Annotated in this window: 47 protein-coding genes (1 of these 47 running past the window's edge); 30 read left to right on the top strand and 17 right to left on the bottom strand. The window is 43.5% G+C overall.

Going from position 1 to position 57,671, the window contains the following annotated elements:
* Positions 1-1,030, top strand: the 3' portion of a protein-coding gene (locus tag G8O23_RS10690) for a S41 family peptidase (protein WP_166364642.1). Its footprint begins 2,228 nt before the window's first position; the window shows 1,030 of its 3,258 coding nt (coding positions 2,229-3,258); the start codon falls outside the window, past its left edge; its stop codon occupies positions 1,028-1,030.
* A 79-nt stretch (positions 1,031-1,109) separates the two neighbouring features.
* On the opposite strand, the gene G8O23_RS10685 is transcribed toward G8O23_RS10690, so the two are convergent.
* The gene (locus G8O23_RS10685) at positions 1,110-2,351 is read right to left on the bottom strand and encodes an aminotransferase class I/II-fold pyridoxal phosphate-dependent enzyme (RefSeq protein WP_166364640.1); all 1,242 of its coding nucleotides are present in this window, start codon (positions 2,349-2,351) and stop codon (positions 1,110-1,112) included.
* A 262-nt stretch (positions 2,352-2,613) separates the two neighbouring features.
* Between G8O23_RS10685 and G8O23_RS10680 the strand changes: the two genes are divergently transcribed.
* The 6 genes from G8O23_RS10680 to G8O23_RS10655 all read left to right on the top strand — a co-directional run bounded on the left by G8O23_RS10680 (position 2,614) and on the right by G8O23_RS10655 (position 8,622).
* A complete protein-coding gene (locus G8O23_RS10680) occupies positions 2,614-3,405 on the top strand; it encodes an outer membrane protein assembly factor BamD (RefSeq protein ID WP_166364638.1) in 792 nt (263 codons plus the stop codon).
* A 17-nt stretch (positions 3,406-3,422) separates the two neighbouring features.
* Positions 3,423-3,758: a DNA-directed RNA polymerase subunit omega gene (locus tag G8O23_RS10675; RefSeq protein WP_166364636.1), complete on the top strand. Its 336-nt coding sequence runs from the start codon at positions 3,423-3,425 to the stop codon at positions 3,756-3,758.
* A complete protein-coding gene (gene coaBC / locus G8O23_RS10670) occupies positions 3,759-4,964 on the top strand; it encodes a bifunctional phosphopantothenoylcysteine decarboxylase/phosphopantothenate--cysteine ligase CoaBC (RefSeq protein WP_166364634.1) in 1,206 nt (401 codons plus the stop codon).
* A gap of 36 nt (positions 4,965-5,000) precedes the next feature.
* Positions 5,001-5,936, top strand: a complete 936-nt coding sequence (gene porD, locus G8O23_RS10665) for a type IX secretion system protein PorD (RefSeq protein ID WP_166364632.1) — start codon at positions 5,001-5,003, stop codon at positions 5,934-5,936.
* Between the two features lie 42 nt (positions 5,937-5,978).
* Positions 5,979-7,643: a DNA repair protein RecN gene (gene recN / locus G8O23_RS10660; protein ID WP_166364630.1), complete on the top strand. Its 1,665-nt coding sequence runs from the start codon at positions 5,979-5,981 to the stop codon at positions 7,641-7,643.
* 139 nt (positions 7,644-7,782) lie between these two features.
* A complete protein-coding gene (locus tag G8O23_RS10655; protein ID WP_166364628.1) occupies positions 7,783-8,622 on the top strand; it encodes an enoyl-ACP reductase FabI in 840 nt (279 codons plus the stop codon).
* A gap of 47 nt (positions 8,623-8,669) precedes the next feature.
* On the opposite strand, the gene G8O23_RS10650 is transcribed toward G8O23_RS10655, so the two are convergent.
* The 7 genes from G8O23_RS10650 to thrS all read right to left on the bottom strand — a co-directional run bounded on the left by G8O23_RS10650 (position 8,670) and on the right by thrS (position 15,118).
* Positions 8,670-9,530: a sigma-70 family RNA polymerase sigma factor gene (locus G8O23_RS10650; protein WP_166364626.1), complete on the bottom strand. Its 861-nt coding sequence runs from the start codon at positions 9,528-9,530 to the stop codon at positions 8,670-8,672.
* A 211-nt stretch (positions 9,531-9,741) separates the two neighbouring features.
* Positions 9,742-11,193, bottom strand: a complete 1,452-nt coding sequence (locus G8O23_RS10645; RefSeq protein WP_166364624.1) for a Do family serine endopeptidase — start codon at positions 11,191-11,193, stop codon at positions 9,742-9,744.
* Positions 11,194-11,349: 156 nt separating this feature from the next.
* Positions 11,350-11,733 carry a DUF1987 domain-containing protein gene (locus G8O23_RS10640; RefSeq protein ID WP_166364622.1) on the bottom strand — a complete coding sequence of 128 codons (384 nt, stop codon included), beginning with the start codon at positions 11,731-11,733 and terminating at the stop codon, positions 11,350-11,352.
* A 166-nt stretch (positions 11,734-11,899) separates the two neighbouring features.
* A complete protein-coding gene (rplT, locus tag G8O23_RS10635) occupies positions 11,900-12,244 on the bottom strand; it encodes a 50S ribosomal protein L20 (protein WP_166364620.1) in 345 nt (114 codons plus the stop codon).
* Between the two features lie 103 nt (positions 12,245-12,347).
* Complete coding sequence (rpmI, locus tag G8O23_RS10630) at positions 12,348-12,545, bottom strand: 50S ribosomal protein L35 (protein ID WP_166364618.1); 198 nt, start codon at positions 12,543-12,545, stop codon at positions 12,348-12,350.
* Between the two features lie 28 nt (positions 12,546-12,573).
* Entirely contained in the window at positions 12,574-13,116 is a 543-nt protein-coding gene (gene infC, locus G8O23_RS10625) for a translation initiation factor IF-3 (protein ID WP_166364672.1), read from the bottom strand.
* A 64-nt stretch (positions 13,117-13,180) separates the two neighbouring features.
* Positions 13,181-15,118: a threonine--tRNA ligase gene (thrS, locus tag G8O23_RS10620; protein WP_166364616.1), complete on the bottom strand. Its 1,938-nt coding sequence runs from the start codon at positions 15,116-15,118 to the stop codon at positions 13,181-13,183.
* Between the two features lie 328 nt (positions 15,119-15,446).
* Here thrS and G8O23_RS10615 point away from each other — a divergent pair, with 328 nt between their 5' ends.
* Positions 15,447-17,612, top strand: a complete 2,166-nt coding sequence (locus G8O23_RS10615; RefSeq protein WP_166364614.1) for a S9 family peptidase — start codon at positions 15,447-15,449, stop codon at positions 17,610-17,612.
* 97 nt (positions 17,613-17,709) lie between these two features.
* Here the strand turns inward: G8O23_RS10615 and mltG are convergent, their stop codons facing one another.
* Both mltG and G8O23_RS10605 read right to left on the bottom strand, forming a co-directional pair.
* On the bottom strand, positions 17,710-18,765 hold the full coding sequence (gene mltG / locus G8O23_RS10610) for an endolytic transglycosylase MltG (RefSeq protein WP_166364612.1): 1,056 nt from the start codon (positions 18,763-18,765) through the stop codon (positions 17,710-17,712).
* Between the two features lie 88 nt (positions 18,766-18,853).
* Complete coding sequence (locus G8O23_RS10605; RefSeq protein WP_166364610.1) at positions 18,854-20,047, bottom strand: pyridoxal phosphate-dependent aminotransferase; 1,194 nt, start codon at positions 20,045-20,047, stop codon at positions 18,854-18,856.
* A gap of 117 nt (positions 20,048-20,164) precedes the next feature.
* Here G8O23_RS10605 and G8O23_RS10600 point away from each other — a divergent pair, with 117 nt between their 5' ends.
* Positions 20,165-20,680: a DUF7935 family protein gene (locus G8O23_RS10600; RefSeq protein WP_166364608.1), complete on the top strand. Its 516-nt coding sequence runs from the start codon at positions 20,165-20,167 to the stop codon at positions 20,678-20,680.
* Between the two features lie 71 nt (positions 20,681-20,751).
* On the opposite strand, the gene htpG is transcribed toward G8O23_RS10600, so the two are convergent.
* Positions 20,752-22,803: a molecular chaperone HtpG gene (gene htpG / locus G8O23_RS10595; protein WP_166364606.1), complete on the bottom strand. Its 2,052-nt coding sequence runs from the start codon at positions 22,801-22,803 to the stop codon at positions 20,752-20,754.
* A gap of 120 nt (positions 22,804-22,923) precedes the next feature.
* Positions 22,924-23,451 carry a DNA-binding transcriptional response regulator gene (locus tag G8O23_RS10590; RefSeq protein WP_166364604.1) on the bottom strand — a complete coding sequence of 176 codons (528 nt, stop codon included), beginning with the start codon at positions 23,449-23,451 and terminating at the stop codon, positions 22,924-22,926.
* A gap of 296 nt (positions 23,452-23,747) precedes the next feature.
* Here G8O23_RS10590 and G8O23_RS10585 point away from each other — a divergent pair, with 296 nt between their 5' ends.
* Positions 23,748-25,844, top strand: a complete 2,097-nt coding sequence (locus G8O23_RS10585) for a M3 family metallopeptidase (protein WP_166364602.1) — start codon at positions 23,748-23,750, stop codon at positions 25,842-25,844.
* Positions 25,845-25,914: 70 nt separating this feature from the next.
* On the opposite strand, the gene pckA is transcribed toward G8O23_RS10585, so the two are convergent.
* From pckA to G8O23_RS10570, 3 genes are all read right to left on the bottom strand, one after another.
* Positions 25,915-27,531 (bottom strand): phosphoenolpyruvate carboxykinase (ATP), encoded by a 1,617-nt coding sequence (gene pckA / locus G8O23_RS10580; protein ID WP_166364600.1) that lies wholly within the window; start codon positions 27,529-27,531, stop codon positions 25,915-25,917.
* A 349-nt stretch (positions 27,532-27,880) separates the two neighbouring features.
* Entirely contained in the window at positions 27,881-28,549 is a 669-nt protein-coding gene (locus G8O23_RS10575; RefSeq protein WP_166364598.1) for a superoxide dismutase, read from the bottom strand.
* 118 nt (positions 28,550-28,667) lie between these two features.
* Complete coding sequence (locus G8O23_RS10570) at positions 28,668-29,438, bottom strand: class I SAM-dependent methyltransferase (protein WP_166364596.1); 771 nt, start codon at positions 29,436-29,438, stop codon at positions 28,668-28,670.
* A 201-nt stretch (positions 29,439-29,639) separates the two neighbouring features.
* Between G8O23_RS10570 and G8O23_RS10565 the strand changes: the two genes are divergently transcribed.
* From G8O23_RS10565 to G8O23_RS10480, 18 genes are all read left to right on the top strand, one after another.
* Positions 29,640-30,791 carry an amidohydrolase gene (locus tag G8O23_RS10565; protein WP_166364594.1) on the top strand — a complete coding sequence of 384 codons (1,152 nt, stop codon included), beginning with the start codon at positions 29,640-29,642 and terminating at the stop codon, positions 30,789-30,791.
* A 25-nt stretch (positions 30,792-30,816) separates the two neighbouring features.
* Complete coding sequence (gene alr, locus G8O23_RS10560) at positions 30,817-31,968, top strand: alanine racemase (RefSeq protein ID WP_166364592.1); 1,152 nt, start codon at positions 30,817-30,819, stop codon at positions 31,966-31,968.
* An 86-nt stretch (positions 31,969-32,054) separates the two neighbouring features.
* Positions 32,055-32,501, top strand: coding sequence for a DUF1573 domain-containing protein (locus tag G8O23_RS10555; protein WP_166364590.1), 447 nt, complete (start codon positions 32,055-32,057; stop codon positions 32,499-32,501).
* 380 nt (positions 32,502-32,881) lie between these two features.
* Positions 32,882-33,817, top strand: coding sequence for an SDR family NAD(P)-dependent oxidoreductase (locus G8O23_RS10550; protein WP_166364588.1), 936 nt, complete (start codon positions 32,882-32,884; stop codon positions 33,815-33,817).
* Between the two features lie 96 nt (positions 33,818-33,913).
* Entirely contained in the window at positions 33,914-34,702 is a 789-nt protein-coding gene (locus G8O23_RS10545) for an alpha/beta fold hydrolase (RefSeq protein ID WP_166364586.1), read from the top strand.
* Positions 34,703-34,719: 17 nt separating this feature from the next.
* Positions 34,720-35,706, top strand: coding sequence for a hypothetical protein (locus tag G8O23_RS10540; protein ID WP_166364584.1), 987 nt, complete (start codon positions 34,720-34,722; stop codon positions 35,704-35,706).
* A 65-nt stretch (positions 35,707-35,771) separates the two neighbouring features.
* Positions 35,772-36,866: an alpha/beta fold hydrolase gene (locus tag G8O23_RS10535; protein WP_166364582.1), complete on the top strand. Its 1,095-nt coding sequence runs from the start codon at positions 35,772-35,774 to the stop codon at positions 36,864-36,866.
* A 33-nt stretch (positions 36,867-36,899) separates the two neighbouring features.
* Positions 36,900-37,508 carry a GNAT family N-acetyltransferase gene (locus G8O23_RS10530; RefSeq protein ID WP_166364580.1) on the top strand — a complete coding sequence of 203 codons (609 nt, stop codon included), beginning with the start codon at positions 36,900-36,902 and terminating at the stop codon, positions 37,506-37,508.
* Between the two features lie 65 nt (positions 37,509-37,573).
* Positions 37,574-39,961, top strand: a complete 2,388-nt coding sequence (locus G8O23_RS10525) for an ABC transporter permease (RefSeq protein ID WP_166364578.1) — start codon at positions 37,574-37,576, stop codon at positions 39,959-39,961.
* Positions 39,962-39,976: 15 nt separating this feature from the next.
* Positions 39,977-40,450 carry a GNAT family N-acetyltransferase gene (locus tag G8O23_RS10520; protein WP_166364576.1) on the top strand — a complete coding sequence of 158 codons (474 nt, stop codon included), beginning with the start codon at positions 39,977-39,979 and terminating at the stop codon, positions 40,448-40,450.
* A 143-nt stretch (positions 40,451-40,593) separates the two neighbouring features.
* Positions 40,594-42,225 (top strand): SLC13 family permease, encoded by a 1,632-nt coding sequence (locus G8O23_RS10515; protein ID WP_219932489.1) that lies wholly within the window; start codon positions 40,594-40,596, stop codon positions 42,223-42,225.
* A gap of 12 nt (positions 42,226-42,237) precedes the next feature.
* A complete protein-coding gene (locus tag G8O23_RS10510; RefSeq protein WP_166364574.1) occupies positions 42,238-42,726 on the top strand; it encodes a response regulator in 489 nt (162 codons plus the stop codon).
* A gap of 37 nt (positions 42,727-42,763) precedes the next feature.
* Entirely contained in the window at positions 42,764-44,254 is a 1,491-nt protein-coding gene (locus tag G8O23_RS10505) for an ATP-binding protein (RefSeq protein WP_166364572.1), read from the top strand.
* Between the two features lie 247 nt (positions 44,255-44,501).
* Entirely contained in the window at positions 44,502-45,218 is a 717-nt protein-coding gene (locus tag G8O23_RS10500; protein WP_166364570.1) for an ABC transporter ATP-binding protein, read from the top strand.
* Positions 45,219-45,295: 77 nt separating this feature from the next.
* On the top strand, positions 45,296-46,216 hold the full coding sequence (locus tag G8O23_RS10495) for an LA_2272 family surface repeat-containing protein (RefSeq protein WP_166364568.1): 921 nt from the start codon (positions 45,296-45,298) through the stop codon (positions 46,214-46,216).
* Between the two features lie 24 nt (positions 46,217-46,240).
* Positions 46,241-48,616: an ABC transporter permease gene (locus G8O23_RS10490; protein WP_166364566.1), complete on the top strand. Its 2,376-nt coding sequence runs from the start codon at positions 46,241-46,243 to the stop codon at positions 48,614-48,616.
* Between the two features lie 22 nt (positions 48,617-48,638).
* Complete coding sequence (locus tag G8O23_RS10485; protein WP_166364564.1) at positions 48,639-49,331, top strand: head GIN domain-containing protein; 693 nt, start codon at positions 48,639-48,641, stop codon at positions 49,329-49,331.
* Between the two features lie 959 nt (positions 49,332-50,290).
* Complete coding sequence (locus tag G8O23_RS10480; protein WP_166364562.1) at positions 50,291-51,514, top strand: ATP-binding protein; 1,224 nt, start codon at positions 50,291-50,293, stop codon at positions 51,512-51,514.
* 5 nt (positions 51,515-51,519) lie between these two features.
* Here the strand turns inward: G8O23_RS10480 and mutS are convergent, their stop codons facing one another.
* Positions 51,520-54,111, bottom strand: coding sequence for a DNA mismatch repair protein MutS (gene mutS, locus G8O23_RS10475; RefSeq protein ID WP_166364668.1), 2,592 nt, complete (start codon positions 54,109-54,111; stop codon positions 51,520-51,522).
* 247 nt (positions 54,112-54,358) lie between these two features.
* Between mutS and G8O23_RS10470 the strand changes: the two genes are divergently transcribed.
* Entirely contained in the window at positions 54,359-55,810 is a 1,452-nt protein-coding gene (locus G8O23_RS10470) for a methyl-accepting chemotaxis protein (protein ID WP_166364560.1), read from the top strand.
* Between the two features lie 13 nt (positions 55,811-55,823).
* The gene (locus tag G8O23_RS10465) at positions 55,824-57,278 is read left to right on the top strand and encodes a methyl-accepting chemotaxis protein (protein ID WP_166364558.1); all 1,455 of its coding nucleotides are present in this window, start codon (positions 55,824-55,826) and stop codon (positions 57,276-57,278) included.
* Positions 57,279-57,420: 142 nt separating this feature from the next.
* Here the strand turns inward: G8O23_RS10465 and G8O23_RS10460 are convergent.
* The coding region (locus G8O23_RS10460) for a transposase (RefSeq protein WP_166364556.1) at positions 57,421-57,671 on the bottom strand (251 nt) is incomplete at its 5' end.

Below are 57,671 nucleotides of genomic sequence, written 5' to 3'. Positions count from 1 at the left end.
TTACGATGAGTATCAACCCAAGGTTGACTTGGTTGGAAACGACATTGAATTCACCGAGCTACTCTCCGAAATGCTCGGCGAGCTAAACGTATCGCATAGTGGTGCTAGATATAGATACAGCGACCCCAACGGTACCCAAACCGCCTCGCTGGGTATTTTTATCGACTATAATCACACCGAGAACGGAGTAAAAATAGCCGAGATTATGCAGTTTGGGCCAATGGACAAGGAGCATATCAAAGTAAAGCCCGGCATGATTATTCAGAAAATTGATGGTGAGGAGATTACCAATGACGTAGACTATGCCAAGTTTCTTAACCGTAAGTCCGACAGATTCACCTCTTTAGAAGTGTTTGACCCCGCTAACAACAATACTTTTCATGCCACGGTAAAACCCATTACCTTTAGAGAGGAGAACTCCTTGCTATACGATAGGTGGGTAAAACAAAACGAGAAACTTGTTGAGCAGCTAAGCGATGGTAAGCTGGGTTACGTTCATATACCCGGTATGAGCGATGATCCCTATCGTAACACATACGAAAGGGCAATGGGTAGGTATGCCAACACCAAGGGCTTAATTATTGACACTCGCTTTAATGGCGGTGGCGACTTGGTTAGCGATTTGGCCATGTTCCTCACAGGGAAAGAGTTTATTGAGTACGCCATCGAAACCCGCACCCTCGGATACGAGCCAACTGCCCGCTGGACCAAACCCACCGTGGCTCTTGTGAACGAAGCCAACTACAGCGATGGGCATTGTTTTGCCTGTGGATATCAGGATTTAGGCATTGGTAAGCTAATTGGGATGCCCGTACCGGGCACTTGTAGTTTTGCTGGTTGGGAAATGCTGCAGAACGGAAGGATTATGTGGGGATCAATACCCGTTAGCGCAAAAAATATGGATGGGGAATGGTTGGAGAATAACCAAACCGTTCCCGATATTGTGGTTAAGAATATGCCCGGTGATATTGATAATGGCCGCGACGAGCAGCTAGAGGTAGCTATAAAGGAGCTTTTGAAAGATATCTAAGATTGTTTAAGCAAATAGAACAATAAATTAAGGGTGGCGAAATTCGCCACCCTTAATATTCTAGAATATCGAACAAGTTCTAAATCTGAGTCATCTTCTCGGCGTAATACTTTCCGTCCTTCAGCTTCTGAGCGCACTCGGCAAATGCATTAACAGTCAACTTCACATCGTCAAGCGTGTGCACAGCAGTTGGTATTAGGCGAAGTAGAATTTGCCCTTTGGGTATAACGGGGTATACAACAATGGAGCAGAAGATATTATAGTTCTCACGAAGGTCAAATACCATGTTCGTGGCCTCGGGCACATTGCCCTTCATATACACAGGGGTAACAGGCGACTCAGTTTTGCCAATATCCAAACCAACCTCCTTCAATCCCTTTTGCAAGGCATTTACAATTGTCCAAAGGTTCTCTTTTAGCTCGGGTTGTGTTTGCATAATCTCAAGGCGCTTAAGCGCTCCAATAACCATAGGCATTGGAAGCGACTTGGCAAAAATTTGTGAGCGCAGGTTGTAAGCCAAGTACATTATTATGTCCTCATCGGCAGCAACAAAGGCACCAATTCCAGCACCACTCTTGGCAAAAGTCGAGAACAGAACATCCACTTCATCCTCCACGCCAAAGTGCTCTGCTGTGCCAGCACCAGTTTTACCCAATGTACCAAAGCCATGGGCATCGTCAACCAGCAGGCGGAAATTGAACTCCTTCTTAAACTCGGCAATAGCTTTTAAGTTCCCCAGATCACCGGCCATACCAAATACACCCTCGGTAATTACAAGGATTCCTCCTCCTGTCTTCTCGGCCAAACGAGTGGCATGGGTAAGCTGCTTGCGCAAGCTGTCCATATCGTTATGCGCAAAAACAAATCGTTTCGCTGGGGCCAGCCTCAACCCATCGATAATGCACGCATGCGATTCGGAGTCGTACACCACTACATCGTTTCGCGATACCAATGCATCGATAATAGAGACCATACCCTGATATCCGTAGTTTAGCAGGTATGCTGCAGGTTTCTTAACAAAAGCGGCGAGTTTGGCCTCGAGCTCTTCATGGAAGCGAGTTTGGCCACTCATCATCCTAGCGCCCATAGGGTACGCCATTCCATATTGAGCAGCGGCTTCGGCATCTGCTTTGCGAACTTCGGGGTGGTTTGCAAGCCCAAGGTAGTTGTTTAGGCTCCAAGTCAAAACCTCTTTACCCCTAAAGGTCATCCAAGGTTTAATTTCGCCCTCGAGCTTTGGAAATGCAAAATATCCGTGCCCCTCCTTATGGTACTGGCCAATGGGGCCCATACTTTTTCTAAGCTTATCAAATATATCCACAGCAAAATAATATTGGTTAAACGATTATGTAAACTCCCACAAAATTACACCTTTTTATGAAAAATGGTAATTATACTCCAATTCTGATGGATATTTGAAAAACATTGATGCAGTTAAAACTTTTTAACTCGCAAATCAGAATTTTACATTGCTATTACATAGCTTTTTCCGATATTGTTGCTAACTTTGCTCGCTTAAATAATGGGGCACAATATTGAGCCAGAAATTGTGTTTATTCATTGAAAACGCCTTAGTATTAGCTATGAAAAAAATTAGCCTTTTCGCTTTAATTGGTATCGCCATAATAGCTGCATCATGCAGTGGATTCGATAAGCTTCTAAAAAGCAGAGATTACCCCTTGATGTACAAGGAGGGCCTTAAGTACTACGAAAATGGCGAGCATTACAGGTATACCACAATTTTTGAACAGCTAACCCCTGTATACAGGGGTACTGCCCAAGCCGACACCATTGAGTTTTACCTCTCGCAGGGCTACTACCATCAGGGCGATTACCTTTTAGCAGCGCACTACTTCGATAGGTTTAGGCAGAATTACCCACGCAGCCCCTTCCTTGAGCAGGCAGAGTATATGTATGCTTACTGTTTTTACAAGTCGTCGCCAAGACCTTTGCTGGATCAGGAAACATCAAAAAAAGCCATATCTGCCTTTTCGGAGTTTATCACCCGGTACCCCAACTCATCAAAAAAGGCTGAGGTTAACAGGATTCTTACCGATCTGCGCTCTAAGCTAGTTGAAAAATCGTACCTAAGCGCAAAACTTTACTACGATATGCGAGACTACAAGGCCGCCATTACAGCACTTAAGAATAGTACATACGAATTCCCCGATAGCGAGTACCGCGAAGAGATCCTTTACATGATTCTCGAATCGTCGTACAGCCTTGCCGATAATAGCGTGCCAGAGAAGCGTCGCGAACGATTCCAAAACACCCTTGATGAGTACTACAACCTTTTGGGGGAGTTCCCCGAGACAAGATACAAGCGTGAAGCCGAAAGGATATACGCCAACAGCATTAAAGTAATTGAAAACTAGTTTAAAAATTCACAACCATGGACTTTAAAAAGGTAACTGCACCTCTTACCACAACCACACAGGACTTTAGCCAGCTCGACAAAGATACGGGCAACATCTACGAGTCGGTTCGCGTAATTGCAAAACGAGCAAATAGGATTAGCCAGGATATGAAGCAAGAGCTTAACCGTAAGCTCGAAGAGTTTGCATACTACACCGATAACCTTGAGGAGGTTTTCGAGAACCGCGAGCAGATCGAAATCAGCAAGTTTTACGAGCGTCTCCCAAAGCCTGCGCTAATTGCTCTGCAAGAGTTTCTCGACACCAAACTATACCACCGCAAGGGTATAGAAAATCAGGAAAAGGAAAGCTAAATGCTTAAAGGGAAGAATATACTTCTTGGTATAACAGGCAGCATCGCAGCCTACAAAGCTGCAACTCTGGTGCGCCTTCTAGTTAAAGAAGGGGCTGGTGTTAAAGTTGTAATGACACCCCTTGCCAAGGAGTTTATCACCCCATTAACCTTGGCTACACTCTCCAAGAACCCTATTCTTGTAGACTTTTTTAATCCCGAGAATGGCGACTGGAACAGTCATGTTGATTTGGGGATGTGGGCCGACCTTTACCTTATAGCACCTGCTTCGGCCAACACCATTGGAAAAATGGCCCATGGAATTGCCGACAACCTTTTGCTCACATCGTACCTTTCGGCAAAATGCCCAGTAATGGTTGCTCCTGCCATGGATTTGGATATGTATCAGCATCCAACAACCCAAAGGAATATTGAAACCCTAAGGGGTTTTGGCAACTTAATTATTGAAGCTGCCACGGGTGAGCTTGCAAGCGGCCTTTCTGGGAAGGGAAGAATGGAAGAACCTGAGAGGATTCTTGATGCAATCAAATCGTTCTTTGGCCAAAAGCAGCAGCTACTGGGCAAAACAGTGCTGGTAACATCGGGGCCAACCTACGAACCCATTGACCCTGTTCGTTTCATTGGCAACAGATCATCGGGCAAAATGGGCTATGCCCTTGCTCAAGAACTTGCTGCTAGAGGTGCACAGGTTGAATTTATCACAGGGCCTACCAAGCATATCCCCAACCACCCTAACATCAAAATCCAAAGTGTTACCACGGCCGCTGAGATGCACAAGGCAGCAACAACCAATTTCGGCCATTGCCAAGCAGCAATACTGGCCGCGGCAGTAAGCGATTTTAGCCCCAAACAGGTTGCTAACGAGAAGTTGAAAAGGGAAGGAAACCAGCTACACCTTGTGCTCGAATCGACCCCTGACATTGCAAAAGCGCTTGGAGAGAACAAGAGCAAAAGCCAAATTCTTATAGGTTTTGCCCTTGAAACCCATAATGAGCTAGCCAATGCCAAGAAAAAAATCGAATCGAAAAACCTTGACCTTATCGTGCTCAATTCGGCAACAGATGAGGGTGCTGGCTTTGATGTTGACACCAATAAGATTACCATAATACACCGCAATGGGAATACCATTGATTTTGAACTAAAACCGAAGCAAGAGGTTGCCAAGGATATAGTAAATGAGCTGGTTAAAACAATGGGCATTGCCTAATTTTGCAAGCTAACCCACAACCTAATCCGTTCGGCCATGAAACTTCAAAAATATATTCTTCTCGGAATACTTCTGTTAGCCCTGCCCACCGAGTCTTATCAGCAGGAGCTTAGGTGTAACGTACAAATAAATTCGCAAAAGATTCAGGGCACCAACAGGCAGCTGTTTCAAACCCTTCAAACGGCAGTGTACGAGTTCATGAACAATACGCCTTGGACTAACCATATCTATGGGCAAGACGAGCGCATTGAGTGCAACGTAATGCTTACCCTTAACGAACAGATTGGTTCCGATGAATTTCGAGGTACCATTCAGATACAATCGCGACGACCAATATTTGGCACTTCGTACAACACCACCATGCTAAACATTGTGGATAATAACCTACAATTCCGCTACATTGAGTTCGATCAGTTGGAGTTTTCCGATACCCGCCATGGCAATAATCTAACTTCAATACTAGCTTACTACGCATACATCATCCTTGGGTTCGACTACGACTCCTTCTCGTACCTGGGCGGAACCGAGTATTTTCAAAAAGCCGAGCGAATTGTGAATAACGCTCAGAACACTACCGACGGTGAGCGTGGCTGGAAGGCATACGAAGGCAACAGAAAGAATAGGTACTGGCTAATTGAGAATATACTCAACACCAAGTATAGGCCACTACGCGAGGTAAACTACAAGTACCACAGGCTAGGGCTCGACCGAATGAGCGATAAGCTGGTTGAAGGACGCACCGAAATTGCCGAAGCGCTCACCAGCATCCAAAGGATATTTAGAGAGAAACCCGACCCCTACATGTACTACCTGCAGGTTTTCTTCGATGCCAAAAGTGATGAGCTGGTAAACCTTTTCACCGAATCGTTCCCTGCCGAAAAAACCCGAGTGGTGAACATCCTCACCGAGGTTGATAATGCCAACGTTTCGAAATACAACCGCATTACGAGCACCGATTCAGGGGGATTTTAGATGTTGTACCATTGGTTTGTAACCAAACAATAGCTTGACCCGATGCTTAAAACACTCCTTGTTCAGAACTACGCCCTTATCGATACCCTTGAGATTGATTTTCATCAAGGGCTAAATATCATCACCGGTGAAACTGGAGCAGGTAAATCGATTATTCTTGGGGCACTGGGGCTAATTCTTGGCAACAGGGCCGAAGCAACTGTACTTAAAGAGAAATCGAAACCCTGCGTGGTGGAGGGTACTTTTAACCTTGCAGGCTACAGTTTACAAGATTTTTTTGTAGATAACGATATTGAGTATGCTGACCTAACAACCATTAGGCGACATATAAACCCAGCGGGAAAGTCTAGGGCTTTTGTAAACGAGCTTCCGGTAACCCTGAGCATTCTTAAAGATCTTGTAAGCCAAATAATAGATATCCACTCGCAGCACCAAAATTTGCTGCTAGCCGATGGTAAATTTCAACTTTCGGTACTCGATTCGTTTACCGATAATTTGCAGCAGCTAGCTAGCTACCGAGATAGCTACCAAAAGTACAGAAGCCTAACCTCGGAACTCGAAAATATTAAAGAAAAGGCCTCGCAGGCCAAAGCCGACCTCGATTACCTGCAATTCCAACTGAAGCAGCTGAACGAGGCAAAGCTTAAGTCGGGCGAGGAGATTGAGTTGGAATCGCTACAGCAACAGCTATCGCACGCCGAGGAGATAAAATCAAACCTTCAATCGGCTTTCACCCTCCTTAATGCCGATGAATCATCCATTCTTATTTGGTTAAAGGAAGCGGTGTCATCTCTTAGTAAAATATCCCATTTCTTCAACCCTGCAGAGGAGCTACAAGCCAGAATAGAGAGCTGCCGTGTAGAGCTAAAGGATATAGCCCATGAGGTTGAAATGCAGAACGAACGGGTACTGCTCGATCCGGCAGAGCTGGAAGCGGTTACCCAACGCCTCGACATGATCCTTTCGCTGCAACAAAAGCATAGGGTATCATCCGTTGACGAACTAATTGAAATTAGAGAAAAGCTAGATGTTCAGGTTAACGAGATAACAAACTACGATCAAGTAGTGTCACAAAAAGAAGCTGAGCTTGAAAAAATTACTAAACTTGCCCTAAAACAAGCGCAAGAAATTAGTGATACAAGGAAAGCAGGCAGTAAAAAATTCGAGGATAGCATCAAAGCCTTGCTCACCCAGCTAGGTATGCCCTACGCCGACTTTAAGGTTAACTTTGAACCGCTTGGCGAGCTCCGTCCACAAGGTATCGATAGGGTTACATTCCTATTCTCGGCCAACAAGCAGATGCCCCTGAACGACCTCTCTAAAATTGCATCGGGAGGTGAACTTTCCAGGCTTATGCTTAGCCTAAAATCGTTGATGGTTAAAACCAAGGGCCTGCCAACCATAATCCTCGACGAGATTGACACGGGCGTTTCGGGCGAGGTTGCCGATAAGGTAGGGAATATAATTAGCAGCATGGCCAAAAGTATGCAGGTTATCAACATAACCCACTTACCACAAATTGCATGTAAGGGGAGCCATCATTTTCTGGTTTACAAAGATCAAGAGAAGGAAACAACCGAGACACGAATTAGGCTACTTACATCTCAAGAGCGCATAACCGAAATAGCAAAAATGCTTAGCGGCGAGAAAATTTCTGAGGCTGCCATAACCAATGCCAAACATTTGCTAGGTAGTGAGTTAAACTAACCCAAGGCAAATATACAAACCAATAATGCTCGCTTGCAGCGAACATAGCAGCTATACGTTTGTTTACAATTCCATCTGATCAGTAATTTTGTATCTTTGTACTGACAAGCATGTGGTATTAATCAACCTAAATATATTTATGGCTAACAACTTACTAAAGGGAAAAAAAGGGGTAATTTTTGGAGCACTCAACGAGAGTTCCATTGCTTGGCATGTTGCCGAAATGGCTCACGCCGAGGGAGCTGAATTGGTGCTAACCAATACCCCTGTTGCAATGCGAATGGGCTCGGTAAACGAGCTGGCTAAGAGATGCAACGCTCTTCTAGTGGCTGCTGATGCAACCAATGTTGATGATCTTAATAACCTGTTCCAAAAATCGATGGAGCACTTTGGCGGGAAAATCGACTTTGTGCTTCACTCCATTGGGATGTCGCCCAATGTTAGGAAGGGAAGAACATACGACGACCTAGATTACCACAACTTTCAAAAAACGCTCGACATATCGGCAGTATCATTCCATAAAATGCTTCAGGTAGTGTGGAAGCTAGATGCCATTAATGAGTGGGGATCCGTTTTAGCGCTGTCGTACATTGCAGCCCAACGTACGCTATACGGCTACAACGATATGGCAGATGCAAAAGCGCTACTCGAATCAATTGCCCGTAGCTTTGGTTACATCTATGGCCGTGAGCGTAAGGTTCGCATCAACACTATATCCCAATCGCCCACGCTAACCACAGCAGGAAGTGGAATTATGGGCTTTGAAGGGTTGCTCGACTTTACCGACCGCATGTCGCCGCTTGGCAATGCCGATGCACATGAATGCGCAGGCTTCTGCATTACGCTATTCAGCGATCTTACGCGTAAAATTACAATGCAGAACCTATACCATGATGGCGGTTTTTCCAGCATGGGAATGAGCCAGCGCGCCATGGCTGTGTACAACAAAAACTTAGATGAATGCAGGGATTGCCAATAGTGCACCCACGTATAGAAATAAAAAAAGCCCCGATTGGGGCTTTTTTGTTATCCTAGATAAGCTTTTAGCAACTTGCTTCGCGAAGTGTGGCGAAGCCTTCTAATGGCTTTCTCTTTAATCTGCCTCACCCGCTCTCGGGTTAGACCAAATTTCTCACCAATCTCTTCAAGGGTCATTTCTTGGCAGCTAATGCCAAAGAACAGCTTAATAATGTCGCGCTCACGCTCAGTCAGTGTAGCTAACGACCTATCGATCTCCCTGCATAACGACTCGTTAAGCAAGGATTTATCGGCATTGGGCGAATCGTTATTCACCAGAACATCGAGCAGGCTATTCTCCTCGCCATCAACAAAAGGTGCATCTACCGAAACGTGACGACCAGAAACTCTAAGAGTATCGGCCACCTTCTCCTTGGGGAGTTCTAGCAAATCGGCCAACTCCTCTGGTGAAGGGGTTCTTTCGAACTGCTGCTCAAATTTTGAAAATGCCTTATTGATTTTGTTGAGTGAGCCAACCTGATTCAGCGGCAGCCTAACAATACGTGATTGCTCGGCCAGAGCCTGCAGAATGGATTGCCTAATCCACCATACAGCATAGGATATAAACTTAAAACCACGGGTTTCGTCAAACTTCTCGGCAGCTTTTATCAGCCCCAAATTCCCCTCGTTAATAAGGTCAGGAAGGCTTAGCCCCTGATTTTGATACTGCTTTGCCACCGACACCACGAAGCGCAAGTTGGCTCGGGTAAGCTTCTCGAGGGCAACTTGATCGCCTTTCTTAATACGCTGCGCCAGCTCTACCTCCTCCTCAACGGTAATTAGCTCTTCCTTACCAATCTCTTGCAAATATTTATCGAGGGACGCGCTCTCCCTGTTAGTAATTGATTTTGTGATTTTTAGTTGTCTCATCTCAAACCTTTAAATTTTCGTGAAGTTATGGCAAATTGTATATAAAGTCAAGTGTAAAACGCTGGTAACGAACAAATGTTGACCCCTTGGTAAAATTAAGCTTGTAAACTTTGCTGATTACACTGAAAAAGCCTGCAAAAGTAACAAATATTGCGGTTAGATAAAAGCTAACCGCAATATTTAGAATCACTATATTCTAGTTTAGTTCTTTCTACAATCCTATGGCATAGTATGCAACCAAGCCGTTGGGATAAACACCCTCAACAAGAACACCGCCCGATAGCGTGGATAAGGTCTGATAAAGATCCTCTGCGGTGGTTACATTGGTTCGATTTACTCGTGTTATAATAAATCCTTCCTTAACACCTTGCTCCTTGAGCTTTCCATCCTTTAGCTTCACCACCTGTAGCCCGCTTCTTATACCTAGCCTACGCTGCAAGTTGGCATCTACCTCTTTCAACTCTGCTCCAAGTACATCTACAATCTCATTGGGTCTAACAACATCGAATCCACCCCTCATATTACGCAACACCACCTCATATTGTTTCTTTTTGTTGCCCCTATTTACCACTATTTCTACCTTATCCTTAGGCCGATACTTGCTAATCTGCTCCTGAAGTTGATTTGGAGAGTTAACAGGCACTCCATTTACCTCCAGTATTACGTCGCCCTCTTTAAGGCCAATCTCTTCGGCGGCACCTCCCTCAGCAACTCCCATAACAAGTACACCTTTCAGCTCTTTTATATTATACTTCTTGGCTAGCTCTGAGTTTAAATCGTTAATAGAAACACCTAGTATTGCTCGTTGTACCTCCCCAAACTCGATGATATCTACTGCCACTTTTTGCGCAATGGATGAGGGTACAGCAAAGGAATACCCTGCAAAGTTACCTGTTTGCGATGCTATTGCCGTATTGATCCCAATCAGTTCGCCCCTAAGGTTCACAAGCGCACCTCCACTATTCCCTGGGTTTACAGCAGCATCGGTTTGGATAAATGACTCGATGGGGTACTGGGCAGAAAGGATGTTGATGTTTCGAGCTTTAGCGCTAACAATACCTGCAGTTACAGTGGAGTTTAGGTTGAAAGGGTTGCCAATGGCAAGAACCCACTCTCCCACCTTAAGCATTTCGGAGTTCCCAAAAGGAATGAATGGAAGATTCTCCGCCTCAATTTTGATAACCGCCAAATCGGTACTTGGATCACGGCCAACCACTGTGGCATCAAATGAACGCCTATCGTTTAGCACTACCTCAATATTATCGGCCCTATCAATTACATGGTTATTAGTTACAATGTATCCATCCTTACTGATAATAACACCTGATCCCGAGCCTGATATCTGTTGGGGTTCGCGCTGACGGGGGCCAAAGAAGAAATCGTAGAAGGGGTTTCCAAAGGAAAAATCGGGTTGCGAACGTGTGGCCTTAGTCTTTACGTGAACCACTCCATGTACGGTACGTTCGGCAGCATATGTAAAATCTGTAATTTCTCCAGTACTGGTAGTAAACGATGCCAGACTAAAGGGCACTGAGTCGTACTTCGGGAATGTTGGGGTATGGGTTTGCGTTTGCTCCTTGGCCATAAAATGCGTGAAAGCAAAAACTACCAGTCCTCCAATTATTGAATAAAATACGGGTGCAAGAATTCTATTTGTTTTCATAACGTAAGTTTTAATGTTTGCTCAAAATAACGATCAAACGTTGTGCCGTATGATATTCACAGCCTGACTGTTAACACACCTTAACAGATATGACAAAATTTCTCGCACATTTGTTAAAGCAAGATGAAAAAAAAGCAGGTGGGAATGCGAGCCAACCTAGAATGGCATAATTTTGAATGGAATGGAGACTAACTCCGAGAAGGTTTCACCGGTTTCGAACATATCCTCATCTCCAGTTCGGTAATACCAGTGAACAATTACTGTTTTCTTTTGCCTATGAATCTCCTTTAGGAGATTTAAGATTTCCAGAAACTTTTTGGACGTAGAGGTATTAAAGTAATCGAGTTTAAATACTACTACAGTCTCACGATTTGGCATTGTAACATAGTTTCGAAACCATTCAATAATGGGATCGAAGAACTCGTTACAATCTTCTGGCAGAGATTTCCCATAAAACTCGAACCTACTTCTATCCATATCGAGGTTAACCTCGGGAGTAAACTGCGTTTCGTTTAACCTTATGGGAGTTAATGAATCCATTTTAGCGAATTGTTATACGTAAAATTATAAAATTATGCTGATTAAACAGCCAAAGCACCTAAAATGTTTTTGGCACAAAGCCTAATAGCCTGATGACCAATATGTTTAAAACGAAAGGGAGGTAGCTTAAAAACTACCTCCCTATATGCTGTGCAATTATGTTTTACTATTTCAGCGAATCAACAACTGCCTTAAAGGCTTCTGGATGATTCATAGCCATATCGGCAAGTACCTTGCGGTTTAGGGCAATTCCTTTCTCGTTAACCTTACCCATGAACTCGGAGTATGACATTCCGTGGGTACGAGCGGCAGCGTTGATACGTTGTATCCAAAGCGCTCTGAATTCTCCTTTTTTCTTCTTGCGGTCGCGATAAGCGTACTGCAACCCCTTCTCAAGGGTGTTTTTTGCAACGGTGTAAACGTTACGACGGGCGAGGAAATTACCTTTAGTCTGTTTTAAAATCTTTTTCCTTCTAGCCCTTGATGCTACTGCATTAACTGAACGTGGCATAAATTTGTCTTTTTCGAATGATTAGCGTTTCGCCTGTACGAAAACTTTCTTGCTAAGGCATTCTGTTAGTAATTAAAATAACTTCTACGTAAGCTCTAGCTCACTACTTGAGCGCCAACAGCTGCTTAATGTTGTTAGTGTCGGCCTTGCTAACTAAACCAGATTGCGTAAGGTTACGCTTTTGCTTTGTGGTTTTTTTAGTAAGGATATGGCTCTTGTATGCGTGCTTGCGCTTAATCTTCCCAGTTCCGGTTAAAACAAAACGTTTCTTTGCACCGGAGTTTGTTTTTACTTTAGGCATTCTCCTTAGTTTATATTTGGTTAAAAAATCAATTCTTCTTTTTAACGACTTTTGGAGAGATAAACATAATCATTCGTTTTCCCTCGAGCTTTGGAAGCTGTTCCACTTTTCCAACTTCCTCTAGATCCTGAGCGAATCTTAGTAGTAAAATTTCGCCCTTCTCTTTAAATAAAATGGTTCGCCCTTTGAAAAAAACAAAGGCTTTCACCTTGGCTCCATCTTTAAGGAAACTCTCGGCATGCTTAAGCTTAAAACCATAATCATGCTCGTCGGTGTTTGGCCCGAACCTAACTTCCTTCACCACCACTTTTTGGGCGTTGGCTTTAATCTCCTTCTGTTTCTTCTTCTGTTGATAAAGAAACTTTTGGAAATCGATAACTCGACAAACTGGGGGATCGGCCTTATCGGAGATAAGTACTAAGTCTAACTCCATATCGTTGGCCAACTTCCTAGCCTCCTCAATGGACATTATTCCCTCGTTATCAATATTATCGCCTACTACGCGAACTACCCTAGCGCGAATCTGTTCATTCTTAAGGTATTTGCTATCCTGCTCTCTACCTTTTCTGATTCTTGGTGCTGCTATACTAAAACCCTCCTTTGATTAGTTTATACTAATTTACTTATAAAATTTATTATGCTTCGATCTGTTTTTTTACTTCTGCATTGATATAGTTGGCAAATTCTTCGGGCTTCATCTGTCCTTTATCACCCTCGCCCTGCATCCTAACGGAAACCATATCGCTTGTTGCTTCTTTTTCACCAACAATTAGAAGATATGGGATTCGCTTTAACTCATTATCCCTGATCTTCTTACCTATCTTCTCGTTGCGGTCGTCAATCAGGGTGCGAATATCGTAATTATTTAATAAATCAGCAACTTTTTTTGCGTAATCGTTGAACTTTTCACTGATAGGAAGTACAACTGCCTGATCGGGGGCAAGCCAAAGGGGGAATCGACCACCAGAGTGCTCTATTAACACGGCAACAAATCGCTCCATTGAGCCAAAGGGTGCGCGGTGAATCATAATGGGTCTATGGCGCTTATCGTCAGCACCTATGTACTCTAAATCAAACCTTTCGGGCAGGTTGTAATCTACCTGAATTGTGCCCAGCTGCCACTTGCGGCCAATGGCATCCTTTACCATAAAGTCGAGCTTTGGCCCGTAGAACGCAGCCTCGCCCAGCTCGGTAGTAGTTTGTAATCCCTTTTCCTGCACAGCCTCAATGATAGCTTGTTCGGCTTTCTCCCAGTTCTCGTCGCTACCAATGTACTTGTCCTTATCGTTGGGGTCACGCAATGATATCTGTGCAGTAAACTCTTTAAAATCGAGCGTTTTAAAGATGTACAGAACAATATCAATTACCTTAACAAACTCCTCCTTAAGCTGATCAGGGCGACAGAAAATATGAGCATCATCCTGAGTAAAACCACGTACTCGGGTTAGGCCATGAAGCTCGCCACTCTGCTCGTAACGGTATACGGTGCCAAACTCGGCCATTCGTACAGGTAAATCTTTGTAGGAACGGGGCTTGTGCTTGTATATCTCGCAATGGTGAGGACAGTTCATGGGCTTAAGCAGAAACTCTTCGCCTTCGGCGGGAGTATGAATTGGCTGGAACGAATCCTTACCATACTTGGCGTAATGACCAGATGTAACGTACAATTCTTTTTGGCCAATATGGGGAGTGATAACCTGTTCGTATCCGTATTTCTTCTGAACTCGCTTCAGAAAATTCTCGAGGCGTTCGCGAAGCTGTGCGCCCTTGGGTAGCCATAAGGGTAAACCTTGTCCAACCTTTTGAGAAAAGGTAAACAGCTCCAACTCCTTACCTACCTTTCGGTGATCGCGCTTTTTAGCCTCTTCTAGCATAACTAGATACTCATCGAGAAGCGTTTTTTTAGGGAAGGATATACCATATATACGTGTGAGCTGCTTATTCTTCTCATTGCCTCGCCAGTAGGCTCCAGCAATTGAAAGCAGTTTGAACGATTTAATGTAGCTCGTATCGGGTAGGTGTGGCCCACGACATAGATCGGTGAAATTGCCCTGCGAGTAGAAAGTGATTGTGCCATCCTCGAGGTCGCTAATAAGTTCAACCTTATAGGGATCACCTTTCTTAGTGTAGGTGGCAAGGGCTTCGGCTTTGGACACTTCCTTGCGGGTAATCTCCTCCTTGGCCTTCACAATCTCCATCATCTTACTCTCAATCTTGGGAAGGTCAGCATCGGATACGGAGTAATCACCAAAATCAATATCGTAGTAAAATCCATTCTCAATGCTTGGCCCGATACCTAGTTTAACCCCAGGGTACAGAATTTCAACAGCCTCGGCCATAAGGTGTGCCGAAGAGTGCCAGTAGGCGTGTTTTGCTTCCTCCTCGTCCCACTTATGCAATTTGATTGAAGCATTGGTATTGATAGACCGTGTGAGATCCCACACCTCACCATTAACGGTTATAGAAAGCACCTCCTTGGCCAGGCGGTCGGAAATATTCTTGGCAATCTCAAGCCCAGTAACGCCCTTAGCAAACTCACGAACATTACCATCGGGAAAAGTTATCTTAATCATAGCAATATTTAGTTGTGAAAAACGGCTGCAAAATTAATCATAAATATTTAATTAACAGGAAATGGATCGCAAAGTTCAGGTTTTATCGAACGATTTGCTAAAGAATTCCCCTATCCTTATCCGAACTGTATGTACAGCGTAGAAACGTGACTAGAAAATCGTAGTAAGGGGCTAACACACTCACGCTATGTATGGGATACATTTTAAGCCAAAAGTATTTATAATATTCCTTTTTGCAAATATTTGCTAGTTTTGCTGGGTATGGGTTAATCCATTTTAAGTATTCACTATCAAAATTATCGATTTAAAAATCTAAAACTACATTGATATGAAACGTATATTCCTATTCAGCTTGCTGGTTGTATATTGCCTTTTAGGCTTTGGCCAAAATCAAAAAATTACCCTGGAAGATATTCATAGGGACGGTACTTTTGCCGCTCGGTCGGTACGAGGAATTGTTTCGATGAATGATGGCGAGCACTACACCGTGATGGAGCGGGGTGGTAAAATTGCACGCTACAGCTACGCCAAGGGAGAACTTGTTGATGTACTTTTCGATGCATCGAACTTCGACATCGAATCGCTCAAACAGTTTAGAAGCTACGAGCTTAGCACCGATGAGAAAAAGATTCTGCTTACCACCAATGTTAACCCAATATACCGGCATTCGTTTACGGCCAGCTATTACATTTACGATATTCCAACCCAAGAAGTAAAACCGCTCTCGACGAATGGAGCCCAGATGCTGGGCACCTTCTCGCCCGATGGGCAAAAGGTTGCCTTTGTTCGCGACAACAATATCTACATAACCGATTTAAACTCGGGCAACGAGCTACAAATCACATCCGATGGTGAGTTTAACCATATAATCAACGGAGCAGCCGACTGGGTTTACGAGGAGGAATTTGCCCTAAAAACAGCCATGCAGTGGAGCCCCGATAGCCGGCGATTAGCTTTTTACAAGTTCGATGAGAGCAACGTAAAGGTTTTCCACATGCCCATGTTCCAAAATGAGCTATACCCTCCCACCTACTCGTTTAAATACCCCAAAGCTGGCGAGGAAAACTCAAAGGTTAGCATTCACGTGTACAACCTGCTGAGCCAAGAGACTAAGGCTATGGATATTGGTCCGGAAACAGACCAGTATATTGCACGCATTAAGTGGACCGCCAACGCAGAGCAACTCAGCATGGTTAGGCTAAACAGGTTGCAAAACAAGTTGGAAATTCTAATTGCCGACGCTAATACGGGGAGTTCCAAGGTGCTTTATACCGAGGAGAATAGGCACTATATTGAGGAGCCTAACGATGACTACCCAATTTACACTGCCGATGGCAAACATTTTATCATTACAAGCGAAATGGATGGCTACAACCACATCTACCTGTACTCTATGAATGGGAATTTGGTGCGCCAGCTAACCAAAGGGCAAAACGAGGTACGCTCGGTATACGGTTACGATGCCAAAGGAAAACGAATTTTCTATAGCGCTTTCGATGGGTCGCCATTGCGAACCGCAGTGAGCTGGGTTTCGTTTGACGGTAAGCGACAAGGAAAGGTATCGACCCAACCCGGAACCAACTCAGCCGATTTTAGCAAAGGATTTAAGTACTACATCCATTTTCACTCGTCGATTAGTACGCCCACACAGGTAACCCTACACAATGCCAAAGGCAAAGAGCTTAGGGTTTTGGAAGATAACGCCAAGCTGAAAGAAACACTGGCCAAGTACGATATCCCCGAGAAGGAGTTCTTCACCTTTACCACATCGGAGGGGGTTGAACTGAATGGGTACATGGTGAAACCATTAAATTTTGATGATACCAAAAAGTACCCTGTGCTTATGTACCAATACAGTGGCCCGGGCTCATTGGCGGTAGTAGACAGGTTTGGCATTGGCTGGGATCAGCAGCTAGCCACCGAGGGTTACCTAATTGTTGCTGTTGACGGACGCGGAACTGGTGGCCGCGGTGAGGAGTTTAAAAAAATTACCTACGGACAGCTGGGCTACTACGAGAGTATCGACCAGATTGAGGCGGGTAAATACCTGCAAACCCTCCCCTACGTTGATGCAAACCGCATTGGTATTTGGGGATGGAGCTACGGCGGATACATGTCCTCACTTTGCCTTTTCAAGGCACCTGAAGTTTTCAGCATGGCCATTGCCGTAGCACCTGTTACCAACTGGCGTTACTACGATACCATTTACACCGAACGCTACATGGGGCTACCACAGGATAATCCTAGCGGATACGATGATAACTCTCCCATTAATCACGTGGAAGGACTTGAAGGCAAATTTCTGCTTATCCACGGAACTGCCGACGACAATGTGCATGCTCAAAATGCCATTGAACTAGCCGAAAGGCTTATACAGGCCAATAAGCAGTTCGATATGATGTTGTACCCCGACAAGAATCATAGCATTTATGGAGGTAACACTAGGGTGCATCTATACACATTAATGACCAACTATGTGAAGAATAACTTATAGCAAGTTGTATTGTTCAAATAATTTGGGGCGGTAGAATTAAAATTCTATCGCCCAAATAGTTTAGAATAAATCTGAGGTATAATTAGCTGTAATAAAACTACCTAAAGATGCGCTGCTGATTTAGTATTCGCTGATACTCACGTGCATTCCTATTGTGCTCGGCCAGTGTTTTGGCAAATACGTGATATCCCGAGAAATCGGGATTGGCCGAGAAGAAGTAGTAGCCATGCTTCTCGTAGTTGAGCACAGCATCAACTGACGATATGCTAGGCGCATTGATTGGGCCAGGAGGCAACCCCCGATGCTTATATGTATTGTATGGCGATTCCACGCTTAGGTGTTGTGTTAATACTCGCCTAATTGTAAAATCGTTCAGGGCAAATTTTACTGTGGGGCAAGCCTGCAAAGGTGTACCTCTATTGAGTCGGTTAATAAAAACACCAGCAATCTTCGGCCGCTCATCAACCCTAATGGTCTCCTCCTCAACAATGGAGGCTATGGTTACAACCCCTATCCTACCCAATCCACTATCTTGTGCTTTCTTATCGCGTTCAGGAGTCCAAAAGGTCTCATACTCCCTTTTCATCCTATCGAAAAAACCGTTAACGCTGGTATTCCAAAAAAACTCGTAGGTGTTAGGGACAAACATGGCGATAAATGTTTCGGGGGTAAACCCATACCGCTGAGCTACCTCCTCGGAGCGAAAAGCTTTAACTAAATCAGCAGAATCGAGTTCGAGCTGGCGCGAAATACGCTGTGCCAGCTGTTCGGGGGTTCTAAATCCGGTAAAAGTAACCCGCACAGGGGTTTGCAAACCAGCGCGCAGCGTATTAACCAATTGGCGATTAGTCATCCCACTTTTCAGCATGTACCTTCCAGCCCTCACGCCATGGGGATAACCCATTCGGGAGCAAGCCCACTTAAAGGTTTCAATATCAACAATGCTTTCGGAATCATTTACAATTCGGAGAACATCACTGTAGGCAGCGCCTGATGGGATATGTATATAAACGTACTCTCTTTCGCCAGTATCAACATTAGGAACCATCATTCTGCTGTACATACGGTATGCATAGTACCCTCCACTGGCCAAGACGATAAGGATGACAACAGATAATGATATTAATGCCCTTTTAATAGTTTTTCTTGCCATGATTAGGATTAAAAATGAGCTACAAAGATAAAAAACCCACAGTAAGTTTACCGTGGGTTTTATGTTAACAATTGTAAAACCTATATGTTTACTGCAAGGCTTGTACTGCTTTATCAATTCTATTCAGTGCCTCCATAAGTTCCTCCTCCGATGCGGCATACGAGAATCGAATGTACTCAGCAGCTCCAAAAGCACTACCGGGAACAGTGGCCACATGGGCTTGGTTTATTAAGTACATGCACAAATCGGCGGTATTGCTTATCACTTCATCGCCAAACTTTTTGCCCAGCAACTCCGCAACCTCGGCAAAAATATAGAATGCTCCCTGTGGCACGTTGGTTTTAAAGCCTGGGATTTTCCTTAACCTTTCAATAACCTTATCGCGACGCTGTTCAAAGGCCTTGCACATCATTTTGGGGTACGAAGCATCGGAAGCGATGGCAGCTGCAGCGGCCTTTTGAGCTATGGAGCATGTTCCTGAAGTCATTTGACCTTGAAGCTTTTGGCAAGCCTTGGCAATCCACTTGGGTGCAGCACAGTAACCAATTCGCCAGCCGGTCATGGCGTAACCTTTCGAAACTCCATTCACAACTATTACCCTATCGAATATCTCGGGGAATTGGGCAATGCTCTCATGCTTACCCACGTAGTTAATGTGCTCGTATATCTCATCGGAGAGCACCAAAATGTTTGGGTATTTAGCTAGTACTTGAGCTAAACCGGCCAACTCGTTGCGAGTATATACACTACCGGTTGGGTTTGATGGCGAGCAAAGCATAAGCACCCTTGTTTTGGGGGTTATGGCCTCCTCGAGCTGCTTGGGGGTAATTTTGAAATCGCTCTCGATGGTTGTTGGAATCACAACGCTTTTGCCCTCGGCCAGCTTAACCAACTCCACGTAGCTTACCCAGTAGGGAGCGGGAACAATCACCTCGTCGCCAGCGTTAACTGTAGCCATAAGCACATTGGCCAGGGTGTGCTTTGCACCACCCGATACCACAATCTGATCGGTTCCATAGGTTAGGCCATTCTCACGTTTAAGCTTATCGGCAATTGCTTGAAGCAAGTCGGGGAATCCGGGTACTGGCGAATAAAAGGTGATATTCTCGTCGAGCGCCTTTTTGGCAGCATCCTTAACAAAATCGGGGGTATGAAAATCGGGCTCGCCCACGCTCAGATTAATTACATTGAATCCTTGAGCTTTTAGCTCCCTACTTTTTTGCGACATAGCTAAAGTTTCCGAAACGGCTAGCTGCGCAACTCTATTCGAAACATTTTCCATAGGTCCGGAGATATTAAATTTTTATTCACTTAGGTTAAAAGATTTTCGCTAATTTTAAAGCTTTAAAGGTAAAATTATTATCATCTGAAAACAACTTGTTTCCCAACATAAATAGCTATGGTACTTGATTTACTAAAGATAGTCATCCCCTCGTTGCTGGTTTTTTTGGCTGGATATTTAGCCATTGAGCGCCTGCTCCGAGAAGAAACCAACCGCCGGCGTGCAGAGCTTAACGCTAGCAATAAAAAGATTACAATGCCCATACGCCTTCAGGCGTACGAACGAATAGTGCTGTTCCTTGAACGCATATCGCCCGAATCGCTCCTGGTTCGAGTAAATCAGCCCAACATATCGTCGCAAAAATTTCATGGCATTCTGCTTAGCACTATTCGAACAGAATGGGAGCACAACCTATCGCAGCAGCTATACCTCAGTGCCAAGGCGTGGGGCTTAGTGAAAAATGCCAAGGATGGTGTTATCAAACTAATTAACACAAGCGCCGATAAGGTTGACGCTAAGGCTCCCTCGTTATTGCTGAGCAAAGAAATTTTAGATGGAGTGGTTGAATTGGAGTTCCACCCAACGGCCAGGGCAATCGATCATCTTAAGAAAGAGGTAAACGAGTTTTTGTAGAATGCTACAATGCAACAAAAAAGCGGAATGGTAAATCATCCCGCTTTTTTGTTTTATCAGGTTGCCCCTCGTTAGGGCTTTATTAGCTCAACGCTACGCTTCACAAACTTGCTTAGTTCCTCGCCCTTAAGCATATTGTTGGCTAGCAAGGCCAGATCGATAAGCTGCTTAACCAGCTTATTATCCTTACCAAACGACTTAAGCACCTCGGCTTTAGATGCGTTAACCTCCTCGACTTTCTTGTTCAGGTCGTCCATCTCGTCCTTTTCGGCTTGCGAAATCTCTTCGTCCTTTTTCTTCTCGGTGGCCTTCTTCAGCTCATCGAGCTTAGTGCTTAAAGGCTCGAGCTGCGATTTGAATTCAGCGATCTTATCGTTTAGCGACTTATCCTTCTGATCAATCACCGTTTTAACCAATGGATGCGAAACGTTAACCACCAGGTTCACCGTTTCGGGCATATCGCCATAAAAACCTGCAGTTCCGCTCATGGCAGCCATATCCTTCATACGACGGACAAACTCGCTGCGAGTAATCACCACGGGAGCCGCTGTTTCGCCCATATCCTCGAACTGAACCCAGTACTGCGACGAACCATTTGTTGCACCCTCAAAAACATTGCGAAGCTCAGTCTGCGCCTCGTAAGGCAGGTCAATCTCCTTCTTATCCTCCTTCACAATTAACTTGTCAATCACATCGCTATCGACACGGACAAAGCGAGAGTCTTTAAGCTTAGACTCAAGGCTATTGATAAGGTGCGGATCGAGCTGACCATTCATCACCAGAACATCGTAACCTTTATTCTTTGCCTGATCGATGTATGAGTACTGCTCCTCGGTATCGGTGGTATATAGGTAGATTAGCGTTTTATTCTTATCGGTTTGGTTCTCCTTAATGAGCTTCTCATACTCCTCGAAGGTGAAGTACTTGCCATCGGTATTTTTGAACATGGCAAACTTTTCGGCGCGCTCGTAAAACTTGTCGTCGGTAATCATACCAAAGGTGATGAACAGCTTAAGGTCGTCCCACTTCTTCTCGAATTGCTCACGGTTCTCCTTAAATATCTCGTGGAGCCTGTCGGCTACCTTCTTGGTGATGTGCGATGATATCTTCTTAACGTTCGAGTCGCTCTGTAGGTAGCTGCGCGATACGTTTAGGGGGATGTCGGGCGAATCGATAACACCATGTAGCAGGGTTAAAAACTCGGGTACTATGCCCTCAACCGAATCGGTAACGTATACCTGATTGCAGTATAGCTGAATCTTATTCTTTTGAATATCGAAATTCGACTTAATCTTAGGGAAGTAGAGTATACCTGTTAGGTTGAATGGATAATCGACGTTTAGGTGAATGTTGAAAAGCGGATCCTGTGAAGCGGGGTAAAGATCGCGATAGAACTTCTCGTAATCCTCATCTTTCAAATCGGCAGGTTTGCGGGTCCACAAGGGGTTGGTATCGTTCACAATCTTATCCTTGCCGGTATCAACCTCCTTGCCATCCTTCCACTCCTTTTCGGTTCCAAAGGCAATGGGAATGGGTAGAAAGCGACAGTACTTTTTCAGCATCTCATCAATCCTGTGCTCATCGAGAAACTCCTCGCTATCCTTGTTGATATGAAGAACGATATCGGTTCCCCTACCCTCGCGCTTGGCATCCTCAATGGAGAACTCGGGTGAACCATCGCACGACCATTTCACTGATTGAGCATCTTCCCTGTGCGAGCGGGTAATTATCTCCACCTTGTCGCTCACCATGAACGACGAGTAAAAGCCCAAGCCAAAATGTCCGATGATAGCCTCGGTTTTATCCTTATACTTGGCCAAAAAATCCTCGGCACCCGAGAATGCAATCTGATTGATATACTTTTCAATCTCCTCCTCGCTCATACCCACTCCGCTATCGCTAATGGTTAACGTTTTGTTTTTCTTGTCGAGCTGAATCCTAATGGTCAGATCGCCCAATTCGCCCTTAAACTCACCAACCGAAGCCAAGGTTTTCAACTTCTGAGTAGCATCAACAGCGTTTGAGATGATTTCGCGAAGAAAGATTTCGTGATCGGAGTACAAAAACTTTTTAATAATAGGAAAGATGTTTTCGCTTGTAACATTAATCTTACCCTTCTGCATGGCTTATATCTTTTAGTTAAACATTCATTTTTTCAGAGCTAAGTTGTCAAAAGTAATGCCATAGGGTTAGGCCTGCCATTTAGTCAGCAGTGAACTCTATGGTGTGGCAAAAACACAAAGCTACAAATACAGAAGGGAAAAAATAACAATGGCAAGCAGAAGCCCCAGAAGATAGACTACAAAAATTTTGGCAGAGATAAGAAACGACTTTCGCTTTTGCTCCAGCACCTTTTGGCTAATCACCCGCATCACAATATTATTAATTCTTAAAAATATGGTGTCGTTCTTTGGAACAAACGAATAGGCTCCCCTATTGCGAGCATATGCGCCAAAGGTGGCTTCGTTAGGTGTGTATAGCATTACAACCTCAATGTTGGGGTTTATAACCTTAGTAGCTTCTAGAATCTCAATCCCATTCATTAGGGTTTGATCTCGATCGTCGACAAAGTGATATCCTAAAAATACGATGTGGATATCGTTTTTACGAAAGGTATGTGACGCAATATGGGCAATAAACCTCTCGCCAGTTACAAATGTTTGAATAGCATACTTGGATGGCTTCTCAATGGCCTTCTTCAGAGAAGTTGTGTACACAAAATCATGATCGACAATGTATATGTGTGCTATGGTCTTACTCTTTTTACTCATCCTTCGATGACCTGTTAAGTTTGCTCCTAAATTATAAAAATGTTTAGTAATACCCAATTCATTTATATGGTCACACTATCTTTTTGTATATTTGAGGTTTTGGCACAGAAAGGGCAACCTAGTACATATTACCAAAGATAACTATGGCTCATTAGGAAGAGAGAGAATGGGCTATACCCTTTTAATTGCTTAAACTATTTTTGGGTTTCGCACTCAAATAAATCGGAAACCATTTTAACAATCGAACCACATTTTGATAACCACAACAAATAATTCTAACCAAAAAACAAAGCAGTATGAAGAAACTATTGTTCCTTTTAATTCCGGTTGGCATGATGCTTAGCTGCACGCAAAGCGAAAAGCCAAATCCATTTTTTGTGGAGTGGGATACCCCATTTGGCACCCCTCCATTCCATTTAATAGAGGATGATCACTACATCCCTGCCTACGAGGAGGCAATTAAGCAGCATAATGCTGAAATAGACGCTATAGTTAGCAATACAGAGGAGCCAAACTTTGAGAACACTATATTGGCATATGATAAGGCTGGCGAGCTAATGAGTAAGGTGGGAGCCGTATTTGGTGGCCTGAATGGTGCCAACACCACTCCACGTATGCAGGAGATTGCCCGCGAAACCACCCCAATGCTTTCGGCACACCGCAATGCCATTAGGTTTAATCAGGATCTGTTCGATCGCATTAAGAATGTATACGACAAGCGCGAGAGCCTTGATCTTGACCATGAGCAGATGAGGGTTGTTGAGAAGATATACAACGACTTTGCTCGCAACGGTGCTGCCCTTCCCGAGGAGCAACGCGAGCAGCTTAAGAAGCTTAACGAGCGTATGTCGATGGTATCACTTCAGCTCAACCAAAACCTGCTGGCCGAGAACAATGGGTTTACCCTTCTGCTCGAAAACGAGGAGGATCTTGCAGGACTACCAGAGGATGTAAAGACTGGTGCTGCCGAAATGGCCGAGAAGGCTGGCCACCCTGGCCAGTGGATGTTTAACCTATCGAAGCCCAGCTGGATTCCTTTCCTTCAGTTCTCTGAACGTCGCGATTTGCGCGAAAAGCTTTACACCGCCTACTTTATGCGTGGCGACAACAATAATGAGAACGACAATAAGGAGCTTTTCATTGAGTTGATGATGCTTCGCAAAGAGATGTCGCAGATTCTTGGATACGAAAACTATGGACAGTTCTTTACCTCGGAGCAGATGGCCGAAAATCCTGAGAATGTATTTAACTTCCTCAATAAAGTTTGGGATCCTGCCCTTAAGCGTGCCAAGGAAGAGCGTGCCGATATGCAAAAAATTATTGACCGTGAAGGTGGCAACTTTAAGCTACAGTCATGGGACTGGTGGTACTACTCGGAGAAAGTACGTAAGGAGAAGTACGACCTCGACGAGGAAGAGATTAAGCCTTACCTAACCTACGACAATGTGCGTGATGGTATTTTTTACGTTTCAAACAAGCTTTACGGCTTAACCTTCAAAAAAAGACCCGATATCCCTGTATACCACGAAGAGGTAGAGGCATTTGAAGTGATTGACAACGATGGCTCACACCTATCGGTGCTATTTATCGACCCACATCCAAGGGCCAGCAAGCGTGGTGGTGCATGGTGTGGAACCTACCGTAGCGGCAGCTACAGGGATGGACAGAAAATTACACCTGTTGTAACTATAGTTATGAATTTTTCTCGCCCCGTGGGTAACAGACCTGCTATGCTAAGCTGGGATGAGACCGAAACCTTCTTCCACGAGTTTGGCCATGCGCTGCATAACTTCTTTGCCGATGGACACTATAATCGTACAAGCCGCAGCGTACCCCGCGACTACGTTGAGCTACCATCGCAAATTATGGAGAACTGGGCTGGTGAGCCTGAGGTTCTTAAGGTATATGCCAAACATTACGAAACTGGCGAGCCCATTTCCGATGAGCTTATTGAAAAGATGCAGAACAGCAGCAAGTTTAACCAAGGCTTCATCACCACCGAGTACGTTGCAGCAGCACTACTCGATATGCATTGGCATACCTCAAAAATCACAAAGGACACTGATGTAAATGAGTTTGAAAATAAAGTGCTTAAAAAGATTGGCCTAATTGATGAAATTGTGCCTCGCTACCGTACAGCCAACTTTGGCCATATCTTTGGTGGAGGCTATGCTGCTGGATACTACGTTTACCTGTGGGCTGGTCAGCTTGATGCTGATGCCTTTGAGGCATTCGTTGAAACAGGCGATCTGTTTAACCAGGAGCTTGCAGCCAAATTCCGCAAGCATTGCCTTGCCGAGAATGCTATGGGCGAAGGTATGGAGCAATACATTAAGTTCCGTGGTAAAGCACCTTCAATTGATCCACTTCTTCGTCAGAGAGGTTTGAAGTAAGGAGTCTAAAATTGACAAATATAAAAAAGGGGCATTAGCCCCTTTTTTACGTTATATCAGAACATCGAATTTATAGCTGTGGGCCAGCAGCCACCAACTTTTTACCTGCTTCGTTGTCGGTAAAGTTCTCGAAATTATCAATAAACTTCTGGGCTAAATCCTTAGCCGCAATATCCCAATCGGCTGGGTTTGGCCAGCTATTACGTGGATTCAGAAACTTACTCTCAACTCCCTTTAACACCTTTGGTATTTGCAAGTTGAATATGGGCATAATCTCAAAATCGGCCTCCTCGATACTACCATCTAGAATAGAGTTGATTATGGCACGCGTAGCGGGCAAATCGATGCGCTTACCCACTCCGTAAGGGCCACCAATCCAACCCGTGTTAACCAGGTATGCCGTTGATCCGTGTTTAACCATCTTTTTAACCAGCTCGCGCGAGTATACCGTTGGGTGCAGCAATAGGAAAGCCTGCCCAAAGCAGCTGCTAAATGTGGGCTGTGGTTCCTTTACACCAAGTTCAGTGCCTGCCAATTTTGCGGTAAACCCGCTCAAGAAATGGTACTGTGTTTGATTTGGTGTAAGCTTGGCTACTGGGGGCAACACGCCAAATGAATCGGCAGTTAGAAAGATTACTTTTTGTGCATGACCCGCTTTTGAAATAGGCTTTACAATATTTTTGATATGGTAAATGGGATATGATACGCGAGTGTTCTCGGTTTTCTCCTTTGAGGAAAAATCAATATTACCCTCGGGGTCTACCACTAGATTCTCGAGCAGTGCATCGCGCCTAATGGCTGCGTAAATATCGGGTTCTTTCTTGGGATCAAGATCGATACACTTTGCGTAGCATCCGCCTTCGAAGTTGAAAACACCATCGTCGTCCCAGCCATGCTCATCGTCGCCAATTAGGGCGCGATTAGGATCGGCCGAAAGGGTTGTTTTACCAGTGCCCGAAAGGCCGAAGAAAACGGCCACATCGCCATCGTTCCCCACATTGGCACTGCAGTGCATTGCGGCTATCCCCTTAAGCGGAAGGTAGTAGTTCATCACCGAAAAGATTCCCTTCTTCATTTCACCCCCGTACCAGCTGCCACCAATTACGGCCATCCGTTCGGTAAGGTGAAAGGCAACGTACACCTCGCTATTCAGGTTCTGCTCCTTCCACTTTGGATTTGATGTTTTTGAGGCAACAAGCACAACAAAATCTGGCTCAAAATCCTTTAGCTCTTCATCACCTGGCCTGATAAACATATTTTTCACAAAATGGGCTTGCCAAGCCACCTCCATTACAAAACGAACCTTTAAACGGGTATCCTCGTTTGCACCGCAGTACGAATCGACTACATAAAGCCTTTTGCCTGTAAGCTGCTTTGCGCTAATGCTTTTTAAATGCTCCCATATTTCGGGGGTTATTTGCTTGTTGTCGGAGCTTTTCTTGCCCTTCTCGGCCCACCAAACGTTGCCCTCGGAGTTGGGTTCACGAACAATGTACTTGTCTTTTGGCGAACGACCAGTAAAGATACCTGTATCAACATTAATAGCACCAAGGCTAGTTAGGGTGCCCCTTTCAAATCCTTCCAGATTAGGGTTGGTTTCATGCTCGTAAAGCAAATTGTAGCTGGGGTTGTAAAATATCTCCTCAGCCTCAGCAATTCCGTAGCGAGATAAGTCAATTTTTTTCATTACAAGATTAGGGTTTAAAATAAATGAGCGGATCGAGTTTCAATCGAGCCGCCAAAGAACAAATGTAAATTGAAAAAGTATACATTCCGCAAACGTTACCTATGTTTAATATCATGAAAACCAGATTAACCATTCAATCACACATATCTGAATTTGTGCAAGCTACAACATATCGAATAATCTACATTTGTAATTGCGCAATATGTAGAGAGCGTAAGCAAACCCAAATACATAAAATCTTCTCACAGAAATCTGTTGAAAGATCTTTGATATTACCTAGGGTTACAACTATACATAAAAAAACCCAGCGTTAATTTGGCTGGGTTAAACAAATAATATTCCTTTTCGTTTACTTCACGAGTTTATCAAACTTCGCTTGAACAGCATTCCAATTTACAACTTTCCAGAAGTTGCCTGCATAGGTTCCGCGCATATTCTGATAGTGCAGGTAGTATGCATGCTCCCACACATCGAGGCCTAGAATTGGAGTACCTCGCTCGGTGGCCACATCCATGAGTGGATTATCCTGATTAGGTGTGGACGAAACGAACAATTTTCCATTACTATCGACCGAAAGCCAAGCCCAACCACTACCAAACTGGCCCGCTGCGGCAGCCTCAAACTCTTTCTTAAAGGCATTGAAATTTCCAAACGTTTCGTCAATTGCTTTCATAAGGGTCCCTGTGGGTTTCCCCCCGCCATTGGGCGACATAACCTCCCAGAATAGGTTGTGGTTATAGTATCCGCCCCCGTTATTGCGAATGGTTGCAGGGTACTTGCTTACATCGGCAAAAATCTCTTCGAGGGTCATTCCCGAGAGGTTAAGGTCGTTGACAGCCTTAACGAAGTTATTAAAGTACGCCCTATGATGCCTATTGTAATGGATATCCATTGTGGTTTTATCCACAAAAACTTCCAACGCATCGTAGCTGTAGGGTAACTCGGGAAACTCAAATTTCGACTGGGCATTACTACTTATGCTTAGCCCAACTAGCATTAGAACTATTAGTGTTTTCATATTGCAAATAGTTTAGTTTCAAGTTAATATTTACACTAAACTAACAGCTATGTCCTGTTTTTGTTTACCTTTTAGCTACAACTATATGAACCAAAATTAATTACAAAGCAGCACTCCATCATTGGTTCCTTTGCAAAAGTAGCATTGAGCAGGCCAACTCCTCCATTGCCTCACCCTCTTGCTGCTGGTCTTGAATATATTCCTCGAAAACCGAGGCTAGATGGGGGTTGGTAGCTATTAGCTCAGCGGCACGCCTTTTAATTGCAGACAGCATCTGCTTATTCATCTCGCTAATATAATTGCTGCCAACAATCTGCTCGCTTACAACGGAAAAACCTGCTTTCTGAATCTGCTCAAAAAATTGCGATTGAGTAATGCATTTGCTATGGGTGCAATTGCTCCCCTCGGGGATGTAACCATCGTCGATAATGATATGACCGTTGGGTACTAGGCATTGCCTGAGTTTACTTAGGGTTTCACCAATTGCACCAAGCACTGGGCCAATTGAACCAAGAATTACCAAGTCGAAATTGGCCAATCGGGAAATGGATGTTCGTATATCATCTACCTGAAAATGGCATTGCGCTTCCACTCCCATTTGCCGTGCATACTGCTTTGCATCATGAATAAATTCAGGAACAGCATCAATTCCATGGGTTCTACAGCCAAACTCCTTGGCAAGCTTAACCATAACGGCACCCTTGCCGCATCCTAGGTCGAGAATTCGCAGCCTGTCAGGATTAGAGAAGCTGCTTCGCACCATCTGGTTCACCATATCGGGATTGGTACCGAATGCCAAATAATCCTGTAGCAAGTATGGTAGGTATGGATATAACCTGATATCACCACCATCCAACGAATCGGTAACGCTTTCTTTTACACTCTTCATATTTGATGTTTTAAAATTGCATCAGGAAAATAATAAGCCCAGATTTAACCTTTTTTTATACACATGCCCTAGCAGCCTGATAATCATATGCAATTTATGGGAAAAATCAGTAAAAAGCAACGCAACCAACTTTACGCTTACATTGTGATTTTTGTTAATATGCTTAATTTTCAATATATTGGCGAATATTAAAATCAATTTATGACTTTGGATAGCAAAACCCTTAGAGAGCTTATTGACTTTCGAAAATACCTACACCAAAACCCTGAGCTATCGGGGCAAGAAAAACAAACGAGTAAAACTATTGAAAATTTTCTGAAGAAGACCAACCCATCGAGTATAGTAACAGGGCTTGGTGGCCATGGTCTAGCCGCCGTTTACAACTCTGGGAAGGCTGGACCAACCGTACTGCTCCGAGCCGACATGGATGCCCTTCCTATTCAGGAGTCGAACAGCTTCGAATACCGTTCAAAATACCATGGGGTTGCACATCTTTGTGGTCATGATGGTCACTCCACCATACTAGCTGGCGTAGCGGTTGGCTTGCAAAAAAGTCCTCTTAAAAAGGGTAGGGTAATTTTACTATTCCAACCTGCCGAGGAAACCGGTCAAGGGGCAGCAGCCGTTATTGCTGATGAAAAGTTTAAACCCCTTACCCCCGATTACGCCTTTGCATTGCATAATTTGCCCGGCTTTAAGCGTGGCCAAATATATTTGCGCGAGGGGACTTTTGCATCTGCATCCACAGGGCTTATTGCCAAACTTAAGGGACTCTCGTCGCATGCAGCACACCCCGAGGATGGTAACAACCCCGATTTGGCCATGGCCAAAATGATTCTGGAGCTTAATAATCTTGTTAGCCAAAAGGAACGGTTTGACGACTTTACACTGCTAACAGTAATACATGCCAAGCTGGGCGAGGTTGCCTTTGGAACAACCCCCGGCAACGCCACTTTAATGGCTACGCTTAGAACCTATCTCGACACAGATATGGAAATACTCAAAGCTGAGTCGGAGTCAATAATTAAACACATAGGAAAAGAGAATAATATTAAGGTTGACATTACTTACACCGAGGAGTTTCCTGCAACTATTAATAGTTCCGAATGTACAGCATTGGTTCAGCGAGCATCATCAAAACTTGATTTGCAAACACATCAACTTAAAAACCCCTTCCGCTGGAGCGAAGACTTTGGGCACTTTACCCAGCTTTGCAAAGCGAACCTATTTGGTGTCGGCTCGGGCGAGAATCACCCACAGCTCCACAACGAGGATTACGATTTCCCTGACGATATCATTGAGCCATCGGTCAACCTATTTAGAGAAATTCTGGAGCTAATCCTAAATAATTAAAAATTATAACAACTAAAAAGCAGCAATGGATCACACCTCATATATCGAAATCAGCAAGTCAGCATACCGACACAATATAAAGTACCTTAGAAATATTATTGGAAAGGATGTCCGGATTACATCCGTTGTAAAGGGTAATGCATACGGACACGGCGTTGAAACAATTGTACCCCTAGCCGAAAAGGCTAAGATAAGACACTTTGCCGTATTTTCGGCCAGCGAAGCGCTTGATGTATTCAACGTAGCCAGTCCCAAGTCGGACATTATGATTATGGGATATTTAAATGACGAACAGCTTGCCTGGGCTATTGAGAACGGAATAGAATTTTACGTTTTTGATTTAAATAGATTGACCAAGGCCATTGAGCTAGCAAAAAAGATGAATAAACCAGCTCGACTTCATATTGAGGCCGAAACAGGATTTAACCGAACAGGATTTGAGTACGACAAACTTCCTGATATAGTTGGGCTGATGAAAGATAATTGCGACCATATTGTTTTTGAGGGGCTATGCACCCATTATGCTGGTGCCGAAAGCATTAGCAACTACTACAGGGTGATGAACCAGATTAGGGAATACCGAAGATTTGTAAGGTATTTCAATAGGCACGGTCTTAAACCCAACTACCGGCATACGGCCGGTTCGGCGGCAACACTAACCTACAACCAAACCATAATGGACATGGTAAGGGTGGGAATAGCCCAGTATGGATTTTGGCCAACGCAGGAAACCTTTATCTACCAATTTAAACGAAACCATGCCAAGGATACCGATCTAAAGCGAGTAATCTCATGGAAATCGCGTGTTATGAGCATTAAGGAAGTGGACTCTGGCGAATTTGTGGGCTATGGCACATCCTATATGGCTAGCAAAAGGATTAAAATTGCAATTATACCGGTGGGGTATGCAAATGGTTTTAGCCGTTCATTAAGTAATATGGGACGGGTTCTTATCAGAGGCAGAAGGGTTTCTGTCGTGGGCACTGTAACCATGAACACCATAAGCGTTAATATAACCGATTTTCCAAACATACAACCTGGCGATGAGGTCGTTATTGTGGGTAAACAGAGTAGACTCGATATCAGCGTGGCATCGTTCAGCGAGATGAGTAGTCAGCTCAATTATCAAACGCTTGCTCGTCTCCCTGGTAATATACCCCGCTACCTAGTACCATAGATCTTGGCATAATTTTAGCTAAAACAATTACTACAAAGCAAACAATTAAATACTTTTGCCGTAATAAAAACAAAAATCACTGATTTATGAAAACTATACTGTATTCAATTCTGGGTCTACTTATTACTGCAAGCACTTTTGCACAGCAACCAAGCGATGAGGAGATAAAAAAAAGCAACGCCTTTTTACGCTTTAGCCCCACGGAGGTTAACTTGGGCTCCATAGTGGTTGATGATGTTGATGAAAACACTGGAAGCATTGAAATTGACGTTCACAACGATGGAGCTGTGCCTTTAATCCTTAATCAAGTAACCGCTTGCTGTGGCACAAGGGTAACAGATTGGCCACGGCAACCCATAGCACCAGGCAAAAAAGGAACTGTAAAAGTACATTTTAGGGTAAGCCCAACCCCACAAAGGATTAGTCGAACGGTTACAGTTCAGTCGAACGCAGGCAATGGGAATGTTCAAAAAATTGCTATCCTAGGTGAAGTGACTTTGCCTAAGGCACAAAACGAAGTTCGATTGCCATAAAGGTTTTGTAAACAAAAATTATCAAGCCCGGTAGTTAACCCTATCGGGCTTTTCTTTGTCTTTTCCACTTATTTAGAGGCTTTTTTACCTAGAAAAAAAGCAAAGAAGGGAAAATAGGGTATGGCAAAAAGCTATCTAATGGTTTTCAGCACTCGTTAGAATTAATTAATTAACCCTCCGCCTTCTCAACTCCAAACATTCATTTACAACAAATTGAAATGGATCATAGCCTATTGTTCGTTTACGAACGATGGGTGTAGGATAACGTACAGTAAAGAAAAAAATTAAAGATTGTATCAACCTCATATTCAAGAATATTTAACTTATGGCACTATATATGATATTCTACTGAAGTTTTATTTGAAATAAAGTACTAAAAAATGAAAAAAATTGTAATCATTACTGGTGCTAACTCTGGCATAGGAAAAGAAGCTGCTTTAAGATTTGCAATTGATGATTTTAACGTAGTTATGGCTTGCAGGAATATCCAGAAAAGCGAAAAGGTTCGAGACGAAATCATTAGACTATCGGGGAATAGCAACGTTCGGCTAATGATGTTGGATATGGCATCATTTAACTCTATCAAGGAGTTTACCGATAGGTTTAAAGAAGAATACCCTAAGCTTGATATCCTAATAAATAATGCCGGCTACTTTGAGCATGGAGCGAAGTACAAGCTAAGCGAAAACGGCATTGAGCTAACCTTTGCCACCAACGCAGTTGGCCCTTTTCTTCTTACTACCCTCCTCATCGATTCGTTAAAAAAGTCTGATGATCCAAGAGTTCTTAACGCATCCAGCAATATAATCAAACACTTCTTTTCACCAAAGAAACAAATTGATTTTGCAAACCTGCAAGGAATTAAGGATAAAGGGTATAAGCATAGCGTTTATAATAGCTACCGCAATTCGAAGATAGCATTACTTATGCTGACCTTTAGAATGGCTAAGAAGTACGAGGAGTCTAACGTGAAGTTTTTCTCCCTTCAAATAAATGGCGCGAGGATGTCAAAAGAGACTCTTAGAAAGTTTAAGATGCCCTGGCGTTTAGTTGCCCATATCCAGAATTTATTTTTCCCCCACCCATCCTACATGGCCAATAATTACTTTGAGATTTGCACCTCTGCAAAGTATAAAGATATAACTGGCAAGCATTTTAACGATAAGCTTGAGGTAATGAAAGTAGCACCGGAAAACCCTGCACTAAAAGATATCTTGGGAACCTCAGTTTACCCAGTGTATGCTGATAGAAAAGACGAACAAGAAGCAGTGATCAGGCTTTGTGAAGAGCTTGCTTCGGAATACTTTATACAATAGTAAGCCTAATCTAATTAATACAGAAAAAATTCAATTACAGAAATTTTATAAACAGTAATACACAAACTCTATTGCAAATCTATAAAAATATGAACTATGATTTATCAAAGTAAATACGGTGAAATATACTACCAGCTATCAGGAAAAGAGGACTCCCCAGTGATTGTTTTTATTCACGGAGTGGGGATGGATCATAGAACTTTCGACAAGCAGGCTGAAGCGTTTAAATCAGATTACAGGATTCTGGTTTGGGATCTTCCCGGTCATGGCTCTTCAACCTACTTCGAAAACCAAAAACGATTTACGGAGATGGCGGCCGATTGTCTATACGATTTGCTAAACTCATTGGATATTGACGAGGTTATTCTTGTTGGCCAATCGCTTGGAAGCATTATTGTTCAACATTTCCAAATCAAGTATCCACGGTATACCTTAGCAGCAATTCATGTACCTGGCATTGAAATATCGAATCGTATGGGTTCCTGGACAAAACTATTTGTTCCATTAATGATTAGTATGTTCAAGTTTTTCCCATCAAAACCATTCTATAGACTATTTGGTAAACATAGAGCCGTAAACGAGGAAGTGCAAAAATACCTATCACGAGCCATTGAAAAGGCAGGGAAGAAACTTGTCCTTCGCATAACAAAGGATATGGTATATGATATAATTGAAGAATCGCCAAGACCACCCAAACGACCAACTCTTTTTACCTATGGGGAAAAGGATTTATTCTTTATTCGAAGAGTAACAAAGAAATGGCATCTCAGGGAATCATCTAGCCAGTTTGCTGAGATAAAGAATGCAGACCATATTGCCAATCAGGATAACCCTGAGATGTTTAACGAGGCCGTCAGAAAATTTATACTTGAATACCAAGCCTAAACATAAATAATATTGAGATGAAAAATACAATAAAACCAAAACTTTTGCCCTTCGTGGGGCGCTTTGCCATAATCCACCTTATTGCCTATACTGCAATAGTCTACGGGTTTTTGCTCTATCAGCAAAACCTTCCCGAATCGAACCGTATCGGTCTCGATTTGTATCAGCAGTTTCATACTTTAAGCCTTACAACAATTCTTGGCCAACTACTTCGTGGTTTGGCGTTTGGATTTGTTTTCTATCCCTTTTACGACCTTGTTTTCGAGCGCAAAGGGGGTAAACTATTACTCTTCCTCTCGATGTGGGCAGTGGGGCTAATTGGATCAGTTGAACCACAACCCGGCTCAATTGAAGGGATCATCTACACTATCATCTCATTCACCGAGCACACATCGGTAATTATAGCTATAGCCTTGCAAATGGCCATTTTTGTTGGCCTTGCCTTTGGGGTGGAAAACTTCATCAATGGTAAAAGAGCTGTCAAAACCGGCAAACTATTCCTCCCATATAGCGATACTATTAAGGGTTATATAATTCGGTTTGTTGCCGTGCACCTTTTCACCTATTGGGTAGTTGGGGGCATCTTTTATGAGATATCAGGATATAATCAGGCCTTGGAATCGATGGAAATATTTGCCCTTTGGCGGCCCCTTGAGAATTTGAATGCTGTGCTCCTAGTTTTCTTCGGCCAAATATTTAGGGGAACTATGCTGGCTTTGCTCCTTTACCCGTTTTATCGAACCTACATAGTAACGAAAAGGGGCTGGGCTTTACTGTACCTACTAATGGTTGGTTTAACCATTCTTGGTTCACCTCTCTTTTTAACTGAATTTATAGCCTTTGAAGGTTCTACTGCTGAGTTCTTTAAGAGCCTTACGATGGGCATTCCAGAAATAATTAGCCAAATGCTGGTGTTCTCTCTACTATTTTTCTACTGGCAGAAAAAAGCGGAAACTAAGCAGATGAAAGTACTACAGTATAATATGAGCATTTTTTTAACGTAAGTATAAAAATAAGCCACCACCCCTGACAGGGTTTCAAACCATGTCTGGGATTTAAACGGATAGAGATGAAAAATAAAATTCTTAAAACTATGCTGTACTTTGTTAGCGTATTAGCTGCGATCCTTGTTCTTGCTGTTGCAATACTGTGGATTAAAAGCCCTGGAGTTTCTGAAACTATTACCGATTATAATGGTAACACTGTAGAAGGAAGTGCCTCTGCAATTGAGAAAATTACGCTTGGCGGGCAGGAGCAGTATATCATTATTAGGGGAGTTGACTACACCAAGCCAATCATGCTATTTTTACACGGTGGCCCCGGAAGCCCAGAGTTTGCATTTATAAAGCACTACAACCCCGCGATTGAAAACGATTATGTGATGGTGTACTGGGAGCAAAGAGGGGCAGGAAAATCCTACTCGAAAAATATCCCACCAGAGAGTATGACCCTTGAGCAAATGATTGCCGACACCCGTGAACTCAGCGAGTACCTTGCTAATCGTTTTAATAAAGAAAAGATATTTATAATGGGACACTCCTGGGGCTCACTGCTCGGGATCCTTACTGCGTATAATCATCCCGAGCTTTACTATGCATACTTTGGCATTGGGCAGGTTTGCGACCAGTTCAAAGGCGAGCAAATATCGTACAGCTGGGCTCTTGAACAGGCTAGTGAGCGTAATGACAGTAAGGCTATCAAAACCCTTAATGGCCTCCATTTTCCCGACTCTACAGCAAGTATTGACCAGTGGTTGAAATATTTAATGATGGAACGAAGGTATGTAAATCGTTATGGAGGGGGAACCACAAGAGAAATAACTGGGATGTGGCCTTTGGTAAAACTGGTTATGAATTCGGGTATATATACATTAAGTGAAAAGTTAAATTTTATGAATGCCAGTATGTTCTCTCTAAAGCATTTGTGGTTAGATGTGATACATACAAATCTGTTTAACAAGATTGATAGTATGAGCGTACCTGTTCACATTTTTCAGGGAGTATACGATTATACAACCCCCTACCCCTTGGCAAAAGATTTTTACCAACAGCTTAAAGCTCCCCATAAAGATTTCATTTCATTTGAGAACTCAGCACATAGCCCTATTATGGAGGAACCAGAAAAATTTAACTCAATACTGAAAAGCTTAACCGATAAGTACTAGCCCCAAATCTACTGCAAAAATTGGAGTACTACTATGAATTTTGATACAGCAAATAAGATACTATTTGAAACTTATAACCCACAGCATCACGACAAGGGTACCATTGCCAAGCTGATATTTGAGTCGGATGTAGAGATGAATTCGCTGGTGTATGGTTCTGAACCCATCAAGGTGATAACCGCTTTGCTAAGCACCCCGCAAACATATTTCCTTGTAGAGCACACAACGCTTGCAGTACTCAATAATCGGATTGTAGGTATTGTGGTTGCCTATCCGGTAAGTAAACACGCCGAAATTGACAAGCTAGCAGGACAGGGTATGATGAAATCGATGAACCCAATTGTCTTCATCAGAAAGATGCCGCTTTTCATGAAGATGTCGAAAATGCTAGGAGGAACTATGGAAAACGATGGGCTTTATGTCCACACCATCTGTGTTGATAGCGAGGTGCGAGGTCAAAGCATTGGAAGAAAATTAATTCAGCATCTAAATAATATAAACCCTAAGATGTACCTATATGTGAATGCTAATAACCATGCAGCCATCAGATTCTACGAAAAAAACGGGTTTATTAGAAAACATCATGGCACGATGAGGCATAAAGGTAAGGAGTATGGTGAACTGTTAATGGAACGGAAATAGAATGCACATAAAACAAATAGTTCCTTCATGCAAACAATAATAATATCATATAAAAAATTCTAATTATGGTCTCACATTTTATAAAAACTTCCTTTAGGCAATTCTTGAGCAACAAGTTGTTCACTATTATCAACTTATTTGGGTTAGCCGTATCAATGGCTGTATGCTTTGTAATATTTCTATTTGCATGGCAAGAAGCTAATTTTGATAGATTCCATCAGGATTATCAGAATATTTACAGAATTAATATTGCCATAAACAGTCAAGGGCATAAGGTGGAAATACCTCTTTCCAGTGCTCCAATGGGAGTTGACCTAAACGAAAGGTTTCCCGAAGTGACTGATTTTACAAGGTTGGGGCAAAGCAATGCTACAAAGGTAAATATTAACAATCAATTCTACGAATTTGATAATGTGATGATGGCCGATAGCAACTTTTTTAGCTTCTTCTCCTTTAAACTTCTTGAGGGCGATGCTAGAACTGTTCTTAAAAATCCTAGATCGGTAGTATTAACTCAAAGTTCAGCAGAAGCACTTTTTCCAAATGTCCCATCCCCTATTGGAGAGGTAATAAGGATTAACGATGTGGATGGATGGGAGATAACGGGAATTGCCAATAACCCTCCTGAAAACTCTCACATAGAATTTGATTTTCTCACATCATTATCAACGCTTACAGAGGGTGGCAGAAGCATTGGCACCTGGACAAGCCATATAAGCTACTACACCTACCTGAAGTTAGTTGATGACTTTGATATGAGAGCATTAGATGAGAAAACGGAGGAATTGGCTTTTGAAAACATCAACAAGGAGTTTGAGCCACTTGGAACCACTGTGGCTATTAGTTATGAACCCATTACCAATATTAGGTTGCATAGTGAGTTCAACAACGAGATTAGAGAAACTGGAACTTTCCATAAAGTAAAATGGTTTTCCCTAATTGCAATCTTTTTGCTAATAATTGCGGGGGTTAACTATGTAAATCTAACCATCTCCGTATCGGGTAAGCGAGCAAAAGAAACAGGTTTGAAAAAGGTTTTCGGCGCATCAAGATGGAGAATACGACTGCAATTCCTGTCAGAGACCTTTCTTATTACGGCAATCAGCTTCGTTATGGCGCTGCTTACGGTAGAGCTGGTTCTGCCATTATTCAACAGCTTCTTAGGGGTTAACCTTAGCCTTCTATCTGCTCCGGTATGGTTCTACGTTTCCTCATTTTTTATTTTCAGCATTCTCTTTGGCTTCTTTGCAGGAATATACCCAGCATTTCATATGGCAAGCTTTATTCCCATAAAGATCCTCAAGGGTGAACTTTGGAAAAAATCTAATAAATTCTCCTTACGAAGCGCATTGCTAACGGTTCAGTTCGCTGTATCTATTGGCTTAATAATATCAACGCTGGTTGTTTACATTCAACTAAACTACTTTCAGAACCAAGGCTATGGATTTGACCACACGAATCTCGTGGCAATTAGGGTAACCGGCTCAAACTACAAGCAGGAGGCAGAACTGCTTAAGCAAGAGTTAAGCGCAAACCCTTGGGTAAAAGAGATTACCTTAGCGAGCTCTATCCCCGGGCTATCGCATTCCCGGGAGGGGTTTCTCTTCGAGGGCTCAGAGAACTCACAGATTTCCCACCACCTGCAGGCCGACAGGAACTTTCTTAACACCATATCGAGCACCCTTGCCGAGGGTCGCTATTTTTCAGGAGAGGATGGTATGGAGTTGGAGCATGCCGTGGTTAACCAGGAGTTGGTTCGCCGGGCTGGCTGGCTCGATCCCCTAGGCAAGACTGTTGAAGGCCGCGATGGTCAGTTTCGAATTGTAGGGGTAGTTAAAGATTTTCATCTTGAATCGTTACACGAGCCCGTGCCACCGTTGGTGATAACCGCATTGGGACATGAGCAAGACCATAATCTTTTGTGGGTTCTGATTAACTTTGAGAATCAGTCGCTAAGTGGGGCAGTTTCGGAAACCAGAGTGCTCTGGAATAAAATATTTCCTGAGAAATATTTCTACTACGAAAGTCTCGACAACCTTTTGGGATCGTACTATGACGTTGAACGAAATTTTGGCAAAATGTTTATGTTCTTCTCGGTACTATCAATACTTATTGCAATGTTTGGCGTAATAGGGCTTTCAGCTATGACCGCCCGACAAAGAATGAAGGAAGTTGCGGTCCGCCGAGTGCTTGGCGCAACCGCCTCGGATATTGTTAAAAAGTTCTCTGGTGAATACCTTCTACTTGTTGCCATTGCCTCATTTGCTGCAATTCCTCTCGCTCTGTACTTTATGATTGAATGGTTGGCCAACTTTGCTTACTCAATTGGTTTCCCATATTGGACCACCATAGTGAGTGTTGTAATCATTGGAGTTATAGTTACAGTAATTGTTTTTCTTCAATCGCTTAAGGTGGCATCGAATAACCCAACAATCACCCTGAAATATGAATAGTTAATGGTCTGCTCAATGATTAAAGTTAGACATATTAAACCCCATGAACTTGTTTTCCTAAACGAGATGCTATATCAAGTAATATTTGTCCCAGACGGCGAGCAACAACCATCTGAGGAAATAATTCAGCATCCCGATTTGGTTAAGTACGCTGAAGATTTGGGCCGAGAGGGTGATTGCTGCTTGGTATCGGAACTTGATGGGAATTTGGTGGGTGCCATTTGGACTCGAATATTTTCCAAACAGAATAAAGGGTATGGATATGTTGATTCGCAAACCACAGAACTCTGTATGACGCTATATCCATCCTATAAGCATAAGGGCACTGAGGGCAAAATGATCCAGAAGCAGGAGGCATTAGGCTATAAAAACGTATCACTTAGCGTAGATAAGGCAAACTATGTTCTAAAACTCTACGAGCGATATGGATTTGTGGGGGTTGAATCAACAAATGCTTCCATTACAATGGTTAAGCCATTAGGCGCTTAATAAGTTGCTCATTTTGCAACAGCTATATGCATTAACAAAAAAACACAAACCCTCTAAAACCTTCGATTTTCGAGGGTTTTTCTTTACATAAGTCATATTATACTATCCTAATTTTATACCTTTGTGTACCAAATTTTACTAGTATGCCAATTAGAACTAAACAAAAATCTAATCGACTTAAGTTTTTCGTGGGGCTGGGTTTGGGAATCATTGGGTTCTGCATTCCCCTTGCTGTCACATTCAATGGTCTTTCGTTTGCAGGGCACCTCACCCTGAGCATTTTCCTTATGGCAGCCGTATTCTGGATGTTCGAAACCATCCCCATATACTCCACATCTATGCTGGTAATATTTCTGCAAGTATTACTGCTAAGCCATCAGGGACTGGTATACTCCGATGCCAGCCTCCCCAAAACCTCAATAAAACAATATACCGAAGATACTTGGCTAGTTCCAGTTTCGGCAATTGATGGCAATTCAATTTACATTGCCACGGATAGCAAGAATTATCTTGCCACTGAGGTAAACGTGATAAACCGTGCGGACTGGGTGGAGGTGAAAAGTGAAAAATTGCATCATGACACAAAGGTGGTAACAAATGTTCAGCATAAGCTGGTTGGATACAAGCCAGTTTCATTCTCAGTATTCTTTGGCACCTTAGCAAGCCCAATAGTAATTCTTTTCCTTGGCGGGTTTATGCTCGCTGGGGCATCGGTTAAATATAATCTGGATAAAAACCTCACAAGGGTTCTACTAAAACCCTTCGGCACAAACCCATCGTTTATTATCCTTGGGCTGATGATTGTTACAGCCTCGCTCTCGGCATTTATGAGTAATACAGCTACCACCGCCATGATGATGACAGTAGCCATACCCATTGTGGCCCACGTAGCAAAAGACGATAAGTTCCGCATTATGCTTGCCCTTAGTATTCCAATAGCTGCAAACATTGGCGGAATGACCACACCAATTGGAACGCCTCCAAATGCAATAGTAATAGCCAATCTAAGCCAACAGGGAATAAACATAGCCTTTGGTAGCTGGGTTGCGCTTATGCTACCCCTTGTAATTCTACTGCTGGTTTTAACTTGGGGCACATTAAGGTTGCTATACCCTGCATCAGTTAAGCGGTTCGAACTAACGCTTAAGGGTAACTTTAGCAAAGCACCTCATGCAATTATACTCTACGCCACATTTATTGCAACCGTACTACTATGGTTTACCGAATCGCAGCACGGCATCCCCAGCGCCATGGTGGCTTTTATACCAATTGCGGGCCTAACCATAACTGGAGTTATGAAAAAGGAGGATATCCGATCGCTACCATGGGAGGTACTTTGGTTGGTTGCGGGTGGAATAGCACTAGGGCTAAGTATGGAGAATACTGGCCTGGCTATGTGGTTAGTTTCTAGCATTACCTGGGAGGCGTTCCCACAAATTCTTTTACTGCTGGTATTTGGATTTGTAGCGCTAATGCTCTCCAACTTCTTATCCAATACAGTTACCGCAACATTGTTAATTCCACTTGCTGTTAGTATGGGAGCAACGGGCATCGCAGGCGATGGGTTTAGCCTTATCATTACCAGCCTTGTAATTGGTGCGGCGTGTAATATGGCTATGCTCCTTCCCATATCAACCCCACCCAACGCCATAGCCATGAGCACCGGCTACATAAAAACGCCCGATATGGTTAAGGTTGGATTAATTATTGGACTTGTTGGAATTGTTGCCACACTAATCCTATCGCAACTATACTGGCCATTTATTCTAAACTAAAACCATTATCTTATGACTGATATCTATATAGTTTGTGTTGAGGATGAGCCCCAAGTGCTGGATGTAGTTGTTCGCGACTTAGAGCAACTGGAGGAGGTTTTCCCCATTGAGGTAGCCAACTCGGCCAACGAAGCCCGCAAGCTCATTAATGAGCTGCGCAACGAGGGGCATAGCATTGGGCTAATCCTTTGCGATCACATCATGCCCGGAGACAAGGGTGTTGATCTGCTGATTGAGATGCAAAACGATGAGTTTACCAAAAGCACCCGAAAGGTGCTGCTCACAGGCCAAGCCGGACTTGAAGATACCATTCAGGCGGTGAACAACGCTCGCCTGAATCGATACGTATCGAAACCTTGGAAACATGAACACCTGCTTGATGTAGCCATTGATGAGCTAACCAGCTACGTTATTGAGAATGCCGACAACCTACTTCCCTACATGTCGATGCTGAATCAGGAGCGATTACAGGAAGCCATAAGGGCAAAAGGATTTATTTAATCATCATCGGAACGCACTAACTCACCCTCTGCTATAAATGATGACCAAAAAAAGGCACAACAACCCCAAGGTAATCGAAGAGGCTGGCCGTCCGCTTTACGATAAGGCAACTTTTGTACAGAGCATCAACCAGCTAATACCTGGTTCGCAGCTACTCATAAGCCTAATCAAGACCTTTGCACCCAATGAAACGATCCTTAAGGAGGGAGAACAGAACCAGCACCTTTACGTTGTGCTTGAGGGCGAGGTACAGCAGCAAAAAGAGGGTGAAGACGTTACGGCTGATATTGGATTGCTTGGGCCAGGCGACTTTTGTGGACTACTATCATTCCAAACAGGCGAACCAATTTTCATCACCATAAAGGCTCACTCAAAGGTAAAGACCCTTGCCTTCGACCACGATAGTTTTGATATCTTTTTCACAAAATACCCAGAGATTAGCCGCACGCTGCAGGGGCTTATCTTCTCAAACCTTGCCGAGCGATACCGCAGCGTGGTTGGGCTCCACCTGGAGGTGGCTCACCTTACCAATGAGTTGGAGTTGGAACGCAACCAGTTGCAACGGACCATTACGGAGCTGGAGCGAACAAGGAACGCATACATATCGCAGGAAAAAATGGCCACTTTAGGAGAACTGACTGCTGGACTAGCCCATGAAATAAACAACCCTGCGTCAGCCCTACTAAGATCTGTCGACTACCTATCGGCCAATTTACCGGCCATGTTTAACAAAGCAGCTGGAATTGCAAGTTCAGAATTAGTTCGACTCTTTTTCGAATCGGGTATTAACAGGGATTACTCCGGCACCACGGAACAGCGGGAGCGCATGAAAATGCTTTCGAATAACTTTCCATTTCTTCAACGGGGAAAGCTAAGACTCCTCGCCGAGCTGTCTGCTGAACTCTTGGAGCAGTTAAATCCTTTTGCGAAAAAAGAGTCGCAACAGGAGACCCTAAACCTACTGCTCGACGCATACCAATCTGGAGTATTCCTAAACGGTATAAAGTTATCTACCAGCCGAATTGAGTTTCTGGTGAAAAGCCTAAAGAGCTATAGCCGCCAACCCGGAAAAAGCCCCGAGCGAGCCGATATACGAGTGGGTATTCGTGAAACGCTACAAATTCTTGGGCATAGGCTTAAAAACGTGCAGATAGATGATGACCTACAAGACATCCCACCTGTCAACTGCTTTGTAGGTGAACTTAATCAGGTGTGGACTAACCTGATTATTAATGCCTGCGATGCAATGAACGATAATGGAAATCTTTACCTGTCATGTGGATTGGAGCAAAGCAGTTCCTATGTTTGGATAAAAATTGCCGATAATGGGCCCGGAATTCCCGATAAAATCAAAGAAAAGATTTTTCAGCCCAGCTTCACAACCAAAGCCGGGGGTGGAGACTTTGGCCTGGGTATAGGGCTTACCATAGCGCAGGGTATTATCGAGAAGCACCATGGCACCATAAGCATATCCGATCGTAAGGGTGGTGGCGCTGAGTTTACAATCAGAGTTCCAAGCCACAGCTAGTATCTCGCGCTAGAAAGAATCATAAACGCAGGGTAGCATCCTTTCCTCTTCAAAGAAATCGAGCTGACTCTAATTTAGGTGTACGCCAGCGTACACCACTGTCCTATTTCACTACGATCCCTTACGTAATAAGATGACAAACTGCTACAGCTACACACCCTCAAAACACTACATAACAAACCATTACACTGTATGGCACAGGTTATGATTAGGTTTAATCATAAAAAACCAATTTAAACTAAATGCCATGATACAGATTGAAAATTTAATGAAAGTATTCCGCACCGAAGAGGTTGAAACAACTGCAATCAACGATATATCCATAGAAGTGCAGGATGGTGAATTTGTCGCCATAATGGGACCCTCGGGATGCGGAAAATCGACCCTGCTTAATATTCTTGGGCTACTCGATAACCCCAGCGGTGGAAAGTTCGTTTTTAACGGTATAGATGTTACGAACTTCAGGGAGCGCCATCGCACCACTCTTCGCAAATCGAACATTGGGTTTGTTTTTCAAAGTTTTAACCTAATCGACGAGCTAACCGTTTACCAAAACGTGGAACTTCCCTTGGTATACCAAAAAGTGCCCCCTGCCCAGCGCAAGGAGATGACCGAACGGGCACTTGAGAGAATGGGAATTTCGCACAGGCGCAACCACTTCCCACAGCAACTATCGGGAGGTCAACAGCAACGCGTGGCCATAGCAAGAGCGGTAGTATCGAACCCAAAGGTAATCCTTGCCGATGAACCAACCGGTAACCTCGATTCCAACAATGGAAATGAGGTGATGAACCTGCTAGGTGAACTTAACCGCGAAGGAACCACCATCATTATGGTTACCCACTCTCAAGGCGATGCAGAGCATGCCCATCGAATTATAAACCTACTCGACGGTAAGGTGGTAAGCGAAAAGCAGATTGCCCGTCAACCCAAAATGAAAGAGGAGCTTGCCAGCGCTGTGTAGCACTATAGGTAAATGCATTTAACAAATACGATGGATTTGGCTTTTGAGCCAAATCCATCTTCCACAAAAAAATGGTAATGAAAAATTTTTTATTTGTAACAATTACTGCTTGTTCCATTATGCTTAACGTACATTTAAGCTATGGGCAAGATGACTCGGAAAGGAATAGAGATGTGGTTATCTACTCATTCTTTGTGAATTTTGTTCCCGATGGATTTAACTACCCCCTTATAGGCTTTGTAAACAATGCAATGGGTAATCATAAAGGGGTACACGTTGGCTTTGTTAATACAAACTTCAAAGATTTCGAGGGAATTCAAGTAGGGTTTGTGAATAGCGTGCTGGCGAACACCAAAGGGGCTCAGGTGGGGTTTGTCAACACCTCGCTCAACTCACTAACAGGGATACAAGTAGGATTTGTAAATTTCACCAAATCGGCTTCCAATAGCCCACAAATTGGGTTTGTTAATTCCGCATCAAAGCTAAATGGATTTCAGCTGGGATTTGTAAACTATGTTGATTCATTAGAAAGCGGAATCCCATTGGGATTTGTATCTATTGTTCGTAAGGGTGGCTACAGAGCAGTAGAACTCTTTGCATCGGAGATGCACCCTGTAAACCTTTCGTTCAAAATAGGTGTAAAACCTCTATACACCTTTATTACAGGTTCATACGGCGGCAATGGCGATAGGCTATTTGAATATGGCTTTGGAGTGGGTAGCATAATTGATATCAACAATAAACTGTTTTTTAACCCCGAGATTAAATCGGTAAGTTCACCCAAGTTGTTCAACACACACTACTACAGCTTTACGCCAAAACTTGGTTACGCATTTAACAAACATATTTATATGACAGCAGGGCCATCCATTGTATGGAACTACAATGAGGATTTGCATCCGATGGCAAACCCTACAATCTCGATAGTCGACCATACATTTGGGCATAGCCATAGGCTTATTGTTGGTGCCAGGCTAGCCATTGGGGCAAGATTTTAGTAATGCCAAAACAAACCATAAGCTATGTTTAAAAACCTTCTAATTGTTTCACTCCGTAACCTTAGGCGCCACAAAGGCTATAATTTTTTAAACATACTGGGGCTAACCCTAGCCATCAGCATATCAATGCTAGCCATACTAAAGGTTGATGCTGAGTTTAGCTTCGAAAAATCATTTAAGGATTACCATAGAATAATTAGGATAAATCAAGACATTTTTGTGTCAGATCAGCACATTGAGGCTGCAGTTACTCCAGGCGCTATGGGGCCTGCACTTGTTGAGACATTTCCAGAAGTGGAGATGAGCCTGCGAATGGAAAGGGGTAGTAGTAGCCTTAAATATGGCGATAAAGAGATTGCCCTGGATCGCATTGTTAGGTGTGATACATCCTTCTTCAGCCTTTTTGGGATTGAAGTTATAATAGGAGACAAGAGCAAAGCGCTGCTATCAAGCGAAAGCATTGCCATAAGCGAATCAACTGCCAAGAAAATATTTGGCAATGCAAACCCCTTGGGGCAACCTCTTTTTTACAATGGCACCACACCGGTTGCCGTATCGCTAGTATATAAGGATCTCCCATTGAACTCACACATTAAGGCTGATGCATTGCTGAACCTTGACAAACACTCCTCAGCCCCTCTCGACTCATGGTATGACAGTAGCCTTTTCACCTACATAAAGGTTAAGGACTTGACGAACGTTGAAGCGCTTGAAGAAAAAATCAATGCACTTATGGTGGAGAAAACCGCAGAGATTAGAGAACAAATGGGATGGAAGTCGGATTTCACCCTTATGCCAATTCAAAACATCAGGTTACACTCCAACAGAATTGGCGATACCGGGGGTAGTAGTATTGGCCAAATCATTGCCCTGCTAACAGTTTCGATAATTGTAGTGATACTAGCAGCAGTTAATTACACCAACCTTAGCGTAGCCCTGGCCAATCGGAGGGCATACGAAGTTGGAATGCGCAAGATAAATGGCAGCCCAAAATATTACATTGTACTTCAGTTCCTTATTGAATCTATGCTACTTGCGGTGATCGCCTTTATAATTGCCCTCCCCATTGCCGAATTAGCCATTGAACCATTCGGAAGGCTAACTGGACTTCCGCTCTCTTTCGGCGTACTAAGCAACCTGAAGGTAACCTTGATGTTCTTACTGTTCTCGATTGGGCTTGGAGTTATTGCAGGATTTTACCCTGCCTTTGTGCTGAGCTCATTTAATCCCATTAAGGTGATAAAAAAGGGAAATGGTTTGCTGGGTAAGAAAACTATCTTCCGCAACGTTCTCATTATATCACAATTTGCTGCTGGTCTATCGCTTATAATAATTACATCTATTGTTTATCAGCAAAGGCAATTCTTGGTGAAGCATGCCATGGGTTTCGATAAGGAAAACTCTATTGCCATAAGCACAAGGAGTATGACTGCGGCAACAGATATTAGAGTAATTAAATCGGAGTTAGAAAAGATAAACGGAATTAAGGCCGTTTCAATTACATCCAATAACCCACCTCACGATTTCAGCGCAAGCAATTACATCCCCGAAGGGTCTGCAGACAATGCAACAATGCTTATCCCAAGGTTACGAGGCGATTGCGACTTCATCCGTAGCTTAGGAATTGAGCTGTTAAAAGGACGAGAATTTGACTGCTCACTACCCGGCGATAGTTTGGCTGTTTTGGTAAACGAAACCCTTGTAAAAAGGATGGGTTGGGACGATCCCATAGGCAAGCGGATTTGGAAGAGCCACGATGAGAATGATATTCCCCTTTCGGTAATTGGTGTTGTTAAAGACTTTCATTACGAGTCAATGCATAGTGCTATAAAGCCGTTGCTCATACAGCTCGATACAAAAAATGCGTTTATGCTAATTGTAAGGCTCGAACCGGGAAACCACAATGCAACAATTGAAGGAATAAGGAATAAATGGAAAGAACTTGTTGGTAACGATGAACTTAATTTCACCTTTGTGTCCGACAACTACAACTCACTATACGCATCTGAAGAGGGCATGTCGAAGGGTTTCCTTTTGCTTACCGCTATCGCTATTTGTATTGCATGCCTTGGCCTAGTTGGATTAGCAGCCTATTCCACTAGCCTGCGAGTGAAGGAGATTGGCATTCGCAAGGTAATGGGAGCCAATGTTTTCACCCTTCTAACAATGATATGGTGGAGCTTCATCAAGCTTATTATTATCGCAACGCTTATTGCCTGGCCCATATCGTACTACTTAGCCAACGACTGGTTAAATAACTTTGCGTATCGAATCGATATCAACCCATGGATATTTGTCGGTTCGGCAATTGCTGGTATTGCACTGGCCATAACATCAATAGGGTTTATTACCTATGGAGCTACAAAGCAAGACCCTGTTAAATCGATTAAATACGAGTAGAAATAAACTAAATCATATCAGCATGAAAACAAAAACCATTGTTCTTATCACTCTTTTTGCTCTGGCTTGCACAGGGCTTGCTCTAGGTCAAACCCAAAAAGGAAAGAGGATCTATGACATCTCAGAGGTCGAAACTATTTCGATAAACATTGCATGCCAGCTAGTGGTGGTGCAGGGCAATAAGCCCAACATCGAAATTCTTGGTGAGGAATACTTACTAAAGGAGATTGACACCAATATTAGAAACGGAAAGGCAACCCTTACAAGTGACTGGAAGTGGAGAAGCCGAGAGGATGTGGTGGTTAAGATAGAGATTAGCGACCTGAAACAGCTTAATATTGGCGGCGCTGTTGATATGAAAACAATACGCACCCTTACCCTCCCCGAGTTTAGGATGGTGGTATCGGGTGTAGGCAATATTGAAATGGATCTTACCTCGGACAGCTTTAGGCTTACCTGCAGCGGCGTGTGCAATATGGATGTTAGAGGTTCAACCGAATATCTAAGGATAAGCGTAAGCGGTGTAGGCAATATCAACGCAACCGAGCTTAAAGCTACTAATGCTAAGGTAAGCAATAGCGGGGTAGGTAAGGTAAACGTGCTGGCAACCGAAATGCTCGAGGCCACAGTGTCGGGCATTGGATCGATTCGCTATGCAGGTAACCCAATGGTGAAAGCAAATATTTCTGGCCTCGGCAGCGTAAAAAAATATTAGCCAAAGTCAAAATGTTTTCACCTTGTGATGTTAATAACCACAGAAAAATCGAATAACAGTAAAGCACATTCCAAGCCCAGTCAAGCCTCCAAGGTTATCAACAATTGTTAATAATTGATGTTGATACAGAGTTAATTAATACAACGAAAAAAACTTGCATCTGGGTACTTTTCAGCTATATATTTGTTCTACCAGACGAGAGATAAAAGGCTGCTCAGAAAGGTAAGGAAATGATAATAGCTGCTTAGGTGCAGCATTAAAATTTCATCCAGATTGCAAAATCTGCTTACCCCAGAGCCGAAGTCCAAACCCAAAGGGTTAGCCCAAAGGGCAAGGTCAGTCAAGCCAAGATCGCCTAGCGTTCTTCAAATGATTGAGTCGAAAGCAGCAAGCCAAACAGAGCTTACGCTCTGCTGAGCAAATGCTGAACCCCAAAAAATGTTCGTATGAACAGGCTAGGGGTTGCCTGCCGAGTAAAGGCATTGCCACCAAAAATGGATAGCCCGGAATGTAAGTGGCTCCGCAAGGAAAAGCACAAGAAGAGCTAACCAGAGGCAAAACCAAAGGAAGTAGGTCTTTACCAAACGACACTTCGTCCCGGAAGGAAACTCCTAGGAGCAACCGAAAGGACAGCTCGAAAATCCTACTCTAACCGGTAGGGTTGGGAAAGCCAAGGGCTACTAAGGGAGTATCGCCAGATATTCGCTGTATGCCAGTCGGAATAACCGTAGTCTGGCACTAAATGAAACCTCGGTTTCGGCTAGTGAATGGGAACTGTTCGCGTTGAATGGTTCCCATTACTGTTTTATACCCCCAGCAGCTGCAACCCTCTCTCTTTTCTTGCCGTAATAGTAGATGTATTACCCGAAGATAAAATCTAACCAAATTTCAAAAAAAATTGGTTAAATAAATATTTTTTATCTTTGGGGTCAACACAAACGGCGTATACTAAAATAGCGATGAACTCAACCAGCAGCAAAGAGAGGCAAGCAATAATCAGCGCATACCTTGAGTATTTTGACGCTTACACTCAACGCGACTGGGATAAAATGGTAACCATGTTTGCCCAGGAGTTCACCATGTTTGGCACAGGAATCGACGAACATAGCACCTCCACCACCAATACCCTTTCTTTCTATCAGCGTGAGTTTACTCAGTCACCAAACCCCATTGATTACAATATAACTGGAATTGAGGTGTTCCGTACCAGTCCATCCTCAGCCTACCTAACTGTAACGATGGATATGAAGATCTGGGCAGGGCAAGAGGTTATCGACTGTAAAAACAATCGCTCAACTGTTATCATGGTGAAGGAGGATGAGCGCTGGAAAATAGCACACGGCCACTGGTCGCAACCCGCCGAGGGGCAAGATGTGGGCGATAGCGTACCTTACAAATTGCTTAAGGAACGTAATAAGGAGCTGGAAGAAAAGGTTGTTGACAGAACAAGAGAAATTGAGAAGCAAAATGACGAGCTACGAAACCTTAACGAGACCAAAACCAAACTATTGTCAATTATTGCGCATGACCTAAGAAGCCCCTTCAACGCATTCATGGGGCTAACCGAGGTGATGCTGCTTAACTTTGAGGAGAAACTACATAAACCTGACTACTTTAAGCTCAGGCTCCAACAGATACACGAAAGAGCACAACACCTATATAGCGTAGCCGACAACCTGCTTAACTGGGCCTGGACTCAAACCGATGAGATAAATATTAGTTTGAGCAGTGTTGACATTCAGTCCATTGTAAACAAGCAGGTTTTAGCCCTCGAGGACATTGCCAGAAGTAAAGAAATCCGAGTTGAGCTAGATATTGATAAATACTCACAGGTTTGGACCGATCCTGAAATCCTTGGAATTATTATTCGTAACTTCCTATCTAACGCCCTTAAATATTCGCATAGAGGAAGCAATATAACAATTAGCATACTTCCCAACGAACAGCACACACTTATTACCATTACCGACAAAGGCATTGGAATGGATTCCGAAAAAGTAAATTCCATATTAAACTCCAGCGATTTGGAAAGCCAACTGGGTACTGAGAAGGAAAAAGGGACTGGGCTAGGGCTTCAAATTTGTAGAGAATTAGTAGCCAAGATAAACGGCACGCTATGCATCGATAGCACCCCAAATATAGGCACAAAGGTGTCGATATCATTACCAACCAACAAAAGCTAAAAGATCTACTTCTTATCGCTTACTCCCGCCAACCGTTTTATATCGTTTAGCTTGTTGAGCGCCTCAACGGGGGTAAGGTTGTTAATATCTAGCGAAAGCAGCTGGTCTCGAATCTGCTTAAGCACGGGGTCGTCGAGTTGGAAAATACTTAGCTGGTAACCCTCGCGACTCTTCCCAAGCTCAGCACTTGGCTTGTTCAGCCTCTGATCCTGTGGACTCTTCTCCAGATCGGCAAGTATTTCAGTGGCTCTTTTCACCACGCTGGGTGGCATTCCCGCCATACGAGCCACATGAATACCAAAGCTATGCGCACTACCTCCAGGAACAAGCTTACGCAGGAATATCACCTTGTTATCTAGCTCCTTTATGGATACATTATAGTTTTTTATGCGAGGGAAAGCCCCCTCCATCTCGTTAAGCTCGTGGTAATGTGTGGCAAAAAGAGTTTTGGCCTTGCCGTTGGGATTCTCATGGATATACTCGGTCATTGCCCAGGCAATGGAAATTCCATCGTAGGTAGATGTTCCCCGGCCAATCTCATCGAGTAGCACCAAGCTACGATCCGAGATGTTATTGAGGATGCTAGCAGCCTCATGCATCTCCACCATAAAGGTTGACTCGCCTAGGGATATGTTGTCCGATGCGCCCACACGGGTAAAAATTTTATCGACTAGCCCAATGGTAGCCGCGTTGGCCGGAACGTAGGACCCCATTTGTGCCATAAGCACGATGAGTGCCGTTTGCCTAAGCAAAGCAGACTTACCCGACATATTGGGCCCCGTGATGATGATGATCTGCTGCGCATCGCCATTCAGCAGCACATCGTTCGAGACATACTCCTCTCCTGCAGGCAACATCCGTTCAATTACTGGGTGACGCCCCTCCCTAATATCTATTGCATCGCCCTGATTTACCTTAGGCTTACAGTAACCATACTCAGCTGCCGATGAGGCAAATGACAATAAGCAGTCGAGCTGCGCTACCAGATTGGCATTGAGCTGTATTGAGGCGATATACTCAGTTAAGCTAAAAACCAGCTGCTCAAAAATTTGTTGCTCTATGGCCATAACCTTTTCCTCGGCACCAAGAATCTTTGCCTCATACTCCTTAAGCTCCTCAGTAATGTATCGCTCCGCCGAAACAAGGGTTTGCTTGCGAATCCACTCAGGCGGCACCTTATCCTTGTGCGTATTGCGCACCTCTATGTAGTATCCAAAAACATTATTGAAGCTAACCTTAAGCGACGATATCCCTGTACGCTCCGATTCGCGCTGCTGGAGGTTTAGCAGGTACTCCTTACCCGAGTGCATAATCTCCCTTAACTCATCAAGATCGGCATTCACCCCACTGGCAATTACATTCCCCTTATTTAGCTGCGCCGGTGGATCCTCTACAATCTCGCGCTCAATACGCTCCCGAATACGGGTACAAAGATTAATCTGCTCACCCAACCGCATTAGGGTTGGCTCATCGGACTGCTCGCAGGTTTGCTTAATTGTAACCAAGGCCTCTAAAGCATTCTTAAGGGTTACTATCTCGCGGGGCGAGATACGACCTACTGCTGCTTTGGATATTACCCGCTCCAGATCGCCCATTTCACGAATACCATCGCGTAGCAAATCGGCTTTGTCTATTGAGTTGATGAAGTACTCCACCACATTTAGCCTTTCGGCTATGGGCTTTTCGTCCTTAAGGGGTAGCGAAATCCATTTCTTAAGCAAACGGCTTCCCATGGGCGAAACTGTCTTGTCGATAATATCGACCAATGTTTTGGCTCCCTCATTCACCGAGTAGAATAGCTCAAGGTTACGAATGGTAAACTTATCGAGCCACACGTACTTCTCCTCCTCGATTCGCGAAATGGTGGCAAGATGCTTTGCTTGGCTATGCTGTGTGATATCGAGGTAGTACAGGGCGGCACCAGCGGCAACTATTCCAAGGCTCATTCCGTCAACACCAAACCCCTTAAGGCTAGCGGTTTGAAAATGGTTTACTAACTTCTCCCTAGCCCCCTCCTCATGGTAAGCCCACTCATCGAATTTATAAACATAGTATCGGGTTCCAAAAAAATCAACAAAATCGCGGTACTTCGAGCGTTCAACCAGAACCTCCTTGGGATTAAAGTTGGTAATTAGCTTATCGATGTACTCATAGGAGCCTTCGGCTAGGTAAAACTCGCCTGTTGAAATATCGAGGAATGCCACTCCAGCTGCCCTTTTATCGAGATGAACACAGGCCAGGAAGTTGTTCTCCTTGCGCTCCAGCACGTTATCATTGAACGAAACGCCAGGGGTTACCATTTCGGTAACTCCACGCTTCACAATGGTTTTGGTCATCTTGGGATCCTCGAGCTGCTCACAAATGGCAACTCGTTGCCCCGCCCTAACCAACTTGGGTAGGTAGGTGTCGAGAGCATGATGGGGGAACCCGGCCAGCTCTACAAACGAAGCTGCTCCGTTGGCCCTACGGGTAAGGGTAATGCCTAATATTTCGGCCGCTTTAATGGCATCCTCGCTAAAGGTTTCGTAAAAATCGCCCACTCTAAAAAGCAGAATCGCATCGGGGTGCTTCCGCTTAATGGAGTTATACTGCTTCATTAGGGGCGTTTCAACAATATTTTTGGCTGAAGAACTCAAAATCAGATTATTTTTAATAGAACCCTAAACTAAGCTAGAGCGTATAATTCAAAAGATTTGATAGCACAAATGTAGAAAACAAATTTTGGGTTTAATACTTTTTGCATGCCGCATTTGCTATTTTACCTAAACGTTTAATGTAACAGAAGAGTAGCTATTACTAATTTTCCTACATTTACAGGGTCTACAATCATTATTCATCGTACATATGGGAAACTTTACCAACATAAAATTTAGCATCAGGCTTAATGCTGTGGTAATCGGGCTTAGCATACTTATGGTGCTTGTCCTAGCCCACAAAACCTACACTACACAGGTTGAACGCATAAGAAATGATGCTGATAGCTACTCGTATGAACAGGCGAAAATTTTATCTGTTCACCTAAAACTCATAACAAAATCGGAGGGTAAGCTAAACCCAGAAAACGCCACCAAGCTTTCGTCGCTTCTTCTTCAAAAGAGATATTTGAAAGAAGGATACCCTTTAATTGCTGATGATACAGGTAAAATTGTCTGGGAACCAATCAATTCAAATTCTTCAAATAATATCGAGATTGTTAGAACCATACTTCAGAGCAGAAATAGAACTGCTCTATTAAATGGAAGGGTTGAAAAGATAATGCTCGATAATATTAGCGCCTACGGTTACATTGTGGATAACACCAACCTAGTGAGCATAGTATGTATGCCACACAACGAGGTGGATGGTGAGGTGAGAAAAAAGAAAATTACCATTGTTCTTTTTATACTCCTATACCTATCAATCTTTGTTTTTGTCATCCTCTCATTCACTAAATCGATAACCAAGCCCCTAACAAATGGGTTAGATTTTGCAAAAGGAATTTCAGAGGGCGATTTACATTCGAATTTCTCACTCCACAGAAAAGATGAGATGGGCGAGCTTGCCAATGCGCTTAATTACATGCAGCAAAAAATACTGGAGGTAGTAAAAGAGATTGACCTTGGAGCAAATCAGGTTAGCACAACAGGACAAGAAATATCGTCTTCGGCAAGGGAAGTGTCAAAGTCTGTCGATTTGCAATCGGGTCTGGTTAAAGTTTTAGCCACAACCTATGATGAAATTGCAGACTCGTTTAAACAAGCCTCAAGAGTAGTAAACCAAACAGGCCGCTTGGCTAAGAACACATCTGAAGACTTGAATAGCCTTAAATCCTCATCAGAAAAAAGCCTAGTGGCCATTAAGGAGATTGCCAAAAAAATTGAAGCTGTAAGCCAGATAGCCTTCCAAACCAACCTACTAGCGCTAAACGCTGCAGTGGAAGCCGCCAGAGCAGGCGAACATGGTCGGGGTTTTGCAGTGGTTGCCGCCGAGGTGAAAAAACTAGCCGAGAAAAGCAACATTGCCGCCCAAGAAATCACGGGCTTGGCAAAAAATACCCTATCCACCTCCATAAACTCTGAGGAAGAACTTCTAAGTATTTTACCTACCATAGAGAAAAGCGCCTTGCATATTCAGGAGGTCGTAACTGCTATTGTTGAACTTGAACAAGGTGTTGAACAGATTCAAACGGCAATTCATCAGCTCAGCGATGTTACACATAACAACGCCAACATTGCAGACAGCATTAAGCTTACGGCAGAAGCGCTTGCGAGTAAAACCAAGCAGCTAATCAGCCAAGTATCATTCTTTAAGCACTAAAATAGGTAGAGATATGAAACTACTAGACAATATTAGGATAAGAGCGAAAATGAACCTTGTTATATCGGTCTCAGCCATGCTGCTTATTTTAGCCCTGGCCTACAGTGCATATGTTTTTGAAAAAAATAGAATTGTAAAGGTTGTTGACCAAAGAGCACTATCGAGCTTAGAGTCCATAAATGATATTGTTAAAACCATTGAGACTAAAACAACCCAAGCAAAAAGCCCAGCTGAGGAAATTCATAATGTAATCAAAGATATCGGATTTATTGGGTCAGGTTACTTCTTTGTTGTTGACCTATCCAATTCACTCTCGTATCACCCAAACACCTTGCTGAAAACATTAGATTTTGACTTAGCCCAAACAATAATTGGTAGCGATAAAAACATCCTTAGAAACATAGATACAACAAATGAAAACGGCACCGAGCAAGAAGTAATCTATTACGGAACAAGGGTGTCGCCAACCTCACAAGCATACGTGTTTGCAAAGGTATACACCAACGAGGCTTATGCCGACATAAAAAAAATGGTAACCACTATGCTCGTTTTTTCTCCTCTCGTTTTCAGCATTTTCTTTGTAGTGGTAATCATTTTTAGCAACTCGTTGGTAAAACCTCTTCGAAGAGGCGTGGCCTTCTCCAAGCAAGTGTCGGAGGGCGACCTAACCACAACCATTGGGGCTAAAGGTAACGATGAGATATCGCTGCTTTACAAAGCCTTAACCGCTATGGTAAGAATCATAATGGATGTAGTTAGGGCCATAAAAGACACTTCTAACGAGTTTAATATGCTCAGCAAGGAGGTTAGCTCAGGCTCACAAAGCTTGGGTTCGGGAGCCAATGAGCAAGCTTCAACGGTAGAGGAATTATCATCATCCATAGAAGAGATATCATCGAGCATCGATCAAATTGTGGAAAGTGCCAATAGCACAACTGAACTTAGCGAAACGCTAGCTAAAAGCGTTGCAAGTGTGGGGTTAGCGTATCAACAAAGTGCCAATGAAGTTGAGCAGATTACACAAAAAATCCGTATCATTTCCGATATTGCTGTGCAAACAAACATTCTAGCACTCAATGCAGCCGTAGAAGCAGCCAGAGCAGGTGAATATGGCAAAGGATTTTCCGTAGTTGCAACAGAGGTTAAAAAACTAGCTGATAAAAGTAGGGCAGCTGCCGATGAGATTAGCAAAATATCGGTCAATACTCATAAGGTCACATCGCATGCAAATGGCTTGCTACAAAAACTAATCCCACAGGTTAAGGAAACCGCTTCGCTTGTGAGTGAGGTGCTTGCTCTAACCAAAGGGCAGCAAACTAATATGAGCCAAGTAAATGCTTCGTTACAAGAAATCAACCAAGTAAGCCAAAAGAATGCTGCCTCGGCAGAAGAGCTAAGCGCTGCAGCCGAAATTCTTTCCGATCAAGCGGATGGATTCAACACCCTTACCGGTTACTTTAAGGTATAACCCATCTACTCTGCCGAATAACCTACCGACTGGCATAGCACCACATGCATATGCTCGGGCAGCTTCATTACCTTTTTCAGCTCCTCCTTATCAACAGCACCACGAACCACGGTAGCAAGGGATCAGTTTAAAAAGTTGTGGACTAAGCATAGATTTTAGCCAACCTAAACATAAAAAATGAAGTATCTTTAACTCCTCTCAGGGTTGCTCTAAATGATTTTATTTTAGCATTAAAACTTTCAGCAGAAGCATTTGTGCTTCTGTTATTGAAGAAGTTTAATATTTCAGGATAGTGGGAATATACTGTTGCTGAAATGGTGTTGAAGGATTTAAAACCTGAATCGGTAATTTCATTAAACCACCTAGCAAGCTTTGTGTATGCAACTCCTTTTT

Origin of the sequence: Perlabentimonas gracilis (assembly GCF_011174675.1) — a bacterium.
Classification (GTDB): domain Bacteria; phylum Bacteroidota; class Bacteroidia; order Bacteroidales; family Tenuifilaceae; genus Perlabentimonas; species Perlabentimonas gracilis.
The sequence above is the reverse complement of the archived record's forward strand: the minus strand, read 5'-3'. Positions and strand labels throughout refer to the sequence as shown.

What these genes read in the sequence shown, in the direction of transcription:
- thrS (WP_166364616.1), bottom strand. Translation starts at nt 15,118, where the DNA reads ATGATTAAGATAACTTTTCCCGATGGTAATGTTCGTGAGTTTGCTAAG.
- htpG (WP_166364606.1), bottom strand. Translation starts at nt 22,803, where the DNA reads ATGCAGAAGGGTAAGATTAATGTTACAAGCGAAAACATCTTTCCTATT.
- mutS (WP_166364668.1), bottom strand. Translation starts at nt 54,111, where the DNA reads ATGAAGCAGTATAACTCCATTAAGCGGAAGCACCCCGATGCGATTCTG.
- rpmI (WP_166364618.1), bottom strand. Translation starts at nt 12,545, where the DNA reads ATGCCTAAAGTAAAAACAAACTCCGGTGCAAAGAAACGTTTTGTTTTA.
- G8O23_RS10545 (WP_166364586.1), top strand. Translation starts at nt 33,914, where the DNA reads ATGATTTATCAAAGTAAATACGGTGAAATATACTACCAGCTATCAGGA.
- porD (WP_166364632.1), top strand. Translation starts at nt 5,001, where the DNA reads ATGAAACTTCAAAAATATATTCTTCTCGGAATACTTCTGTTAGCCCTG.
- G8O23_RS10675 (WP_166364636.1), top strand. Translation starts at nt 3,423, where the DNA reads ATGGACTTTAAAAAGGTAACTGCACCTCTTACCACAACCACACAGGAC.
- G8O23_RS10565 (WP_166364594.1), top strand. Translation starts at nt 29,640, where the DNA reads ATGACTTTGGATAGCAAAACCCTTAGAGAGCTTATTGACTTTCGAAAA.
- G8O23_RS10640 (WP_166364622.1), bottom strand. Translation starts at nt 11,733, where the DNA reads ATGGATTCATTAACTCCCATAAGGTTAAACGAAACGCAGTTTACTCCC.
- G8O23_RS10535 (WP_166364582.1), top strand. Translation starts at nt 35,772, where the DNA reads ATGAAAAATAAAATTCTTAAAACTATGCTGTACTTTGTTAGCGTATTA.
- G8O23_RS10515 (WP_219932489.1), top strand. Translation starts at nt 40,594, where the DNA reads ATGCCAATTAGAACTAAACAAAAATCTAATCGACTTAAGTTTTTCGTG.
- G8O23_RS10465 (WP_166364558.1), top strand. Translation starts at nt 55,824, where the DNA reads ATGAAACTACTAGACAATATTAGGATAAGAGCGAAAATGAACCTTGTT.
- recN (WP_166364630.1), top strand. Translation starts at nt 5,979, where the DNA reads ATGCTTAAAACACTCCTTGTTCAGAACTACGCCCTTATCGATACCCTT.
- G8O23_RS10505 (WP_166364572.1), top strand. Translation starts at nt 42,764, where the DNA reads ATGATGACCAAAAAAAGGCACAACAACCCCAAGGTAATCGAAGAGGCT.
- G8O23_RS10500 (WP_166364570.1), top strand. Translation starts at nt 44,502, where the DNA reads ATGATACAGATTGAAAATTTAATGAAAGTATTCCGCACCGAAGAGGTT.
- G8O23_RS10520 (WP_166364576.1), top strand. Translation starts at nt 39,977, where the DNA reads ATGATTAAAGTTAGACATATTAAACCCCATGAACTTGTTTTCCTAAAC.
- G8O23_RS10550 (WP_166364588.1), top strand. Translation starts at nt 32,882, where the DNA reads ATGAAAAAAATTGTAATCATTACTGGTGCTAACTCTGGCATAGGAAAA.
- G8O23_RS10650 (WP_166364626.1), bottom strand. Translation starts at nt 9,530, where the DNA reads ATGAGACAACTAAAAATCACAAAATCAATTACTAACAGGGAGAGCGCG.
- G8O23_RS10470 (WP_166364560.1), top strand. Translation starts at nt 54,359, where the DNA reads ATGGGAAACTTTACCAACATAAAATTTAGCATCAGGCTTAATGCTGTG.
- G8O23_RS10530 (WP_166364580.1), top strand. Translation starts at nt 36,900, where the DNA reads ATGAATTTTGATACAGCAAATAAGATACTATTTGAAACTTATAACCCA.
- G8O23_RS10510 (WP_166364574.1), top strand. Translation starts at nt 42,238, where the DNA reads ATGACTGATATCTATATAGTTTGTGTTGAGGATGAGCCCCAAGTGCTG.
- G8O23_RS10680 (WP_166364638.1), top strand. Translation starts at nt 2,614, where the DNA reads ATGAAAAAAATTAGCCTTTTCGCTTTAATTGGTATCGCCATAATAGCT.
- G8O23_RS10540 (WP_166364584.1), top strand. Translation starts at nt 34,720, where the DNA reads ATGAAAAATACAATAAAACCAAAACTTTTGCCCTTCGTGGGGCGCTTT.
- pckA (WP_166364600.1), bottom strand. Translation starts at nt 27,531, where the DNA reads ATGAAAAAAATTGACTTATCTCGCTACGGAATTGCTGAGGCTGAGGAG.
- G8O23_RS10575 (WP_166364598.1), bottom strand. Translation starts at nt 28,549, where the DNA reads ATGAAAACACTAATAGTTCTAATGCTAGTTGGGCTAAGCATAAGTAGT.
- G8O23_RS10655 (WP_166364628.1), top strand. Translation starts at nt 7,783, where the DNA reads ATGGCTAACAACTTACTAAAGGGAAAAAAAGGGGTAATTTTTGGAGCA.
- alr (WP_166364592.1), top strand. Translation starts at nt 30,817, where the DNA reads ATGGATCACACCTCATATATCGAAATCAGCAAGTCAGCATACCGACAC.
- G8O23_RS10555 (WP_166364590.1), top strand. Translation starts at nt 32,055, where the DNA reads ATGAAAACTATACTGTATTCAATTCTGGGTCTACTTATTACTGCAAGC.
- G8O23_RS10600 (WP_166364608.1), top strand. Translation starts at nt 20,165, where the DNA reads ATGGTACTTGATTTACTAAAGATAGTCATCCCCTCGTTGCTGGTTTTT.
- G8O23_RS10645 (WP_166364624.1), bottom strand. Translation starts at nt 11,193, where the DNA reads ATGAAAACAAATAGAATTCTTGCACCCGTATTTTATTCAATAATTGGA.
- G8O23_RS10615 (WP_166364614.1), top strand. Translation starts at nt 15,447, where the DNA reads ATGAAACGTATATTCCTATTCAGCTTGCTGGTTGTATATTGCCTTTTA.
- G8O23_RS10525 (WP_166364578.1), top strand. Translation starts at nt 37,574, where the DNA reads ATGGTCTCACATTTTATAAAAACTTCCTTTAGGCAATTCTTGAGCAAC.
- G8O23_RS10495 (WP_166364568.1), top strand. Translation starts at nt 45,296, where the DNA reads ATGAAAAATTTTTTATTTGTAACAATTACTGCTTGTTCCATTATGCTT.
- G8O23_RS10585 (WP_166364602.1), top strand. Translation starts at nt 23,748, where the DNA reads ATGAAGAAACTATTGTTCCTTTTAATTCCGGTTGGCATGATGCTTAGC.
- G8O23_RS10480 (WP_166364562.1), top strand. Translation starts at nt 50,291, where the DNA reads ATGAACTCAACCAGCAGCAAAGAGAGGCAAGCAATAATCAGCGCATAC.
- G8O23_RS10485 (WP_166364564.1), top strand. Translation starts at nt 48,639, where the DNA reads ATGAAAACAAAAACCATTGTTCTTATCACTCTTTTTGCTCTGGCTTGC.
- G8O23_RS10605 (WP_166364610.1), bottom strand. Translation starts at nt 20,047, where the DNA reads ATGGAAAATGTTTCGAATAGAGTTGCGCAGCTAGCCGTTTCGGAAACT.
- G8O23_RS10490 (WP_166364566.1), top strand. Translation starts at nt 46,241, where the DNA reads ATGTTTAAAAACCTTCTAATTGTTTCACTCCGTAACCTTAGGCGCCAC.
- G8O23_RS10590 (WP_166364604.1), bottom strand. Translation starts at nt 23,451, where the DNA reads ATGAGTAAAAAGAGTAAGACCATAGCACACATATACATTGTCGATCAT.
- rplT (WP_166364620.1), bottom strand. Translation starts at nt 12,244, where the DNA reads ATGCCACGTTCAGTTAATGCAGTAGCATCAAGGGCTAGAAGGAAAAAG.
- G8O23_RS10570 (WP_166364596.1), bottom strand. Translation starts at nt 29,438, where the DNA reads ATGAAGAGTGTAAAAGAAAGCGTTACCGATTCGTTGGATGGTGGTGAT.
- mltG (WP_166364612.1), bottom strand. Translation starts at nt 18,765, where the DNA reads ATGGCAAGAAAAACTATTAAAAGGGCATTAATATCATTATCTGTTGTC.
- coaBC (WP_166364634.1), top strand. Translation starts at nt 3,759, where the DNA reads ATGCTTAAAGGGAAGAATATACTTCTTGGTATAACAGGCAGCATCGCA.